Source organism: Bradyrhizobium sp. CCBAU 45384, assembly GCF_028128665.1.
Classification (GTDB): Bacteria; Pseudomonadota; Alphaproteobacteria; order Rhizobiales; family Xanthobacteraceae; genus Bradyrhizobium; species Bradyrhizobium manausense.
In genome coordinates, this window is record NZ_LBIZ01000088.1 from 1 (window position 1) to 57671 (window position 57671).

At 60.8% G+C, this 57671-nt stretch carries 52 protein-coding genes and 2 pseudogenes (1 of these 54 running past the window's edge); 27 read left to right on the forward strand and 27 right to left on the reverse strand.

Features of this window, described 5'->3' with window-relative positions; genetic code table 11:
* Nucleotides 1-339: 339 nt before the first annotated feature.
* Nucleotides 340-1260, forward strand: coding sequence for an adenylate/guanylate cyclase domain-containing protein (locus tag XH80_RS06490; RefSeq protein WP_271597844.1), 921 nt, complete (start codon nt 340-342; stop codon nt 1258-1260).
* 338 nt (nt 1261-1598) lie between these two features.
* Here XH80_RS06490 and XH80_RS06495 read toward each other — a convergent pair whose 3' ends face one another.
* The 3 genes from XH80_RS06495 to XH80_RS06505 all read right to left on the reverse strand — a co-directional run bounded on the left by XH80_RS06495 (nt 1599) and on the right by XH80_RS06505 (nt 4112).
* Entirely contained in the window at nt 1599-1985 is a 387-nt protein-coding gene (locus XH80_RS06495; RefSeq protein WP_271597845.1) for a DUF6894 family protein, read from the reverse strand.
* 279 nt (nt 1986-2264) lie between these two features.
* Entirely contained in the window at nt 2265-2828 is a 564-nt protein-coding gene (locus XH80_RS06500; protein WP_271597846.1) for a type 1 glutamine amidotransferase domain-containing protein, read from the reverse strand.
* A gap of 54 nt (nt 2829-2882) precedes the next feature.
* The gene (locus XH80_RS06505) at nt 2883-4112 is read right to left on the reverse strand and encodes a glutathione-independent formaldehyde dehydrogenase (protein WP_271597847.1); all 1230 of its coding nucleotides are present in this window, start codon (nt 4110-4112) and stop codon (nt 2883-2885) included.
* A 482-nt stretch (nt 4113-4594) separates the two neighbouring features.
* Here XH80_RS06505 and XH80_RS06510 point away from each other — a divergent pair, with 482 nt between their 5' ends.
* From XH80_RS06510 to XH80_RS06520, 3 genes are read left to right on the forward strand one after another with little or no spacing between them, the layout of a single operon-like run.
* Entirely contained in the window at nt 4595-5086 is a 492-nt protein-coding gene (locus XH80_RS06510) for a (2Fe-2S)-binding protein (protein WP_271597903.1), read from the forward strand.
* Entirely contained in the window at nt 5083-6099 is a 1017-nt protein-coding gene (locus XH80_RS06515) for an FAD binding domain-containing protein (protein ID WP_271597848.1), read from the forward strand. The genes XH80_RS06510 and XH80_RS06515 overlap by 4 nt, the downstream gene beginning before the upstream one ends.
* An 8-nt stretch (nt 6100-6107) precedes the next feature.
* Nucleotides 6108-8309, forward strand: a complete 2202-nt coding sequence (locus XH80_RS06520; protein WP_271597849.1) for a xanthine dehydrogenase family protein molybdopterin-binding subunit — start codon at nt 6108-6110, stop codon at nt 8307-8309.
* Between the two features lie 770 nt (nt 8310-9079).
* On the opposite strand, the gene XH80_RS06525 is transcribed toward XH80_RS06520, so the two are convergent.
* On the reverse strand, nt 9080-10906 hold the full coding sequence (locus XH80_RS06525; RefSeq protein ID WP_271597850.1) for an adenylate/guanylate cyclase domain-containing protein: 1827 nt from the start codon (nt 10904-10906) through the stop codon (nt 9080-9082).
* Nucleotides 10903-11856: an ABC transporter substrate-binding protein gene (locus XH80_RS06530; RefSeq protein ID WP_271597851.1), complete on the reverse strand. Its 954-nt coding sequence runs from the start codon at nt 11854-11856 to the stop codon at nt 10903-10905. The genes XH80_RS06525 and XH80_RS06530 overlap by 4 nt, the downstream gene beginning before the upstream one ends.
* Before the next feature lie 604 nt (nt 11857-12460).
* Between XH80_RS06530 and XH80_RS06535 the strand changes: the two genes are divergently transcribed.
* Nucleotides 12461-14026, forward strand: coding sequence for a winged helix-turn-helix domain-containing tetratricopeptide repeat protein (locus XH80_RS06535; protein WP_271597852.1), 1566 nt, complete (start codon nt 12461-12463; stop codon nt 14024-14026).
* A 434-nt stretch (nt 14027-14460) separates the two neighbouring features.
* Nucleotides 14461-15774 (forward strand): adenylate/guanylate cyclase domain-containing protein, encoded by a 1314-nt coding sequence (locus XH80_RS06540; protein WP_271597853.1) that lies wholly within the window; start codon nt 14461-14463, stop codon nt 15772-15774.
* A gap of 154 nt (nt 15775-15928) precedes the next feature.
* Here the strand turns inward: XH80_RS06540 and XH80_RS06545 are convergent, their stop codons facing one another.
* The 10 genes from XH80_RS06545 to XH80_RS06590 form a co-directional block, all read right to left on the reverse strand.
* Entirely contained in the window at nt 15929-17590 is a 1662-nt protein-coding gene (locus XH80_RS06545) for a GMC family oxidoreductase (RefSeq protein WP_271597854.1), read from the reverse strand.
* Nucleotides 17587-19104, reverse strand: a complete 1518-nt coding sequence (locus XH80_RS06550; protein WP_271597855.1) for a GMC oxidoreductase — start codon at nt 19102-19104, stop codon at nt 17587-17589. Before XH80_RS06550 ends, XH80_RS06545 begins: the two co-directional genes overlap by 4 nt.
* 27 nt (nt 19105-19131) lie before the next feature.
* Nucleotides 19132-20244 carry an ABC transporter ATP-binding protein gene (locus tag XH80_RS06555; RefSeq protein WP_271597856.1) on the reverse strand — a complete coding sequence of 371 codons (1113 nt, stop codon included), beginning with the start codon at nt 20242-20244 and terminating at the stop codon, nt 19132-19134.
* A 4-nt stretch (nt 20245-20248) separates the two neighbouring features.
* Nucleotides 20249-21196 (reverse strand): carbohydrate ABC transporter permease, encoded by a 948-nt coding sequence (locus tag XH80_RS06560; RefSeq protein ID WP_271597857.1) that lies wholly within the window; start codon nt 21194-21196, stop codon nt 20249-20251.
* Nucleotides 21193-22140 carry a carbohydrate ABC transporter permease gene (locus XH80_RS06565; RefSeq protein ID WP_271597904.1) on the reverse strand — a complete coding sequence of 316 codons (948 nt, stop codon included), beginning with the start codon at nt 22138-22140 and terminating at the stop codon, nt 21193-21195. Before XH80_RS06565 ends, XH80_RS06560 begins: the two co-directional genes overlap by 4 nt.
* 147 nt (nt 22141-22287) lie before the next feature.
* Nucleotides 22288-23553, reverse strand: a complete 1266-nt coding sequence (locus tag XH80_RS06570; protein ID WP_271597858.1) for an ABC transporter substrate-binding protein — start codon at nt 23551-23553, stop codon at nt 22288-22290.
* 152 nt (nt 23554-23705) lie between these two features.
* Nucleotides 23706-24479: an enoyl-CoA hydratase/isomerase family protein gene (locus tag XH80_RS06575; protein WP_271597859.1), complete on the reverse strand. Its 774-nt coding sequence runs from the start codon at nt 24477-24479 to the stop codon at nt 23706-23708.
* Nucleotides 24476-26065 carry an acyl CoA:acetate/3-ketoacid CoA transferase gene (locus XH80_RS06580; RefSeq protein ID WP_271597860.1) on the reverse strand — a complete coding sequence of 530 codons (1590 nt, stop codon included), beginning with the start codon at nt 26063-26065 and terminating at the stop codon, nt 24476-24478. Before XH80_RS06580 ends, XH80_RS06575 begins: the two co-directional genes overlap by 4 nt.
* A gap of 7 nt (nt 26066-26072) precedes the next feature.
* Nucleotides 26073-27068 carry a Gfo/Idh/MocA family protein gene (locus tag XH80_RS06585; RefSeq protein WP_271597905.1) on the reverse strand — a complete coding sequence of 332 codons (996 nt, stop codon included), beginning with the start codon at nt 27066-27068 and terminating at the stop codon, nt 26073-26075.
* 5 nt (nt 27069-27073) lie between these two features.
* A complete protein-coding gene (locus tag XH80_RS06590; RefSeq protein ID WP_271597861.1) occupies nt 27074-28120 on the reverse strand; it encodes a LacI family DNA-binding transcriptional regulator in 1047 nt (348 codons plus the stop codon).
* Nucleotides 28121-28282: 162 nt separating this feature from the next.
* Between XH80_RS06590 and XH80_RS06595 the strand changes: the two genes are divergently transcribed.
* The 7 genes from XH80_RS06595 (at nt 28283) to XH80_RS06625 (ending at nt 34819) form a co-directional block, all read left to right on the forward strand.
* Nucleotides 28283-29056, forward strand: coding sequence for a 3-ketoacyl-ACP reductase (locus tag XH80_RS06595; RefSeq protein WP_271597862.1), 774 nt, complete (start codon nt 28283-28285; stop codon nt 29054-29056).
* A 161-nt stretch (nt 29057-29217) separates the two neighbouring features.
* The gene (locus XH80_RS06600; RefSeq protein ID WP_271597863.1) at nt 29218-30393 is read left to right on the forward strand and encodes a dihydrodipicolinate synthase family protein; all 1176 of its coding nucleotides are present in this window, start codon (nt 29218-29220) and stop codon (nt 30391-30393) included.
* A gap of 308 nt (nt 30394-30701) precedes the next feature.
* Entirely contained in the window at nt 30702-31394 is a 693-nt protein-coding gene (locus XH80_RS06605; RefSeq protein WP_442869126.1) for a DUF2865 domain-containing protein, read from the forward strand.
* A 555-nt stretch (nt 31395-31949) separates the two neighbouring features.
* Complete coding sequence (locus tag XH80_RS06610; protein ID WP_271597864.1) at nt 31950-32477, forward strand: hypothetical protein; 528 nt, start codon at nt 31950-31952, stop codon at nt 32475-32477.
* Nucleotides 32478-32571: 94 nt separating this feature from the next.
* Nucleotides 32572-33285, forward strand: a complete 714-nt coding sequence (locus XH80_RS06615; protein WP_271597865.1) for a hypothetical protein — start codon at nt 32572-32574, stop codon at nt 33283-33285.
* Between the two features lie 47 nt (nt 33286-33332).
* A complete protein-coding gene (locus XH80_RS06620; protein ID WP_271597866.1) occupies nt 33333-34295 on the forward strand; it encodes a phosphotransferase enzyme family protein in 963 nt (320 codons plus the stop codon).
* The gene (locus XH80_RS06625) at nt 34295-34819 is read left to right on the forward strand and encodes a GNAT family N-acetyltransferase (protein WP_271597867.1); all 525 of its coding nucleotides are present in this window, start codon (nt 34295-34297) and stop codon (nt 34817-34819) included. The genes XH80_RS06620 and XH80_RS06625 overlap by 1 nt, the downstream gene beginning before the upstream one ends.
* A 375-nt stretch (nt 34820-35194) precedes the next feature.
* On the opposite strand, the gene XH80_RS06630 is transcribed toward XH80_RS06625, so the two are convergent.
* From XH80_RS06630 to XH80_RS06645, 4 genes are read right to left on the reverse strand one after another with little or no spacing between them, the layout of a single operon-like run.
* Nucleotides 35195-36424 carry a Gfo/Idh/MocA family protein gene (locus XH80_RS06630; protein WP_271597868.1) on the reverse strand — a complete coding sequence of 410 codons (1230 nt, stop codon included), beginning with the start codon at nt 36422-36424 and terminating at the stop codon, nt 35195-35197.
* Between the two features lies 1 nt (nt 36425).
* A complete protein-coding gene (locus tag XH80_RS06635) occupies nt 36426-38078 on the reverse strand; it encodes an ABC transporter ATP-binding protein (protein ID WP_271597869.1) in 1653 nt (550 codons plus the stop codon).
* Between the two features lie 38 nt (nt 38079-38116).
* A complete protein-coding gene (gene ggt / locus XH80_RS06640; RefSeq protein WP_271597870.1) occupies nt 38117-39712 on the reverse strand; it encodes a gamma-glutamyltransferase in 1596 nt (531 codons plus the stop codon).
* A gap of 37 nt (nt 39713-39749) precedes the next feature.
* The gene (locus XH80_RS06645; RefSeq protein ID WP_333968661.1) at nt 39750-40892 is read right to left on the reverse strand and encodes an ROK family transcriptional regulator; all 1143 of its coding nucleotides are present in this window, start codon (nt 40890-40892) and stop codon (nt 39750-39752) included.
* Nucleotides 40893-41185: 293 nt separating this feature from the next.
* Here XH80_RS06645 and XH80_RS06650 point away from each other — a divergent pair, with 293 nt between their 5' ends.
* The 3 genes from XH80_RS06650 to XH80_RS06660 are packed head-to-tail and all read left to right on the forward strand — an operon-like array spanning nt 41186 to nt 44554.
* The gene (locus XH80_RS06650) at nt 41186-42697 is read left to right on the forward strand and encodes an ABC transporter substrate-binding protein (RefSeq protein ID WP_271597872.1); all 1512 of its coding nucleotides are present in this window, start codon (nt 41186-41188) and stop codon (nt 42695-42697) included.
* A gap of 46 nt (nt 42698-42743) precedes the next feature.
* The gene (locus XH80_RS06655) at nt 42744-43685 is read left to right on the forward strand and encodes an ABC transporter permease (RefSeq protein ID WP_271597873.1); all 942 of its coding nucleotides are present in this window, start codon (nt 42744-42746) and stop codon (nt 43683-43685) included.
* Nucleotides 43682-44554 (forward strand): ABC transporter permease, encoded by an 873-nt coding sequence (locus XH80_RS06660; RefSeq protein ID WP_442869125.1) that lies wholly within the window; start codon nt 43682-43684, stop codon nt 44552-44554. The genes XH80_RS06655 and XH80_RS06660 overlap by 4 nt, the downstream gene beginning before the upstream one ends.
* Nucleotides 44555-44606: 52 nt before the next feature.
* On the opposite strand, the gene XH80_RS06665 is transcribed toward XH80_RS06660, so the two are convergent.
* Nucleotides 44607-45632: an aldo/keto reductase gene (locus tag XH80_RS06665; RefSeq protein ID WP_271597874.1), complete on the reverse strand. Its 1026-nt coding sequence runs from the start codon at nt 45630-45632 to the stop codon at nt 44607-44609.
* A 447-nt stretch (nt 45633-46079) separates the two neighbouring features.
* Between XH80_RS06665 and XH80_RS06670 the strand changes: the two genes are divergently transcribed.
* The 8 genes and pseudogenes from XH80_RS06670 (at nt 46080) to XH80_RS06705 (ending at nt 52427) form a co-directional block, all read left to right on the forward strand.
* Nucleotides 46080-47081, forward strand: coding sequence for an autoinducer 2 ABC transporter substrate-binding protein (locus XH80_RS06670; protein ID WP_271597875.1), 1002 nt, complete (start codon nt 46080-46082; stop codon nt 47079-47081).
* A 106-nt stretch (nt 47082-47187) separates the two neighbouring features.
* On the forward strand, nt 47188-48672 hold the full coding sequence (locus XH80_RS06675) for a sugar ABC transporter ATP-binding protein (protein ID WP_271597876.1): 1485 nt from the start codon (nt 47188-47190) through the stop codon (nt 48670-48672).
* A complete protein-coding gene (locus XH80_RS06680) occupies nt 48665-49669 on the forward strand; it encodes an ABC transporter permease (protein ID WP_271597908.1) in 1005 nt (334 codons plus the stop codon). The genes XH80_RS06675 and XH80_RS06680 overlap by 8 nt, the downstream gene beginning before the upstream one ends.
* Nucleotides 49666-50673, forward strand: coding sequence for an ABC transporter permease (locus XH80_RS06685; RefSeq protein ID WP_271597877.1), 1008 nt, complete (start codon nt 49666-49668; stop codon nt 50671-50673). Before XH80_RS06680 ends, XH80_RS06685 begins: the two co-directional genes overlap by 4 nt.
* A 251-nt stretch (nt 50674-50924) precedes the next feature.
* A pseudogene (locus XH80_RS06690) lies at nt 50925-51218 on the forward strand (SOS response-associated peptidase family protein); the annotation flags it as partial.
* Nucleotides 51219-51328: 110 nt separating this feature from the next.
* The gene (locus XH80_RS06695; protein WP_271597878.1) at nt 51329-51553 is read left to right on the forward strand and encodes a hypothetical protein; all 225 of its coding nucleotides are present in this window, start codon (nt 51329-51331) and stop codon (nt 51551-51553) included.
* Between the two features lie 166 nt (nt 51554-51719).
* On the forward strand, nt 51720-51887 hold the full coding sequence (locus XH80_RS06700) for a hypothetical protein (RefSeq protein ID WP_271597879.1): 168 nt from the start codon (nt 51720-51722) through the stop codon (nt 51885-51887).
* 270 nt (nt 51888-52157) lie between these two features.
* The gene (locus XH80_RS06705) at nt 52158-52427 is read left to right on the forward strand and encodes a hypothetical protein (protein WP_271597880.1); all 270 of its coding nucleotides are present in this window, start codon (nt 52158-52160) and stop codon (nt 52425-52427) included.
* 9 nt (nt 52428-52436) lie between these two features.
* Here XH80_RS06705 and XH80_RS06710 read toward each other — a convergent pair whose 3' ends face one another.
* From XH80_RS06710 to ku, 7 genes are all read right to left on the reverse strand, one after another.
* Nucleotides 52437-53267 carry a class I SAM-dependent methyltransferase gene (locus XH80_RS06710; RefSeq protein WP_271597881.1) on the reverse strand — a complete coding sequence of 277 codons (831 nt, stop codon included), beginning with the start codon at nt 53265-53267 and terminating at the stop codon, nt 52437-52439.
* Nucleotides 53268-53954: 687 nt separating this feature from the next.
* Nucleotides 53955-54122 (reverse strand): hypothetical protein, encoded by a 168-nt coding sequence (locus XH80_RS06715; RefSeq protein ID WP_271597882.1) that lies wholly within the window; start codon nt 54120-54122, stop codon nt 53955-53957.
* A 149-nt stretch (nt 54123-54271) separates the two neighbouring features.
* A complete protein-coding gene (locus tag XH80_RS06720; protein ID WP_271597883.1) occupies nt 54272-54742 on the reverse strand; it encodes a hypothetical protein in 471 nt (156 codons plus the stop codon).
* Between the two features lie 99 nt (nt 54743-54841).
* Nucleotides 54842-55012: a hypothetical protein gene (locus XH80_RS06725; protein WP_271597884.1), complete on the reverse strand. Its 171-nt coding sequence runs from the start codon at nt 55010-55012 to the stop codon at nt 54842-54844.
* Nucleotides 55013-55086: 74 nt separating this feature from the next.
* On the reverse strand, nt 55087-55209 hold the full coding sequence (locus tag XH80_RS06730; RefSeq protein WP_271597885.1) for a hypothetical protein: 123 nt from the start codon (nt 55207-55209) through the stop codon (nt 55087-55089).
* A 202-nt stretch (nt 55210-55411) separates the two neighbouring features.
* Nucleotides 55412-55768 carry a response regulator gene (locus XH80_RS06735; RefSeq protein ID WP_271597886.1) on the reverse strand — a complete coding sequence of 119 codons (357 nt, stop codon included), beginning with the start codon at nt 55766-55768 and terminating at the stop codon, nt 55412-55414.
* 72 nt (nt 55769-55840) lie between these two features.
* Nucleotides 55841-56767, reverse strand: a complete 927-nt coding sequence (gene ku, locus XH80_RS06740) for a non-homologous end joining protein Ku (protein WP_271597887.1) — start codon at nt 56765-56767, stop codon at nt 55841-55843.
* Between the two features lie 166 nt (nt 56768-56933).
* Here ku and XH80_RS06745 point away from each other — a divergent pair, with 166 nt between their 5' ends.
* The 3 genes and pseudogenes from XH80_RS06745 to XH80_RS06755 all read left to right on the forward strand — a co-directional run.
* The gene (locus tag XH80_RS06745; RefSeq protein ID WP_271597888.1) at nt 56934-57152 is read left to right on the forward strand and encodes a hypothetical protein; all 219 of its coding nucleotides are present in this window, start codon (nt 56934-56936) and stop codon (nt 57150-57152) included.
* A gap of 3 nt (nt 57153-57155) precedes the next feature.
* Nucleotides 57156-57403 (forward strand): annotated as a pseudogene (locus XH80_RS06750) (hypothetical protein).
* A gap of 180 nt (nt 57404-57583) precedes the next feature.
* Nucleotides 57584-57671, forward strand: partial view of a hypothetical protein gene (locus tag XH80_RS06755; protein ID WP_271597889.1) — the beginning only. 113 nt of this gene lie beyond the right edge of the window; 88 of the gene's 201 nt are visible here — the first part of the coding sequence; it begins with the start codon at nt 57584-57586; the stop codon falls past the right edge of the window.

Below are 57671 nucleotides of genomic sequence, written 5' to 3' on the forward strand. Positions count from 1 at the left end.
TTCAATGAACCGATTCATTGATCGTCTCCAAAAACCCCCAGACGATCTCTATCTGACTCGTCGTTTTCACGCAGCCAGGGTCAAAAGCTGCCCGCGGCGGCCAGCATGCCCTTGGTCGGGTCATCTCTCGGAAGCGGACATCGCCGCCCTTTTGGCTGAGGTCAGCCACGGGCCGTGACCGGTCTCTATGCCTACACGCGGAATCGGATCCAGACTACTGCTATACCTATAAGTCGCAGGGGCACCCCGATCCCACCGCCAATTTCGATTCAAGTAGACCTGGGGTTGATATAAGATGAGGCTAACGGCATCTGTCGGGGGCTCACTTCGGTGGCGCCTATGGCGAAGGCGAGATACTTCGAGATCGGGGTGGTCTGCCTCGAAGTCATTGTAGTACTGCTTGCGATACTAGTGGCAGTGTACGTCTCCGTCTGGGCCGGCCTTCTCCTGCTCCCCCTGCTCCTCCTGGGACTGATCTCGCTGATTTGCAACTACGATGCCTGGGTCGTTCGACGGCTCTCGACGCAAGACAGCCCGCTGATATTGACGCTGTGCAAGATTGGATTCGTGGGCAGATCCCGGCGAATGCTGAGGCTACTGCCGTCGGACCCGCGATGCAGGTTCTGCATGGTGCCGTTCGGTGGCGTCGGCAAAGTGTTCGGCATCAGACCGTCGGCGGCGAACCCAAACTACTGCCGGAGCTGCTTCGAGGCCATGCCGATAACAACTCACGAGCTGGAAGTTGGAGTGCTTTTCGCGGACCTGCGCGGGTTCACCTCGTGGTCCGAGACCCACGGCTCGCGCGACGCGACCGCCCTGGTGAGCCGCTTCTATGCGAGCGCTCATCGCGTGCTGACATCCGATGACGCCTTCGTTGACTTCATCGGGGACCAGGTGATGGCCATCTACTGCGTGGATATGCCCTCGCTCGGCGCAAGAACCGCGGACATCATGCTTGCAGCGACAAGACGGCTGATCGACGCTGCGCGGCAGGGCGCGGAGTCGTTGCCAGTTGGTGCCGGAATGCACATGGGCAAGGCGCAAGTCGGTTCGCTGGCCACGGGAAAGTCGAAGAATTTTACTGCTATCGGGGACGTGGTGAACACGGCTGCACGCCTACAGAGTGCGGCCGGCGCCAACCAGATCTTAGTTTCGGAGAAGGTTTACGACGCGCTTTCCGGGGAGAAGCCGCAGGCGGACCGCACCACCCTAAACCTGAAGGGAAAAGCCGAGCTACTGACCGCCTTCATCTTGCACTAGCTTGGGAAGCGCCGCGCGCCTGCAATGCAGCTATGGCTCCTTTGGGTCTTGGCTGCGTGAAAACGCTAAGACGCTTGAGCGCGATAGAAGAAGTTGTTTGTCCAAGACCGATGTCGCGCGCAAGGTCGAAAGTGCCTTCAACTTTGACGACGAACTGTAGAATCCAATTCTAGTCGTGTTTCGCACTTTTGCGTTTTCACGCAGCCAGGGTCATTCGCGTCGATTTGGCAGCTCATCTAGGATGGCCGGTTTAGCCCCGACTGCTGACGTGCGGAAACAGCGGGGCCGACCTTCGCCTTCGGCGCCATAAGCGGTCCTTTCGAGGATGCCACTGAGGCTTATCGCCGTAACTTCCTCGATGATATGTTGATGAAGAAGACCGGGTTGCGCGCCGCGTCGGTCACCTCAAGCGACCGGTCTTCGCCGGGACGAAATTTTCCGTCAATATCATTCAATGGCGCTCCAGCGTAGCTGGTAGCCTCTCGCCGAGCTGATTCATCATCTGGAAGTTCTTCACCTTCGCAGTCAACGGTCGGCGCTACGTTGTCGATGGGAAAAAATATCGCGGCATATTGGGGAAGAGCCTGCCTCCGGTTCCCAATCGTCTCAAATTCGTTCACCGCATTGACGGCAGTGATAAAGGTGGACGGTGCGCCCTGTGACTGGGTCCAGCATATTCGCAGTGAGCCGGGTAAGGGCCGCGCACGTTGGACATCGCGGTCCATACTCGACCGCGTGCTTAGGCAATTCTGCTTCTTTCTCGTCAGACAAGTTGCTCCCCCTCAATGGGAGAAGGCCACCGGCTAACGCGGCCTTATTTCGCAAAGACACTCATAAACAGGCCCGCCACGAAGATCACGACGCCGACGGCCGCGATGCTAAAGCAGACACGCGCCTGGAATTACGAGGTAAAACGCGAGCCCGGCGCGTGATACCACCAACTGAATAAAATGTGCCGTGGGTGCGGCGACCTGCTCGAAGTATTGCGAGATTGGGCCTTCGCTTCAATCAGCCGCGGCAGGCTGCCGCGCCCGACCGAAAAGATCGATCATTGCGCGATTGAAAGCCGGGATGTCGTCAGGCTTTCGGCTGGTCACTAGGCCTTGATCGGTTACCGCTTCCTCATCCACCCACTGCGCCCCGGCGTTTCGAAGGTCGATCTCGAGAGATGGCCAGGATGTCATGCGCCGGCCGCGCGCTGCACCTGCATTGATGATGGTCCATGGACCGTGACAGATCGACGCCACAGGTTTGCCTGCATCGAAGAAGCTTTTCACAAAAGCGACCGCCTTGGGCTGCATCCGCAAGGAATCAGGATTGATGACGCCGCCGGGCAGTAGCAATGCGTCGAAATCCGCCGAACTTGCTTGGTCGAGGTGCACGTCGACGGACAGCTCATCGCCCCAATCGGTGAAGTTCCAGCCGCGAACGCGATCAGTCTTCGGAGAAACGAGGCTAGTCTTGGCGCCAGCGTCGTCAAGCGCCTTCCGCGGCCTGACCAGTTCGACGTACTCGAACCCATCGGTGGCAAGAATGGCAATCTTGTAGTCTTGAACTGATCCGGCCATGGTTGGCCTCCCTCGTTTAAGCGCAGGTCAAGCGGAAGCTCGCGCATGTTCGCGTTAACGGGTCCCGCTCGACGACGCGAGCTTGGTCGTATTGTGTGGATCGATCACGTATTTCTTGGCCGATCCGTCATGGAAGCTCTGATAAGCTTCCACCGCTCTTTCGAGCGGTATGACCTCGGTGTTCAGAAGTCCTGTGAGATAGGGCAGCCGGTCCCAAAGAATGGCCATCATCAGCTCGCGATTGTAATGCATGACCGGGCACTGACCTGCGGTGAAGGATGGCGATTTGACCCAAGCCGCGGGAAAACCCAAGGCCATGAATCCCTTCTTATTGAGTTCGTTCGGTGCACCTGGATCGAGATTGGTATAGACGCCTGGAATGCCCATGGCGCCCGCGGGCTTGATCACCTCCATCAAGGTGTTGAGGACAGCCTCCTCCTCGTTCTTCCCGCTGCCGTCCGGTCCATAACCGTGGCATTCCAGTCCGACACAATCTACAGCGGCGTCGACCCAACGCGAGCCGTTGCCGAGGATCTTCTCGATTTGATCCGGAATGGGCGTGGAGCTCGAGGGATCAACGACCTCGTACCCGGCGTTCTTGACGAGATCGCGCCGCGCCTTGTTGTGGTCGCCTACGATAATGCAGGAGGCTCCGAGCAGGTGCGCGCTGGCTGCTGCGCAACGTCCGACCGGGCCGGCGCCGGCAATGTAGACGGTTGAACCGGTGCCGACGCGCGCCTCGACACAACCGTGATATCCGGTTGGCAGGATGTCCGATAGCAGAGTGAGATCCCTGATCTTCTCGATCGCCTGCTCCTTGTCGGGAAATTTCAAGAGCTGGAAGTCCGCCCAGGGCACCATCATGTATTCGGCTTGACCGCCCTGCCATCCGCCCAGATTGAAGCCGTACGCTCCGCAAAATCCGAGCTCTTCATTGGCGTTGAGACAGACATCAGTATGACGTTCCTTGCAGTTCCGGCACGTGCCACAGGCAACGTTGAAAGGCACAGAGACGATATCACCAACTTTGATGCGCTCAACATGCGAGCCCACCTCGACGACTTCGCCCGTATTCTCATGACCTAGTTGCATTCCTGAGGGTGCAGCGAAGCGGCCATGATAGATGTGCAAGTCGCTGCCGCAGATATTCGTTGTGATCAGCTTTAAAATAACAGCGTGTTCAATCTTCTTCCCTTTGGGGTCCGCAAGCTTCGGATATCCTCTGTCCTGGACCTCTAGTTTGTAAGGCCCCAGAAAAGTTACTGCGCGGTTGGTTGCGGCCATGGCTCGCTCCTCAGATGATCGCTTAAAACAGTGGCGCGACTCTTGGTCACGAAGATGGGTGCCCCACACGAACGGCGCCTTGGCAAACGTCAATCTTGCGGGCTGTCGTTTGAGTTCCGATCTCCATGGTAAGAGAGGGCGACTGGGCCGCTTGCCCATGGCGACGCGGGCATTTGGCTATCCGGCGTGGCGCACGCAGTTCGTCTTCGACTGCGCTCAGGCTGGGCGACACGCCGTGAGAGCGGGAAAGCCGATGGTTCGGGCTCGGTCATTCGTTGGAACAAAGGAAGAGCGATCGCGAGAAACGGCTCCATGGCCGGGTCACGGTTGATGAAAACCCCGGGCTGCTGTTCCGGAGGTTTCCTTTGAACTGTTGCGAGTCCGGCGCGCGCCGATGGAACCAAGCCTACGGTGGCCCGTTGGGCGCTATCGTCCGGCGCGCGGAGCGTGCTTCTTCGGCCGCACGCACAAGGGAAACCGACATGACGGATTCCACGAATCAGATTCCCGATCGCATTCGGCTCAGTTTCATCGTCAACGGCACCAAGCGCACCCTTGATCTCGTGCCTTGGACCACGCTGCTTGATGCCTTGCGCGACCACCTCGGGCTGACCGGGACCAAGAAGGGTTGCGATCATGGACAATGCGGCGCGTGCACCGTGCTAGTCGAAGGCCGGCGCATCAACTCCTGTCTGACACTCGCCGTCATGAAAGATGGCGCCGAGATCACCACGGTAGAAGGACTGGCTCAGGACGGCGCCCTGCATCCACTGCAACAGGCTTTCATCGACCACGACGCTTTCCAGTGCGGCTATTGCACGCCGGGACAACTTTGTTCAGCCGCCGGTCTCCTGTCCGAAGGCCGGGCCAAGGATGCCTACGAAATCCGAGAGTTGATGAGCGGCAATCTCTGCCGGTGTGGCGCCTACCCCAACATCGTCGCCGCCATCCAGCAGACTATGAGCTGGCAATGATCAACTTCCAGTATTCGTGCGCGAGCGACGTCACTGAAGCCATCGGCCTGCTCGCCGCCCATTCCGGCGCAAAACTCATCGCAGGCGGCACCAACCTGATCGATCTTATGAAGGAGAGCGTCGAAAAGCCCACCCGGCTTATCGACATCTCCCGTCTGCCGCTCCGCCAGATCGAGGAAACAGGTGACGGAGGCCTGCGCATCGGCGCGCTGGTCCCGAACTCCGATCTTGCCTATCACCCGCTGATCGAGGAGCGCTATCCGCTGCTCGCCAGCGCGATCCTGGCAGGCGCTTCGGCACAATTGCGCAACATGGCCTCTGTCGGCGGCAATCTGATGCAGCGAACCCGCTGCGCCTATTTCTACGACACCGCGACACCCTGCAACAAGCGAACTCCGGGGAGCGGCTGCTCGGCGGTCGACGGCCTCAATCGCAATCACGCGATCCTCGGCACCAGCGCCTTCTGCATTGCGACCAATCCGTCCGACATGAGCGTGGCGCTCGCCGCATTGGATGCGATCGTCCACATTGCGGGCCCATCCGGCGAGCGCACGATGGGCATGCGCGAGTTCCATCGACTCCCCGGCGATACGCCCCACGTCGACACTAACCTTGAGCGCAGCGAGATCATCACCGCGATCGAGCTGCCGCCGCGCGGCTTTGCCGGCAATTACAGCTATCTCAAGATCCGCGACCGGGCCTCCTACGCTTTCGCGATCGTCTCCGTGGCCGCCGCACTTGAATTCGATGGCCACGCCATCCGCAAGGCACGGCTGGCTCTGGGCGGCGTGGCCCACAAGCCCTGGTGCAGCGTCGAGGCCGAAGCCGCGTTGCAGGGACAACCGGCAACGACGGATCATTTTGCCCGCGCCGCCGATCTCCTGCTGCAAGGAGCCAGGACTTACGCCCATAACGGCTTCAAGGTCGAACTGGCGCGCCGCGCCGTCATGCGCACGCTCACGCAGGCTGCAAACGCCAGCCCGCAATCGCAGGCGCACAAGAAGATCGCGTGAGGTTATCGATGAACGGCTACGTCGGAACGGCAACATCCCGGGTTGACGGCCGGGCGAAGGTCACAGGCGCCGCCAAATATGCCGGCGAATTCGCAGCCGACGGGCTATTACACGGCTTTGTCGTGACGGCCACTATCCCACGCGGGCGCATTACGCGCCTCGATGCCAGCGGGGCGCTGAAGGTGAAGGGCGTCGTCGACGTGCTCACGCATGCGCACCGGCACCCGCTGGCCGACAAGGACGAGGCCTGGAAAGACGAGGTGGCGCCGGAAAAAGGCTCGCCGTTCCGGCCGCTCTATGACGACAGCATCAAGTTCAACGACCAGCCGATCGCGCTGGTCGTAGCCGAGGACTGGGAAACCGCCAAATTCGCCGCAACGCTGCTGGATGTCGCCTATCAGGAAGAGCCGTTTGCGACCGATCTCGAAGCCGAACGTGGCAGCGCGACCGAGGTACAGAAGTCCCACGAGCCTCGGGGCGATGCCGCGGCAGCGCTTGCCGGCGCGGCGATTCGCCACGAGGCGGATTATCTGGTCCCGACTGAGCATCACAACCCGATGGAGCTCTATGCGACGACGGCCGTATGGGAGATTGACAGACTTACCGTCTACGACAAAACCCAAGGCGTTCAGAACGTCCAGAAATTCCTCTGCAGCGTCTTCGGCAAGAAGCCGGACGAGATCCGAGTGATCTCCCCCTATGTCGGCGGGGCCTTCGGCTCCGGCCTCCGTCCGCAATACCAGGTGGTGCTGGCCACTCTCGCCGCACTTGAGCTGAAGCGGTCCGTTCGCATCGTGCTAACCCGGCACCAAATGTATGGGCTCGGCTACCGGCCGGAGACGATTGAGCATGTCGGATTGGGGGCAAAGCCCGACGGCACGCTCGATGCGGTCGTGCACGAGGCCATTGCAGTTACCTCGCGCTACGAGGAGTTTTCGCGCAATGACACCGGCTGGGCGGAGCAGCTCTACAAGAGTGCGAACAGCCGCTATTCCCACCAGCTCGTCCGTCTCGACGTCGCCACGCCCTGTGACATGCGCGCACCCGGCGCGGCCTCCGGCGTATGGGCGTTAGAATGCGCCATGGACGAGCTCGCTAACGCCCTCAAGCTGGACCCGGTCGAACTGCGCCTGAAGTGCTACTCCGATCGCGACCAGAGCGAGGACCTGCCCTACACCAGCAAGCAGTTGCGCGCATGCTACCGCCAGGCTGCCGCGGCCTTTGGCTGGAGCAATCGCAATCCTGCGCCACGGTCAATGCGCGATGGCAAGGAACTAGTCGGCTGGGGCATGGCAACGGGGATCTGGGAAGCCCTGCAGATGCCGGTCGCCGCCCGCATCGTGCTGACTGCAAACGGTCATGCGGAAGTGTCCTCCGCGGCCTCCGACATCGGCACCGGCACGTACACCATCGTGGCGCAAGTGGCGGCAGATGCGCTAGGGCTTCCGATGGACAACATCACGGTGAAGCTCGCCGACTCGAGCCTGCCGCAAGCTCCCGTTGAGGGCGGATCCTGGATGGCCGCATCGAGCGCCCATGCGGTTCTGGCAGCGGCCGAGGACATTCGCCAGGAGCTCGCACGTCTTGCCGTCGCGATGGCCGGCTCCCCGCTCGCAGGCACGGACCCTGCCGATGTGATCCTCAGCGAGGGCATGATCGCTCTGGGAAGTGACAAGAGCCGGTCGGTCTCCATCGCCGACGCGATGCGATCCGGCTCACTGGAGCGGATCGAGATGGAAAAGCTCAACCATTTCGCCGAGGACAAGTCACACGCGCGAAACACCCATTCCGCGTTTTTCGCAGAGGTGAAGATCGACGAGGAGCTCGGCGTCATCCGCGTCACGCGGGTGGTGAACGCCGTCGCCGCCGGTCGTATCCTTAACACGAAGACCGGCCGCAGCCAGGTGATGGGCAGCGTGGTCTGGGGTATAGGAATGGCCCTGCACGAAGAAGCGGTGATGGATCACCGCTTCGGGCGGATCATGAACGCCAACATCGCCGAGTATCATATCCCGGTGAATGCCGACATCCACGACATCGACGTGATCTTCGTGGACGAGCAGGACGAGCACATTAACAAGCTCGGCGTCAAGGGCTTGGGCGAGATCGGGATCGTCGGCGTCCCCGCGGCAATTGCAAACGCGGTTTATCATGCAACCGGCAGACGCGTGCGGCGCTTTCCGATCACGTTGGACAAGCTCCTCAGCTGAGGTTGTATCGTCGATTTCGGACCTTCGCCTGCGGCATCACTCCTCCCGAATCTTCCGGGCCCATTGGCGTAAAATCGGCGAACATGTCGGCGCCCTGGATCGCAGGCGCATGGGTCCCGATGCCAGCTTTCAGATTATATCCAGTGCACCCGTTGAGCCTAGCGGCTCGCGCGCTATGAGACTTGCGCGCCAGATTTCCGCTAACTTAAGCGGCAACGCTCTGCTGCGAGCCTCAGCTGCTTCAGTCGGTGCCGTGGTATGCAGGAATAAATAGGCTTCGGTTTCGACGCTCCCTGCTGACGTCACCATAGGACGCGCGGGCGCCATCGTTACTACTGGATATTGGCTATCGACGGCTCGCCAATATCGTTGACAACGCTGCGACTTGCGAAAGGGGCACAATCGGCGGTGCAGACCGCCACGGTCGGCTTCCGGTCTACACCCGACAGCCGACGCTAGACGAGCATCCCGCCGGCCACCGATGGGCCAATCGCAGAAGTGAGCAACACGACTCGATCAGTCGAGCAGGGTTGCAGGCAGTCTCAAGTTATCACTCAGCGTCTTGATGCTCACCGCCATTTTCGAAACACAATGGGGCGTTGGACGGGAAGCTCGACTGGATTGCTACCCATGACGATGCGATCAAATAGATCGAAGCCCGGACTAAAGGTCCAGGGCCCGCGAGCGACGTCTCGTTAGCGCTCCAGGCCTTGATCGACAGCAACACCCGCGAGGCGTCGTCTCGCAGGTCCTGTTTTTCCCATTGCAAGTTAAAGCGGTAGCAAGGCACTCTCCGCGGCCCCTCTTCCGGATGCTCCAATGCTGCCGGGGCCCTGCAAGCCAGCCGTCACGGCGAAGATCCTGGTAGAGCCGTTGAATCCCTTGATGGCCCGCTCACCCAGGAAATCCATCGATATGCTGCCAGCGACGCGCTCTGCCACGATGAAATCCACAAGGATTTGTTCGTCGCGGGCCAGATCGCAAAGCCGTGAGGCAAGGTTGACGGTGCTCCCGACCGCGGTGTAGTCGAGCCGGCCTTCGTAGCCGATCGTTCCAACAGTGGCCGGTCCCATCGCGATACCCACGCCGAACCCCATGGCGTACCCCTTCGCGGACCAACCTCTTGCAAGAAGCTGGACCGCAGCCTGCAAGTCCACGGCAAGCTGCACCGCCTTGCGAGCAGGATCCGTGCAGGCAAGCGGCGCGTTCAGCAGGATCATGACACCGTCGCCAGCAAACTGGATGAGCGTTGCCTCATGCGCGGTGATCACGACGCCCACGGCTTCATAATATTCCCGCAACGCGGCGATAATGGCCTCGGGGTCGGCGCGCGACGAAAACGCCGTGAAGCCGCGCAAATCGGCGAAAACCACGACCACCTCACGCTGCTTCCCTTCGAGCAGTCCTTGGGGCGTTTCGATGAGTTCGGCGACCTGGGGTGCGAGGAAGCGCTTCAGGAGGTTGATGCGCTCGGATTTCTGCTTCGAGGCCGCGAGTTCACCGGCCATTTCGTTGAAGCGCGCGGCGAGTTTCTCCAGTTCATCACCGCTGGAAAGAGTGATGCGATGATCAAACTGTCCTCTCCCGATTCGCCTTGCTCCGTCCTCCAACTCGCGAATGGGGCTCGCCATGCGCATCGCGAGCACATAGGACAACGCGACGGCAATAAGTGTGCCGATGCTTATTAGAACGAGTGAGCGCCACAGCCCCGCGCGGAGGGCTGCATAGGCCTCTCCGGTGGGCTGCAGAGCGATGACAGTCCAGCCCAGCTTGGAAACCGAGGTTGCCGCGGCAATGCTGGCTTTGCCAGCGACAACAGTTCTCACCGTGGCAGCGCCACTCCCACTGAGTGTCTGCTTCAGCCGCTGATAATCCTCCGAACCTGCTGTGCCGCGCAGAACCAGGCTGATCTCGGGATGAGCAATCAGCCGGCCTGCATCATCAACGACAATAGCATAGCCTGTCTTCCCGATCCGAATGGCGGCAATGACTTCCCAGATCAGCTTCAGATTGATGTCTGCCACAGCGACCCCGGTTGTGGCGAGTTCTCGCGCCACTGCAATCCGCATATATGGCTCGGAGTCCTGCTCGTACCGAACGGGACCGTACCAGACCCTGTTTGCATGCGCTCCGAGGACGGCGGCATCGTTCGACATATCGCTACCACGACCGACCACGTTCAGCCGTGTCCTGGACACGAAGACGCGTTCGATCCCGTTCTGGTCGACCAGGACCAGGGAGAGGATCGCAGGCACTTGTTGCAGCAGACGAAGGGCATCCATCTTGTGTGTGCCTTCACTGCCATCACTCCATGGGAACTGCACCGCCCAGCCGAGTTGATCGCTGATCTCATCCGCGAAGGCATCGATCCGTTCAGCGGCGGAGCGCGACTGAAGCTGAAGAACGTCGCTGGTATGCCGGCTCTGATCGCGGTAGCCGAACCATGCTTCGCCTGCTGCGCCCATGGTCAGCGGCAGCACGACGGCTGTGAACAACGTCACAAGATATTTGAAGCCGAGCGATCGGCGGAACCCCAGCCACCACATGTAGGCTCGGCGCGGCGGGGAACGGAGTGCCTTGTGCTCCGAAAGGCTCATTCCAGCACTCTGCTTGCACGGAAGAGGATGGACGACAGATCCAGGTCCTCGCCGAACAGCCTTGCCGTTTTCAGATTAACGACGAGTTCGAATTTTTCGGGCTGCACGACGGGTAAATCGGCTGGCCGCTCGCCGCGCAGAATTCGATCGGCGTATTTGGCGAGCAGGAAATAGGTCGCTCGCTGATTGGCACCATAGCTGAGCAGTCCTCCGGCCTCACAGTATTCGCTCCAGCCGAACATCGAAGGCAGCCGCTGCTTCGCGGCGAATCGCGCAATGGTCGCCCGGTTGACCATGGTGACGGGCTCTGGAAAGACCAGCAGCGCATCTGCTGGGGTCTCGGCCACCGACTTCAGCGCCGCTTCGAATTCCCCTTGACCCGAAAATGGAATGTAGAGCGCGTCGATACCCAAAGCCGAGGCAGCCTGCTGGGTCGCCTTCCATTCGGACGGCTCGCCTGGATGATCGCGGTTTGAGAGCACCGCGAGCCGACGCAGTTTCGGAAAGATATCCTTAAGCAGTTCGACGCGCTTGCCGGCAAGCGCCAGCGACAGGAAGGTGGTGCCGGTAAAATTGGTGCCGGGCTGAGCCAGGCTCTTGACGATGCCGAGTGCCACCGGATCGCCGCTCTGCGCAAACAGCACGGGAATATCCCTGACGGCGATCATCGCGCGCGTAGCAGGTCCGCTCGAGACGATGAGGTCCACGTCGCCAGCCTTCAGTTCGAATGCGATCGCCCGCAGACCCTGCGGGTCGCCGGGAGAATAGCGGGATTGCACGATCACGTTCTTGCCTTCGACATACCCTTGCGCCCGCAGTCCTTCGATAAATCCATCCAGGAACGGATCCGGACTGGAGGCCGTTGAGAGCCACAGAATGCGGCGCTTGCGCGCAGCCTCTTGCGCCCGAGCAGCTAAGGGCCACGCAAGTGCTCCAGCAAGCAGTGCCATGAAATCTCTTCGCCTCATGGACTGGAGTATGGCCCAGCCGAGACTTGGTGCCTTTCAACCCAGATTGAGAGAACCTTCAGAGAACCTTGTTTTTCTGATCTGGCAGCACTGTGTGCCGCTCTCGCTCCCAGGCTGCGATCGGTGGCCGCTGCTTCGAAGGCGACCTCTGGCTCAGGATAGGGCCCAAATTCCGGGTAATCCGGGTGTCCGCGGCTGGTGAGCCGGACAAAAAGCCGGGCTAAAGCCCATATTCTACTTGGCTGCGCCTGATACGTCGCGGCGAATTGATGGGCATGCGCGAAAGCGACGCGGGTGCTCGTCAGCGCCCGGAGGCCTTCACGGGCGTCCGATCCCGCGGAAAAGGGCCGCTCATGCCGGTTGAACGCCCAAAGGCCAATCTGTAGACTGCGGGAGCGGCCTGCGCAGCTGCACGCTGTTTCAGCTTTGGCGGACGGCTGGTTGCTCTCGCCACTATTCATTTTTTCGGCCGTCAGTTTCCCGATCCGTCCTACCAAGAGGCGCAATCAAGGTGACGGTGAGATACCGCTTCTCGCAGTTTGAGATTGACCCCGGCCGGCAGGAGGTTCGGCGCGCGGGTGAGTCCGTGCACATCGAACCTCAAGTGTTCGACTTGATCGTTCACCTGGTGCGCAACCGAGATCGGATTGTGAGCAAGGATGAGCTCATAGATGAAATCTGGAATGGTCGCGTTATTTCGGAGGCAGCACTCAGTAGCCGCATTAACGGCGCGCGCCGGGCGTTGGGCGATACTGGAAACGACCAGCTCTTCATAAAGACGCTGCATAAGCGCGGCTTTCGTTTCGTTGGGGATGTGCAGGAAATAACAAATCAGGAGATTCCGCTTGCTCCTGTTGCCGTTTCGACGTCCAGCGTTCCAGCGCAGGTCTCAGCTTCTGCTGAAGTCGGCGCACTGGGCGATGTCGTTTCGGAGTCCATCCGAGCGGACGCCGCTCTGCGAGCCTCGATCGCCGTGATGCCATTCGAAAACATCTCGGGCGATCCTGAGAACGATTACTTCAGTTACGGACTGGTGGAAGACATCATCCGACTGCTGGCGCGCAACCGCTGGCTTTCAGTCATTTCACGTCACTCGACGGTGGCATTCAAAAACAGGCAGATCGATCCTCGCGAGGCGGGGCAGCAATTGTCGGTCAAATACCTGGTGTTGGGCAGCGTTCGGAGGTCGCGCGACGCCGTCAGGATTGCCACGGAACTGGTTCGAACCTGCGATGGCGAGCAGTTGTGGTCCGAAACCTACGACCTCCAGCTGGCATCCATTTTCGAGATTCAGGAAGAAATGGCTACGCAGATTTCGGCAACGATCGAGCCCGAATTGTCGAGGGTTGAGCAGAAGTTGGCTACCCGCAAGGCGCCGAGCAGCCTGGATGCATGGGATTGCTATCAGCGCGGGTTGTGGAATCTATGGCGGTTCACCACTCCGGGCTTTGACGAGGCCGAGACGTACTTTCAACGTGCAATAGAAGCGGATCAGAACTTCGCACGCGCTCACGGTGCGTTGGCCTATGTAAACGTTCAGCGGGCGTTCCTGGACAATCCCAGCGATCGGTTGCCACGATTGAAGAAGGCCCTTCATCAAGCGCGCGCTTCCGTGGTGCTCGACGATCTGGATTGCTTCTGCCATTGCGTACTCGGGCGAGCCCTATGCCTTACGCATCAGAACGATGAAGCGCTCGCGGCGATCGATCTGGCCTTGGAGCTCAACCCGAGCTTCGCGCAAGCGCATTTTGCTCAAGGCTTCAACTTGCTCTGGCATGGCCGTGAGATCGAAGCAGAAGTCCTGCTCGATCGAGCAACGATCCTCAGCCCTCGGGACAGTGATCTCTGGAGTTTCCACCACGTTCGCTCCTTGACGCATTTCTCCCTGGGAGAGTACGACATCGCGGCAGAGTTCGCCCGCCGAGCAGTCCGGCAGAGGAATGTGAATTATCAGGCATTCGCTACGCTGGCGGCGTCCTTGGGTCTCTTGGGAGAGACGGCACAGGCAAGGGAGGCTGCTGCCGGGTTGCTTCAGAGCAAGCCGGGCTACAGCACCGATACCGCAAAGCAGCAACTCTTCTTTTGCAAGGACCCGTGTTTTTTGGATCGTTATGTTGCGGGCCTGCAGGAGGCCGGTGTGACCGCCGGCTAGATAAAACCGAGATGCAACGCGCCTCAGACATCTAGGCCGCAGGGAAGCATCAACCACTCGAAGGGCGCTCAGCGGGTAGTCAGAGATGTCGCTTATGGCGCTGCTCCGATGCTGAACTGGCTGGTCGAGGAGAAGGCCATCGCGCCACATATCCCTGTGTTCGACAAGTCGAAGCGAGATGACTGTACCTTCTGACGCAGCGACTTTCGATATGATCTGACCAAGGACGTCCACCACTGCTCTGGCGGAAAAATCGTCGTTTTGACCAACGGCCGGGCACTTCTGGTGGACCCTTGACTCCGGACAAATCGCTGCACTCCCCTGGCGGAAGCGATGGGCCAGAAGACGACATTGTGGGGCTTGCTGTTTTTCCATCGTCAGGTCAGGTTTCAGAATTCGGCCGGGTAAGGCCCGGTGAACCTGTAGGAACGCCCATGCAGCCGGTCACGCAATACGCCAAGAGCGGCGATGTTCACATCGCCTACCAGTCGTTCGGCAGTGGTCCGATCAATCTAGTTATGGTTCCGGGGTTTGTATCGAATGTAGAGAACTATTGGGAAGAGCCCGATCTCGCTCGCTTTCTAAATCGTTTGGGCACCTATGCCCGAGTAGTAACCTTCGACAAGCGCGGGACCGGCATGTCAGATCGGGGCGTGGAGCTTCCCGGCCTGGACCAACGTATGGACGATCTCCGAGCGGTCATGGATGCCGCCGGCATGGAACAGGCGGCACTCCTTGGGATTTCTGAAGGCGCTCCGCTGTCCGTCTTATTTGCGGCAACCTACCCCGACCGATGCCGCGCGCTGGTGCTCTATGGCAGCTTTTCACGGTTTTCCTACTGGTTTCCAACCAACGAAGCGCTCGAGGCGTTTTTCGGTTACGTTGAGCAGGCATGGGGCACAGGCGGCAGCGTACAGAAGTTCGCGCCTTCTCGCGCGAATGACGCGGCTTTCCAACGCTGGTGGGGGCGCAACGAGCGGCTCGGTGCCAGCCCAGCCGCCGTAAAAGCTCTCATGAGCATGAACAGCCAGATCGAAATCAGCGGTATCCTACCGGCGGTTCGGGTGCCAACCCTCGTGATCCATCGGACTGGGGATAAAACTGTCAGTGTTGAGGGCGGGCGCGACGTGGCGGCCCACATTCCCGGCGCCCGGCTTTTTGAGCTTTCGGGTAGCGACCACATTTTCTACGTCGGAGAAAACGCAGGCGAAATTTCTGATGCTATCGAGGAATTTTTGACCGGTTCAAGGACGTCAGTCCCGGTCGACCGTGTCCTTGCGACGGTTCTCTTCACCGATATCGTGGGCTCAACAGAGAAGGCCGCTGAACTTGGGGATCAACGCTGGCGTGATCTTCTCCACAATCATCACGCAACGATCCGGCGCAATCTCCAGCGGTTTCGAGGCCAGGAAGTGAAAACAACTGGAGACGGTTTTCTCGCTACTTTTGACGGTCCGGCCCGCGGCGTTCGCTGCGCCTCGGCCATTGCGGAGGAAATCAGGCCGCTCGGCATAGAGGTTCGTGCTGGGCTGCACACAGGCGAGTGCGAAATGATCGGCAATGACGTCAGCGGTATCGCTGTCCACATAGGAGCGCGGATTGCGGCACTTGCCGGCGCAAGCGAGGTTCTGGTGTCGAGCACCGTCAAGGATCTGGTGGCCGGTTCAGGGTTGCGCTTCAAGGACCGTGGCACCCGATCCCTCAAGGGTATCCCGGGAGAGTGGCGCATATTCGCAGCCGAACGTTAAGAGCTGCCTCCGAGCACTACACCATCTCCACTTGATGTCTGAGGTGGGTCAGAAGCTCCTGTTTGCCCAGCAGTCGGGCGCTTTCGTTTCAAGCTTGCCCATCTCCTCCTTCAGCTTCGTCAGCTTCTCGGTCTCGCGTCGAAGTGCAACGATCTCAGCTCTTACTCTCTAGGATATTCAACACGTTACGTTCCGTGTTCACCGACTGTGGCGCGCAGAGCGTCGTCTTTCCGAGAATCAGATCGGCCGCCTTCTCCGCTATCATGATGGTGGGCGCGTTCGTGTTGGATGACGTGACGCGCGGCATCACGGAAGCGTCGCAAATCCGCAGACCATCGATCCCACGAAGTCTCAGCGACGGATCGACCACCGCCAGCTGGTCGGTGCCCATCCGGCACGTGCCTACAGGGTGATGATCGGTCTTGCAGGTCCGATACGCATAGTCGGCGAGAGCAGCTTCGCTTGTGGCGGCAACACCGGGCATCCGCTCGACCATGACGAATGGCTCGAGCGCGGGTTGCCGGAGAATTTCACGGGCCATCTTCAGCCCCTCGATCGCTGCCGAGCGATCACGCGCATCAGACCAGTAGTTCGGGTCAATCAAGGGCACCGCGGTAGGATCGCCGCTTGCGAGCCGCACGGTGCCACGCGAGCGGGGCCGCAGGAATGCCGAATTGAGCGTGACGCCGGCGTTGCGGAGCTTCTCCACGCCCGCCTCGATTCCCGAGCCGAGCCCGAGGTGGAATTGCACGTCGGGCCATTCCAGCGCTCTCGCCGCCGGGTCGGCGTACCAGAAGCCTCCGGTCTCAAACAGGGTGGACGCGACCGGTCCGCGCTTGAACAGGAGATATTCCAGTCCCGCCCAGATCGTGCGGTGCAGCTTCGCATAGCCGTCGTAGGTAAAGTCACCCTTGCACTCCGCAATAGCATAGAGGTCGAGGTGGTCCTGAAGATCCTCCCCTACACCAGGCAAATCGTGGATTGGCTTGACGCCGACTGCATTCAGATGGTCGGCCGGACCGATCCCCGATAGCAGCAGAAGACGAGGCGATCCGATCGCGCCGGACGCAAGGATGACCTCCCGCTCGGCGCGAACGATCTCCCCCTGCCCTCCACGAACCGACTCGATTCCTACTGCACGTCCATTCTCGACCACGATCCGCGTGCTGTAGGCGCCTGTGAGAACGGTGAGATTCGGTCGGCCACGGATCGGCTTCAGGTAGGCGGCGGCGGTCGAGCACCGCCGCGCATCTCGCACCGTCACCTGATAGTGCCCGACACCCTCCTGCCGGGTACCGTTGAAATCGGGATTGTAGGGCATTCCATATTCCTGCCCGGCTCGCAGAAAAGCTTCGCTGATCGGCAGCGGGTTGACGGGCACCGAGACGCCGAGCGGACCACCGCGCGCATGGTAGGCGTCGACGAAACGCTGGTTGTCTTCGGCACGCTTGAAATACGGCAGGACGTCCGCGTAGCTCCAGCCCGTCGCGCCATCCGCCGCCCAGCCATCATAGTCGCGGGCATTTCCGCGGGTGTAGACCTGCGCGTTGATGCTGGAGCCGCCGCCGAGCACCTTCGCCTGAGTATAGCGCAGCACCCGCCCGCCGAGGTGGCGCTGGGGCACCGTCGAGTATCCCCAGGAGGCGATGCCTTTGGTCATCTTGGCAAACCCCGCCGGCATGCTGAACAGCGGATTATTGTCGCTGCCGCCTGCCTCGAGCAGGAGCACCCTGATCGACGGATCGACGCTCAGGCGGTTGGCAAGAACGCAGCCGGCGGAGCCGGCGCCGACGATGATATAATCGTAAACCGTCATCTCATGTCCTTATGAGTTCGAAGATCGGTCCTCGCAACGTGATCTGCGACGCGCAACGCTTGGGCGGCGATCGTCAATGACGGGTTCACCGCCGCCGAAGTCGGCAGGAACGACGCATCGACAACGAACAGATTGGGGTGATCAAAGGCGCGGCAGAACGGATCGAGCGGTGATGTCGCGGGATCGAGACCGATGCGCACCGTCCCACATTGATGCGAGGGCGTTCGCCGGTCGAACGCCTTTGAGAGTACCATCGGGTAACCCGCGGCACGCAGCCGTTCCTTCAACGTCGCCACCAGCGCCAGATGGGTCGTCCAGTTCGAACGCTGCCAGTCGAGCCGGATGTTCGCACCATCGACCGTCACACGGCTCTCGGCGCTCGGCAGGTCTTCACTCATCGCATACCAGTCGACCGCATGCCGGCTCATCAACCCAAGCGCCCGTTCCGGTGCGAACGGCATATTGGCCTTCAGAATCGGCGCGGTGACACGTCCAAGCAACTGGACGTTGCCGAGCGGCGGGCCGCCGCGCCCATCATCGAGATAGTAATCGTTGATGCCGATCGTCTTCTGGTAGACCGAGTCGTTCACGACGCGCGGGTCGATCGCCAGCACGGCCGAGGAATTGTGGTTCATGAAATAACGGCCGACCGCATCGGAGCGGTTCGCGATGCCGGCCTGTGACGAGCGCAGAAGCAGCGCGGCCGAATTGACGGCGCCCGCCGCCAGCACGATGATCCCAGCACAGATCATCCTCCGCTCACCGGCTTGGATGACCTCGACGCCGGCGATTCGTTTGCCGTCCGGCTCGTCGACGAGCCGCTCGACCTGCGCCTCCTCGCGCAGCTCGACATTGTCGTGGGCGAGAGCACAAGCCAGCCCACAGGACTCCGCATCCATCTTGCCGTGTCCCGCGTCGGGGAATGCATCCCAGGGAGTCTTGGCGCGTTTGAGCCATGTCTCGATGTCGATGCCGAGCGGCAACGAAAACGGGTTGAGCCCGATCTTCTTCAGGCGCTGTCGCACCACGGCGATCGCCGGCTCATCCGGCACCGGGCCGAACGGATAAGGCGCGGAGTGAAAAGGTTCGGAGGAATCATCCCCGAGCGCGCCGCGCACGTTATAGAGCTGCTCCGCGCGGCTATACCACGGCTCCAGCTCGCCATAGCTGAACGGCCAGCCCGGCGTCGTTCCATCCCGGTGCGCGATAGGAGCGAAGTCTTCCGCGCGATAGCGGATCAGCACCGCCCCGTAGAGCTTAGTATTGCCGCCGACGTAATAGTAATTGCCGGGATTGAAGGCCTGCCCTGCCCCATCGAGCCAGGACTCCTGCGGCCGGAACACCCCGCGCTGAAAGATCGCCCTCGCGTCTCGCGCAGCCTCGCAGTCGCGCAGACGCTGGCCGCGCTCGAGGATCACGATCTTTGCGCCCGTCGGCGCCAGACCTGCGGCAAAGGTCGCACCGCCCATTCCCGATCCGATGACGAGGACATCGGCTGTCTCCGTGGTCTTCATGCAGGTCTCGCAGCACTCGTTCGCCAGTCAGATACGGCGCGTCGTGGTTGGGTCGAACAGCACCGCCTTGTCGAGATTGAACGCGAAAGTGTGCGGCTGTCCGAGCCGGACGTCAGCATCGGCACGCATGCGGGCGGTCACCTCCTTGCCAGCGACCCGGACCACGACGTAGGTGTCCGATCCGGCAGGCTCGATGACTTCCACGTTGGCATCGAACCTGACAACCGATTTGGCGTTACGGTCCATGCTTTCGTCATCGTTCACGGCCTCGGGGCGAATGCCGAAGATCACCCTGGCACCGTCCTTGAGCCCGGCAGCCTCGGCACTCGCGGGCACGGGCAGCATGATCGATGACCCATCCTTGCGCGCGAGCGCGATCCGCCGCTGGCCGTCCGCTTGCATGACCGCGCCTTCGAGCAGGTTCATCGCCGGCGATCCCATGAAGTCCGCGACGAACATGTTGGCGGGACGATTATAGATTTCGCTGGGGCTTCCCACTTGCTGCAGTTCGCCATTCTTGAGCACTGCGATCTTGGTCGCCAGCGTCATGGCCTCGATCTGATCGTGCGTGACATAAACGATCGTCGTGCCGGTCGTCTGATGCAGACGCTTGATCTCGACCCGCATGTCGACGCGCAGCTTGGCATCGAGGTTCGACAACGGCTCGTCGAACAGGAAGACACTGGGCCGCCTGACGAGCGCCCGTCCCATCGCGACCCGCTGTCGCTGTCCGCCGGAGAGCTGGCTCGGTCGGCGCGATAGGAGATGTTCGATCTGCAACGTCCTCGCGACAGAAGCGACCGCCTGGTCGCGCTCCGCTCGAGGAACACCGCGCATCTCCATGCCGAACCCGATGTTCTCGGCCACCGACATGTTCGGGTACAGCGCATAGGACTGGAACACCATCGCGATGTCCCGTTTTGACGGGTGCAGGTCGTTGACAACAGCACCGCCGATGCGGATCTCACCCGAAGAGATCCCCTCCAGGCCCGCAATGGTGTTGAGCAGGGTCGACTTGCCGCAGCCGGACGGGCCGACCAGAACCAGAAAGCCTCCCTTCTCGAGCGTTATATCGATCCCCTTCAGAACCTCTATCGTCCCGAAGCGCTTGCGAAGCGAGTTGATCTCAAGCGTGGCCATTTCTTCATCCCTTTACGGCGCCAGCCATCAGGCCGCGGACAAAATATCGACCGGCAATGACATAGACGAGCAGCGTCGGTGCCGCGGCGATGATCGCGGCCGCCATGTTGACGTTGTATTCGACCACCCCCGTCGAGGTGTTGACGAGATTGTTCAGCGCGACCGTCATCGGCGCGGTGTCGCCGGCCGCAAAGGTCGAGCCGAACAGGAAGTCGTTCCAGATATTGGTGAACTGATAGATCACGGTGACGATGATGATCGGCGTGGAGTTCGGCAGCAGGATCCGGCGGAAGATCTGGAAGAAGCTTGCCCCGTCGATCATGGCGGCCTTGACCAGCTCGGACGGAAACGCCGCGTAATAGTTGCGGAAGAACAGGGTGGTGAATCCCAGCCCATAGATGACGTGCACGATCACCAGATTGACGGTCGCGTTGCCGAGACCGAACGACCAGCCGGTCAAGTCAGCGAGATTGACTCCGATGCGGCCGAGCATGCCAAGGATCACGGCCATCGGGATGATGACCGACTGGAACGGGATGAAGCAGGCGAACAGCATCATCCCGAACACAAGCTTGTGGCCGGGAAAGCTCCACTTGGTGAGGACGTAGCCGTTCAATGCACCGAGCAGAGTCGAGATCAGGACGGCCGGAACGACCATTTTGACCGAGTTGAAGAAATAGCCGCTGATCCCGCGCGTGTCCGACACTCCGATGCGTGCCTCGCCCCATGCCATCGACCAGGGCGCGAACGTCAGGTGCCGCGGGAGAGCGAACATGTTGCCGCCGGTGACCTCGTCAAGCGGCTTGAGTGACGTCATCACCATGACCAGAAGCGGCACGAGATAGACGAGCGCAAACAGAAACAGCAGACCATAGATGACGATGCGGGTCGTCCGCGAATGGCCGGGACCGCGGCGCGACGACGTTGACGTGACCAGATCGGCGGCGCTCATCGGTTCTGCTCCCTGGTTTCCGAATAGATATAGGGAACCATGATCGCCGCGATCGTCATCAGCATGATCACCGCGCTGGCCGATCCGATCGCCATCTGGTTGCGGGTGAACGTGTAGGAGTACATGAAGGTTGACGGTAGCTCCGCGGCCCCGCCGGGATTCTTGCCGGTCACCGACAGCACGAGGTCGTACGACTTGATCGCCATGTGGGCCAGCACGATGAGGGCCGAGAAGAAGACGGGACGTATGATCGGAATGACGATGCGGCGATAAGTCTGGTAGGTCGATGCACCGTCGATCTGCGCAGCCTTGAGGATTTCGCCGTCAACGCCGCGAAGCCCGGCGAGAAACATCGCCATGACGAAGCCCGAGCTCTGCCAGATCCCAGCGATCGCGACGCAATAGATCATCATCCTGGGATCGACGACCCAGTCGAAATGGAAGCTGGTCCATCCCCAGTCGTGCAAGGCGTTCTCGAGCCCGATGCGCGGATCCAGGAACAGCTTCCAGGCCGTGCCGGTGACGATGAACGACAGCGCCAGCGGATAGAGATAGATCGGCCGCAAAATGCCTTCGCCGCGAATCTTCTGATCGAGCAGGATCGCCAACAGCAGGCCGAGGAACAGGCAGAAGAAGATGTAGAGGCCGCCGAACAGACCCATGTTGACGAGCGCGGTGTACCAGTTCGATGGCGGGTCGGTCTCGAAGGTCCAGTTCCACAGCCTCAAATAGTTGGTGAAGCCGATGAGGTTGGTAGTCGGAAACGCCTTCGAGCTCGTGAACGACAGAAACAGGGTCCAGAGATTGAAGCCATAGACGAAAAGCAGCACGAGCAGGAATGACGGCGCCAGTACAAGCCGTGGCAACCAGTCCTGGAACCGTCCGCGCAGAGACGGGCCGAGCTTCCGCCGGGTCATCGCGGTTGTCGCTTCGCGCTCGGTCATCGCGGTCATGATGATCCTCCGAAAGCCACGCCCCTCGCCGCGATGAGCCCTGGGCGGCGACGCAGGCGCAACGATGACTTGCTTTGATTTCGACGGCCTCTCTCCCGTTCGCGGAGCAGCGCAGACGGGAGAGGAGTCGCCGAACCATTATTTGGCGGCGTTGATTGCCTTCACGAGCTCAGTCACGGCGATGTCCGACGTCTTGATCCCGCCATGCATGAACTTCGTCACGACATCGTAGTAAGCCGTGGCGATGGCCGGCGGCTGGGCGTAGTTCTGAGCGAGCGAGCCGAAGAACGTTCCCTTTGCATTGGCCGCCTTGACGTCCGCGATACCCTTCTTGCCACACATGTCGAAAGCGGCGTCGGAAACGTCCGTTCTCGCCGGGACGGAGCCCTTGATGACATTGAACGCCGACTGGACGTCAGGATTCATCGTCACCTGCGCGAGCGCAAGTTGCGCGGCCTGGCGATCCGCCGGGACCTTGAAGAATGCGAACATGTCGGAGTTGTAGAAGACGGAGCCGTCGGTGCCCGGGAAGCGGTAGCAGAGGTAGTCCTTTCCCGCCTCTTTGTGCGCTGCCGCGAACTCACCCTTAGCCCAGTCGCCCATCACCTGCACGAGCGCGTCGCCCTTGATCACCATGGCGGTAGCGAGATTCCAATCGCGTCCGGTGTAGTTCGGGTCGACGTAGTCTCGCAGCTTGGCCAGGTTGTCGAACGCCTTCTTCATCGTATCGGACTTGAGCGCGCCTTCGTCGAGGTCTACGAAAGCCTTCTTGTAGAAATCGGTGCCGCCGGTCGAGGCGACGATCGAATCGAACATCGTCGCCTCCTGCCAGGGTTGGCCGCCGAGCGCGAGCGGAATGACGCCTGCCTTCTTTGCCTTGTCGAGCAGCGCAACGAACTCATCAAAGCTCTTCGGCTCCGTACCGCCGATCTTCTCCATCACGGCCTTATTCAGCCAGATCCAGTTGACGGAATGAATGTTGATCGGAACGGCACCCCATTTGCCGTTGGTCTTGGCAAACTTCTGCAGTGCAGCCGGCACAACCTTGTCCCAGCCGTCCTTGCCCGCAAGCGACGAAATATCGGCGAGCGAGCCCTGTTCGGCATACTCGAGTGCGTAGTAGCCGAGGATCTGCGACGCGGTCGGCGGATTGCCCGCGGCGACGTTGGCCTTCAGCGTTGTCATTGCGGCGCCACCGCCGCCGCCGGCGACCGGCACGTCCTTCCAGGCATATCCCTGCTTGGCCACGGCCTGCTTGATGACGTCGAGTGCGGCGGCCTCGCCGCCTGACGTCCACCAATGCAGCATCTGCACTTCCTTGACGTCCGCCGCGTGCGCCAGCGTCCCATAGCTGATGGTGACGGCAGTCAAAGCCGTCGAGATCAGAAATGCGCGGAACTTCATACGCGTGTCCCTTCCCTTTTTTGGTCGTTTCCTGCCGGAAGCGGTCCGGCACCGTTTCGAGAGGCCTGTTCGGCTCTTGAATCTCTTTATCGTTGTCGTCTGCGGTTGCCGCCGAAACCCACCAGAAGCGGCCCGCCTTCAAAGCTCCTTTCCTAGTGTCCAACAAAACGAGCGGCACGCTTGCCCCTGAAGGCGGCAATGCCCTCGGCGAGATCATCGGTGGTGGCGGTGAGCGCGCCGGCAAGCCCTTCGATAGGGGCGTCCCTGTCCTCCCCTTCGGCCGCATTGATCATGGCCTTGACGATCTGCACGGCGAGCGGGCCGCGCGCGGCAACATCAGACGCCAGACTCTCGGCACGTTTCAGCGCCTGGCCACCGTCGGTCACTTCGTCGACCAGGCCGAGCTCGCAGCCTTCTTCGGCCGTGAACAGACAACCCGTGAGCGCCATGCGCCGCACGACGGAGGCACCGAAGCGGCGAACCAGGCGCTGCGTTCCCGACCAGCCCGGCGCCATGCCCAGTCCCGTCTCCGGAAGCCCCAGCTTGATGCCGCGCTCGGCGATGCGCACGTCCGCCACCGCGGCGAGTTCCAGTCCGCCGCCGAAGGCGTGGCCGGTGAGCGCTGCAATGAGCGGCACGCGCAGGCGGGCCAGCGCCTCGAACGCGCGATGACCCGCGCGCGTCCAATCGCGCCACATGTCGAGCGCCGGCAGGCCGCCCCAGGCCGCGATATCACCGCCGGCGCAAAACGCCTTGCCTTCGCCGAACAGGATCGCCACGCGGGTCTCGCGCGAGGCCTCGATGGCCCGCGCCGCCTCGCCGAGCGCCTCGACCATGTCGCGATCAAGCGCATTGAGCTTGTCGGGGCGCTTGAGGCCGAGGCGGGCGATCGATCCCTGGAAGGTCAATTCGACAAATGGGCTCAAGCTGCCCTCCGCAATTCAAGGCCAATCGGTTCGGGATGGAACAGCGCGGCCGACATCCACTTCAGATTGCCGCTAACTCGTAGATCAAACTCTGATTGTGCAAGCACATCGCGCTGCAAGTCAACACCGGGCGCGATCTCGACGACGGTGACGCCCTCTGGTTCGAGCCTCAGGACGCAGCGTTCGGTGACGTAGACAATCTCCTGCCCCTGCGCGACCGCCCGCCTGCCCGAGAAGGACACTTGCTCGACCTCGTTGACGAGCTTCCTGACCTTGCCTTCCCTGGCAATCCGCAATGAGCCGTCCGCGATCTCGAGCCCTGCGCCCGCGGTGAAATAACCCGAGAACACGATGCGCTTGGCTCGCGCCGTGATGTCGACAAAGCCGCCAGCCCCGGCCGTCACATGGGGACGGAGGCCGAGCTTCGAAACGTTGACCGAACCCGAGCGATCGATCTGCAGAAACGAGAGCAGCGACATGTCGAAACCGCCGCCCTGGAAATAAGTGAATTGATGTGGCGACTGGACGATGGCCTCGGCATTGGACGCACAGCCGAACTGGAAATCGAGCAGCGGAATGCCGCCGATGGCGCCCTGCTCGATCACCCAGGTGACCGCGCCGTGCCGGCCTTCCTCGATCAGAATACGCGGGACGTTGGCCGAAATGCCGAACCCGATGTTGACCGCATCGCCGTCGCGTAGCTCCATCGCGACGCGGCGCGCGATGGCTTTGCCGACGTCGAATTTCGGCGTCTCGAACGAGGCGATCGGCCGAAATATCTCGCCGGAAATCGCGGGCTCATAGGGCGTGTTCGTGGTCTGCAGTTGGTCCGGGGCCACGACGATGACGTCGACGAGTACCCCGGGCACGACGACGTCGTGAGGACGCAAGGTGCCGGCAGCCGCGAGGCGCTTGACCTGGGCGATCACGAGGCCGCCATTGTTGCGCACGCTCAGCGCCTGATCGAGCGGCCCGAGAATGCCGCCCTCGTGCTCATAGGAGAGGTTGCCGCGCTCGTCCGCAGTGGTGGCGCGAATGATGGCTACCTGCGGAACGATGCTCGGGAAGAACAACCAATCCTCGCCGGCGAAGTTCACACGACTGACGATCGGCTCGGCGACGGCCTTGGCGTTCATCGCGCAGCCCTCGCGCGTCGGGTCGACGAAGGTGTCCATGCCGACCTTCGTCAGCACGCCCGGGCGCTTCGCTGCGGCTTCACGATGCATGTCGAAAAGGATTCCCGACGGCACGTTGTAGGCGGGAATGGTATTCCCGGAGATCATCTCCCAAATCGCAGGGGGAGCCGCTGAGGAAGGGCCGGACGGATAAGAGCCGGCCAGGACCCTCCTGAGGCATCCAGGCTTTGCGACGTGATCGATGCCTTTGACGCCCCACATGTCACCGGCAGCGATCGGATGCAGCGTCGTCAGGTTGCGCGGGCGGCCTTCGGCATCAAATCTTGCGCCGATCGCGGCGAGCACCGCGTCCGGGCAGCCCAGCCCTGACGACGAAGAGACCGTCACCACGGCGCCATCGGGGATTAGACGGGCCGCCTCCGAAGCGCTCAAGACCTTCGTTCGTGCCATATCCGCCTCAGATCGTCAGATCGATGGAAGTCTCGCGTCCCGTTCGTGCAGCCTCGCGCGTCGACAACGCGACGCTCAAGGACTTGATTCCATCCTCGCCCGTAGCCGACGGCGCGCCACGAGCAGCAACAGCGTCGCCGAACAGGCGTACCGCCCGCAGATAGAGATTCTCGTGCGCGATCGTGAGCTGCCTCTCGCCGTCTTTGGTGCGCAGCAGGACTTCGCCTTTGGGCTGCTGGGTCATGCAGTCTGTCCCGATCAGCGATCCCTCTTCGCCGTGGACCTCGAAGCCGGTTACCGCGTATCTGGTCGTGAAGGCGTCGTGGAACTGAGCAATCAGCCCGCTTTCGAAGCGCACCACCCCCATGACGCCGTCTTCGAGTCCTGCCCGGCCCAAACCACCCCGCGACGTCATCGCCGTCACGGCGACAGGATTGTCGTCGAGCACGAAACGCATGGTATCGGCATCATGAACGGTAATGTCGAGCACGACGCCGCCGCCCGCTCCCGGCCTCTCAATCCGCCAGCCCTGCAGGTGCGGCGGAAGATAGACCGCATGAAACACGCGGGCGAACAGAGGCTTGCCAATGTGGCCCGCCTTGATCGCGGCATGAATTGCGCGATGGGTGGCCGCGTTGCGCAGATGATGGTTTGTCCCCATCTGCACGCCCGCCGCCTTGCAGGCCGCGACCATTCGCCTTGCGTCCGCCAAGCTCAACGCGAGCGGCTTCTCGCACAGCACGTGCTTGCCGGCCGCGGCCGCGGCCAGCGTTTGCGAACAATGGTGCTCATTTGTTGTCGAGATGTAGACCGCATCGATACCGCTTCCGAGCAACGCGTCGAGGCTGGTTGTTGCTGTCGCGATCCCGTTCTCGCTGGCAAATCGCTGCCCGCGCTCCGGATCGCTGCTCATCACAGCCACCACCTCGCCGCCCGCTCCGCGGATGGCCTCGATCATCCACTCGCGCGCGATTGTACTTGCACCGATCAATCCCCAACGCAGGTCACTCAAGATGCAATCCTCCGTTTGAAATCCGCCCCACAACTCTCCCGAACGACCAACCGCGCTTCGCCCACATAACTCTCGAGACGACGCTCGCCCTCGTTGATCTGCCTCAGCAGCATCTGCGCGGCGCGCTCTCCGAGACTGCCAGCATCGACCGACACAGTGGTCAGAGCGGGAGAGACATGACGGGCCTCGGTGGTATCATCGAAACCGACGACGGCAACATCGCGTCCGACGGTCAGCCCCTGTCGTGCGATCGCCAACATCGCGCCGATGGCCACGACGTCGTTGAAGCAAACCACCGCTGTTGGTCGCCTCTCCAACGACAGCAAACGCTTCATGGCGTCGAAGCCGCCATCCTTCGTTGGCATGCTCTCAATGGTCCGCGCGGGCTCGACGGCAAGTCGCGCCTTCTCCATCGCGCCGGCAAACCCGGCAACGCGGTCCTGGAAAACGACCATCCGGCCGACGCCGCCGACGAAAGCAATATCGCGATGGCCGAGCTCGATCAGATGCTCGGTCGCTCGCGCTGCACCGGCCAGATTGTCGGAAACCACCAGCGACGCCCGGGTTCCGATGATCCGCCGGATCGCAAGCACGATGGGTAGACGCACCTCGAGCCGCGAGATTTCCGCCACGTCAGTGTCGAGCGCCGGACAGAGGATCAGACCGGCGGCGCCATGCTCCCGCATTGAGCGCACCACCTCAGCCTGCCGGACGACGCTTTCAGCGGTATTGGCGATGAACGGAACAAAGCCGGAGTTTTGCAGGGCGCGCTCGATGCCAATGGCAAGCTCTGCGAAAAACGGGTTCGACAGGTCATTAATGACCATTCCAACGATGTCGGCCCTCGCGCGCCGCAAGCTCGCGGCACCGCGGTTGTAGACATAGCCGAGAGCGTCCATCGCCCCTGCCACGCGCTGACGCGTCTCCTCTTTGACGAGAGGACTTCTCTTGAGCACAAGCGACACCGTCGACTTCGACACGCCCGCCGACTTGGCAATGTCGAGGATCGTCACCGCACGAGTCTTGCGCCCCACACGCGCCATGCCCTTCGCGAGCCTCCCGGAATTTGGAACGTTCCAATACTCCTATTCTCGACATGGCGCAAGGGCTATAAAATCAGTGAATCCGGAATTCAAACCTCGAATCTCCGAATTTTATATTATAGAACGTTCCAAATTGGCTCGAGCGCGTGGAAGGAAACCGGTATGGACAATCAGCCACGACCTAGCGCTTTGGTGACGGGAGCAGGGCGCGGTATTGGGCGCGCCATCGCGCTCGCGCTATCAAGAGCCGGCTTCACTATCATTGCGAATGACCTACCCGGCTCGGAAGGTCTCGTCGAGACGGTGGCAGCCATCCGCGAAACAGGCAGGGAAGCAAAGCCTGTCGCGCTGGATATTTCTCGGATCGAGCAGCACCCTCAATTCGTGCATGAAGCCTGGAATGCCTTCAGCGGTATCGACTGCCTCGTCAACAATGCTGGTGTGTCCGTGAGGGTCCGCGATGATCTCTTGAAGATGACGCCGGAGAGCTATGACCGCGTCATGAATATCAACCTGCGTGGCCCGCTCTTTCTAACTCAGGAGATCGCACGGCGAATGATCGAAGCGAATTCATCGTCATTCCGCAGCATCATCACCGTCTCGTCGATCAATGCGGAGTTCGCGTCGATCGACCGCGGAGAGTACTGCATCTCCAAAACGGGGCTTTCCATGATGGCCCAGCTCTTCGCGATCCGACTCGCCGAGCATGGCATCGGATCGTACGAGATTCGGCCCGGAATTATACGCACCCAGATGACTGCGGTCGCGAGAGAAAAATATGATCGCCTCATCGCCGAAGGACTGACCCCGATCAAGCGCTGGGGTGAGCCCGACGACATCGGAAGGGCAGCGGCCATGTTGGCGAGCGGCCAGCTTGGTTATTCGACCGGCGAAGTCGTTCGCGTCGATGGCGGCCTTGCACTCAGGAGCCTGTGATGGCCGAGCCCCGGCGCCCTCTCCCGGCCGGTGAATATTGGTTCGAGGATCTCGCCGCCCCCGCATTCCGAGTCATGAAGCAGGATGGAACAGTCGTGCAGGAAGGCGGAACGACCCTGCTCGCCCGCTGCAGAACATCTGGACGAAGGAGGTAGCGCAAAATGACTGTCATTCGACTGCCAGGTGATAATGGCCGCTTCGAAGAATTCGCGATGCCCGCGCCCGCAACATGGCGAACGGCCAAACCGAGCCAGCCTCTGGGGCGCGTCGCCCTCTCTGCGGGACATGTCGTTTCCGACCCGTGGGCCGACATCTCTCCGATGCGCGATATCGCCATCGATTTCGAAGCCACCCAGCGCTTCCGAGATTACCTCTGGGATCTCGGATTGGGCGTTGCCGAGGCGATGGACACGGCACAGCGCGGCATGGGCCTTGATTGGCCGTCCGCACAGATATTGATCCGCAACACGGTCGAAAGCGCTAAGAGGCGACCTGGGGCCATCGTCTTCTCTGGCGTCGGCACGGATCACATCGATCCTGTAGGAGCGGATCTCAATGCGGTGCTGAGGGCCTATTCGGATCAACTTTCATTCGTTCAGGGCGTTGGCGGCCGCGTGATCATCATGGCCAGCCGGGCCTTGGTACGCGCAGCACGCGGGCCCGCCGACTATGTGGAAGTCTACAGGCGAATGCTCGCCGAAGCGGACCAGCCCGTGATCCTACACTGGCTCGGCGACATGTTCGATCCGGCGCTCGCCGGCTATTGGGGGCATCACGACGTTGCCGCGGCAATGGAGGTCTGCCTTGGAATAATCGCGGACAACGTCAAGAAGGTTGAGGGCATCAAGATCTCGCTTCTCAACGCAGAGCACGAGATTGCCATGCGCAGACAACTGCCTCCTGGGGTCAAAATGTATACTGGCGATGACTTCAATTATCCCGAGCTCATTGCTGGAGACGATCAGGGGTACAGCCATGCCTTGCTGGGCATCTTCGACGCGATCGCGCCGATCGCGTCCGCTGCCCTGCTCGCGCTAAGAAACGAGGATGGAGCGGCCGGCACCAAGGCTTTCCGTGAGATCATTGATCCAACCGTTACGCTCTCGCGCGAGCTGTTTCGGGCGCCGACCCAATACTACAAGACAGGCATCGTGTTCCTAGCCTATCTGAACGGCCACCAGGATCACTTCACGATGCTCGGAGCTCAGCAAGGAGCCCGCTCCATCCTGCACCTTTGTCGTGTCTTCCGGCTTGCCGCTTCGGTCGGGTTGCTTGCGGATCCGGACCGTGCGGCCGATCGCATGCGGACGATCTTGACCTTCCACGGGATGAAATGACGTCGGACCTTGGCGATCGGCCCGTCCCTCGCATTCGGCGAGGCCCGCTCATCTTGTCTGCGATCAGATGCACATGTAGTGTACACACCACAATGCGGAAGCGACGTCGATGCGTCGGGCTCCTCGGCGACAACCTTGAACGTTGATCGCGGCGAGCAGCACGAGATCGAGACGGCAGTTTTTAAGAAACGCAACCGAAATTGTGGCGCTTGCCGTACCCGCTCGCCTAGTTCTTTCCCCTTCTTCGCCCCGTTTAGAGCGCGTTTCTCATCCATCTTTTGGTGCTCAAGCGTCGGGTGGAGCAAGGATTGCGTGTCGAATTGTCCTTTCAGAGCAAGCTGCGCTGCGCTCTTGTTGCCGCCATCGTTGCCCCGGTGGCACTGACGCCCGAAATGAGTTTGGCCGAAGGCTTGCTTGATTTCTTTTTCGGCGGCAGCCAGAAGCAACAGCACCAGTTCTTCGGCAATCTTTTCAACAATAATCCGCAATCATCGTCGCCTCGGCCGGCAGTCGCAAGCGCGGGACCTGCCTTCTGCGTGCGCAGTTGCGACGGCAAGTATTTTCCGCTGATGCGCGGTGAAGCCTCACCGGCGCAGATGTGCCAAGCCTTCTGTCCGGCAAGCCCGACCAGGGTTTTTGTCGGGGCCAGCATCGACAGCGCCTATGCCGCAACCGGTGAACGCTACGCCGATAGCGAAAACGCCTTTGCCTATCGGAAGGCACTGCGGGCCGATTGTACCTGCAACGGCCACGATCCCGGCGGCCTGGCGTCAGTCGATCTCGCGATGGACGGCTCCTTGCGCACAGGGGACGTGCTCGCCACCGCCGATGGACTCGTCGCCTATTCCGGCATACGGGTCGGCAACGACCAGACCCCGGACTTCACGCCGGTAGCATCTTTCCCGGGCCTGACACCGGAGGTGCGCGCCCGGTTGAACGATATGAAAGTCGCGCCGGCGCGATCCGACATGGTGGCAGATAAGGCGGAACGTCCGAGGTGACCCGCACGCCGCATCTGGCGGCACCCCTCGCAGAGGGAAACATTTGCTCGCACTCCCATTTTGCCCCTCCGCTGTTAGGTCAAGAGTGCTCCCGAACGGCCCGAGTTCCGAAAGTTGGCTCCAATGAGAGTCGTTCGGATGCCAGCGACCTGCCCCTTCCGTTGACGCCGCCTCCAGCTGTCAAGGGAGGCAAAACTTTTCTACCGAACGACAGCAAACTGTTGGGCTATTTCTAGGCCGCGCTACTCGGTTTCTGATTTGGAAGCCGCCCCTTGAGTGAGGGGCGGCGGAGTTATCAATGCTTAAAGCTGAACTGAAGATTGGCGATCTCGCGGACAACATTCCGACCGTGGCTGGTCAATCAGTGTCAATTTCGGAAAGTTACATCCACCCATTTGTACATAGCAACGTTGAGAGCGTTTTGGTTCGGAGCGCTGGCCAATGGTTCTTTGTCGTCCGAGAGCGTTTCCAAACCGATGGCAATGGCCAAGCCTGCTCTGCGATAACCGTGATTTCGGATGTCCCTGTTGATCGATTTCAGCAACTTTATCAAGAGTGCTTGAACTGGCCCTCGACTTCGTTTTGCTTGAAGTTGCCTACCGTGGCGGTCGATTGCGAGTGCGGGCCGGCCAGTTGGGAAGTTTGCCGATCTACTTCTCTGTGAAGGAGCGTTGGCGCTCTGTTACACTCTCCTGGGATTTCGCTGATTTTTTGCATGAGTCGCGCCTGCTTGATGCGGAAGTGCTTGCCCATCATCTGACTATGAAGGCGTGCTATTCTGCGCGGCAGCCCTGCCTTGGTGTAAATCTCCTGACTGCTGGCGCCAAACTCTATGTTGACGGAAGTGAAACGCGGTTTGAATACGGGTCGAATGGATTGCCGCCGTCTCCGCAGTCGTTGCCAGAGGACGTTGACGCAACCGACGAGTTCAGTCGCATCCTGAGCAAAGCGGTCTTCTCGCGGGCATCGAGTATCGGCAGAAATGCGGTAGAATTGAGCGGAGGAATGGATTCTGCCTGTGTCGCGATGGCCATTAGCTCAGGGCTTTGGCTCGATAACATGTGGAGGTATCCTACTCGGTGATGAGAGGAGTCCCGCGCAAAGTGGCAGAAGGAACCGGCTTTTAGCTATTCTAAACTGCTGCGATTACACGATCGACATGCAGGACCATGTACCAATGATCAACTTAGATCTCGGCCCGAACTGTCGCTTGCCACTCCTCTCAGAGCATTACCTTGAAGCGTTCGAGTCACTCTGGAATACGTTTCGTGCCGCCGGTTGCGATACAGTGTGGTCTGGAATAGGTGGCGATGAACTGTGTGTATGCTACTCTGGAGAAGAAACAGAAACGGGATTTCCCCTTCTAAAATCCTTTGATACTGCGGTCGAGCGAGCCGAGGGACTATTGACAAGGCGTGGCCTTGAGGCTGCTCGTTCTTCTTTCCTATTTGTGGCGCCGGCGGGTGTGGTTCCGGCAACAACTCTGTTGGCCAATCTCTGCCAAGCACGCCCGCTCGCGATCAGAGGGCTCTGGCCGGTGAATCCTTTGAGCGATCCCAAGTTGGTCAGGTTTTCGGCAGAGCTCCCCTACGAATATCGATCTGACAAGCAAATCCTTCGCTCTTATCTGCACCGTCGTACGCACCTGGCGCTATTTCCGCGAAACTATGAGAAGGAGTCCTTCGAATTCATCTTGCCGGCGGCGATCGCGAACCAAGTCGCCCAACTCTCATCACAACTAGAGTCGTGTGCGTTGGCTGACTTTGGATTGGTCTCTCAGGAGGCAGTCGTGGCTCTTCTGCACGAAGTGGCTGATACGCGGGAGTTTTCTGCGACAAGCGCCTTGGTGAGAGTCTTATGGGCAGAACGGTTCGCACGGCAACTCTGCTAGTCGGACGCGCTGGCCTATCTGGAAAACTCCATGCACGCGGAGTATCGATGATGAATCTCGACGAAGATCCAAAAGCTACAACGTACCTGAGCGACTTCTGCAAAGAGCACTACGGAATTATTGGCGAGCTGACGACAGTCGTCAACGGCCTGAACTGGACACTGGCCGTCGAAGCCCGCGACGGGATGAAATACTTTGGACGTGTCTACCGAGTGAGCGGTCGTTCCAAGGCAGATGTCCTGGCGGAGCATTCGATCCTCGGCGCCATTGTCGAAACGTCATTCCTTCGAGTGATCCGGCCGCTTCGAAGCCGAGACGGAAATACCGCGTTGGAGTTGGACTTCGGCATGGGAGGGCGCCGCCTTTTCGCACTCTATCCGTGCGCGCCTGGAAGACCCATGGAATATACAGCTCACGATTTTCGAGTTGCCGGACGCGCACTAGCGGAACTGCATCGACAGGCCCATTTGACATCGCGCTCGCCAGGTAGGCAGCTATACGACCCTAACGAACTAACAGCTGCGCTTGCTCAGATTGCGGGCCATTCTGCCGACGGGCGGGAAGTCTCTTTCGAGTTGTCCGCATGCTTGGACGAACTGCTTCGCGCTGGCGCGGACCACGTCATCCTGGGGCGAGGACTCTGCCACGGGGACTTTCGGGTCAGCAATGTTCACATCGACCAGGAGTGCGCCCATATCTTCGATTGGGACGATTGCGGCGTTGGGCCATATTGGGGTGACTTGGCCAAGATGGGTACTTGGCTAGATATTCTGAACCCTCCAGGAGTTCTAGATATTTGGAAGAACTTCACGGGTTCGTACGGTTTATGCTCGGAGGATCGAACTGCTCGATTGGCGACGCGCTGGCTAATTGCCACTGGCACAGTCATCAATGCGGCGAGTGTCTTGAAACCTGAATTCGATCTTTCAGCCGAAACCCTACAAGTGTTGTTTGCGAGAACGATCGAAGCGACGAAGCGCGCCCGCGACGATACACTGAGAATTGGGTAATGATCCAAATTCGCCGGGCCTCCGATTCCGACGCTGTTTGGCTAGTCCAGCTTGTAACGGACCCTAGCTTCAATCGCGGGATGGGCGATGATGCTCAGAAAGGCGCACTCTTGGCCCTCGCGGTGCCAAAGAAGTTTGAGTTCCACAATGCGGGCCGTGGATGCATTCTGATTGCTCAGGATCAAACCGGGCCGCTTGGTTATGGAGCCTATCTTGATTCAATATCGACCGGGTACTCCTACGTTGAATACGGGGTCACCCCAAGCAAATTCCGCCGGGGTATTGGTGGGTCCATACTTGACGCCCTGATTGCCTCGGCAAGGCAGAGCGGATCCTTAGGGCTTCAGACCCTTTGTCATCTGGAGAACGTGGCGTCGATCAAGTTGTTATCATCCAGGGGCTTCGAACGTCCTGCGCTTGCCAATGATCCGGCGCCGTTCAAGAGATACACGCTGTCCTTTGCATTCGACTTCGACAATGAACCGTCGCCTATCGAAATCATCCCGCCGAGCTCCGGATCCTAACCGACAATCAATCTGAGTTGATGAATTGTGCGGAATTGGGCGGTACTCGATCTCGGCCCGGGAAGCGCATCGAGGCTGAAGCCTCGATTGAGTTCGCTAGGATTGGGCAGCACCCATGCGGGCACGCCTCCGAAAGCCATTGCGCGTGGGACGACGAACGGCTGCCGTGGTGCTGCATCAACAGGCGAGCAGCCGACGGTCGTCCTTGGGCTCGGGCTGCCATCAGCTGACCGACGAAATTGGCTCGCTTCACATCGTCCAGACCGGGCTTCGCCATCCGCCACAGACGCGGCATCTGATCGATCAGGGTCGGCCAGACGATTTTGAACGCGAAATCAGCAGGAGTCAGATCAAGATTCTGATGGTACCCTGCGCTCACCGAGCCACGAGCGGCACGTAGTGCTCGAGCTCGGAGTCCGGGAAATGCACCGTCCGTCCGAGCTCCGCCGAACGATAGAGTCCCATGAGCATTTCCATAACTCCCACTCCGTCGTCGAAAGTCTCGGCAGGGCTCGTACCAAGTCTGAATGCTTCGACCATATGACGGTTTTCGTCTGTGTAACCATAGATACCGGCTTCGTCCTCGACCACGGGCATCAAGCCTTGTTCGGCATTCTGCTTCTCGACGAGATCCTCGCCTTCGGACCCAGTCAGCGTGCGCGAAAGAAAGACCTTGAGCCCGGTTGAAAGCGATGAGAACTCCATCGAATATTCGGGGCCGAGCAGCTCGAGCTGGATACGCAGCCCGGCGCCAACGTAAGCCCACGAGGTCGTCGCCTCGATCATTAATTGGTGTCCGTCCGCATCTTCCATCGTAAGGATGCCGCGCGCGAAATCCTCGACGGGACGCTTTGCAAAATCGATTCCCATTCGTTTCTTGAGGTCGGCGGCATAATGGGGCCGTGTCCATTTTAGGTTGGCCGTAGTGGCGCTGGCGCTGACCAGCCGCAGGGATTGGCGGTTCGCACCGGGCGCAGTCAGCATGAAACGTGCGACCTCGACCGAATGACACATCATGTCGGAAAGAACTCCGCCACCCTGCTTGTCGCCCTGCCAGAACCACGGCTCGTGCGGTCCCGAATGCTCCTCCGCCGCGCGAGCAAGATAAGGGCGGCCGCTCCCAGGGACGGCCCGTCGCCAAATGATGTCCTTGCCACGAATCACCGCAGTCGAAAATATCTGGTTCTCCAGATAGCCATGGAGCAGGCCTGCATCTTCGGCAAGCCTGCGCATTTCCCGCGCCTCCGCAAGCGTGCGGGCCAACGGCTTTTCACATGCGACGGCGCGCAATGGGGCTCCAGCCTTGGTCAGCCGGTGAATCTCACGCATGATGTCGAGACGCGTGTCGTTCGGTGTCAGCAGCCAGAGCGCATCGACCTCTCCGGAAGTGGCCATCGCTTCGATGCTGTCGAACACACGCGCCTGTCCAAGGCCAAGACTGCGCGCCTTGTCGGCAATACGCGCACGCCGCTCCGCGGAGCGGCTGTACACGCCGCCGACGCTGACATTGCGCACGCCGAGCATGGACTGCAGATGGAATGCGGCGATAAAGCCGCTGCCAATGAGCCCGACACGCAGTATCGGAAGTTCGGTGAGCTTCTGCATATCAGACCTCCTTCGATGATGGTATGGGCTTAGGTCGGTCCGGGGCTTTGCGTTGCCGCCCCGGCACCGCGGCCAGCAATGCCTGCGTATAAGGATGCTCCGGCCGATTGAGCAAATCTGCGGTCGGCCTGATCTCCACGATTTCGCCAAGGCGCATCACGGCAATCCGGTCGCAGACCTGGGCCGCAACGTTGAGATCGTGGGTGATGAACAGCACCGCCAGCCGCAGCTTCTCTTTAAGTGTCTCGAGCAGGGCCAGCACCTGTGCCTGAACCGATACGTCGAGCGCAGATACTGGTTCGTCTGCGACCAGGACCTCAGGATCGAGCGCCAGCGCACGCGCAATGCCGATCCGCTGGCGCTGACCACCGGAAAATTCGTGCGGAAAACGTCGCACGGCGGCCGGATCGAGGCCGACGAGAGCCAAAAGCTCCTCGGCGCGAGTGAAAGCCTGCGCCGGCGGAACCCCATGCGCAATTGGACCGTCGGCGATGATTCGTCCGACGCGACGGCGCGGGTTGAGCGAGGCAAAGGGATCTTGGAAAACCATTTGGATGTGCTTTCGCGCGGCCCGCAGACGCGCTCCGTGCGCTTTGGAAAAATCAAGTTCGCCGATGCGGACCACGCCTGCATCGGCGTCGGTGAGACGCATCACCAATCGCCCAATCGTGCTCTTGCCGGAGCCCGACTCTCCGACTAGGCCGAGCGTCTCGCCGCGCCGGATTTCGAAGCTGACATCCTTGACGGCTGCGACGTCGGTCTGCGCTCTGAACCATCCGCTGCCTCGATAAGTCTTTGCAAGTCCGATCGTGGCACAGGCAATCGGCTCGTCCTTGACTGGCGTCCGCTGTGGCGGAACTCCACCCGGCACGGCGGCCAAAAGCCGGCGCGTATAGGGATCGCGTGGGCGCGTGAGAACATCTTCGACCGGCCCCTGTTCGACAACCCGGCCCTTTTCCATGACCGCGACGCGGTCCGCGATGTCGGCGACGACGCCGAAATCATGAGTAATGAAAAGCACCGCCATGCCGCGCCGCTGCTGGATGTCGCGGATGAGCCGAAGAATTTGCGCTTGCGTGGTGACGTCAAGCGCCGTGGTCGGCTCGTCTGCTACCAGAACCGATGGCTCGAGCGCCAGTGCCATTGCGATCATGGCGCGCTGACGTTGGCCGCCCGACAGCTGATGCGAATAGCTGTGAATGATCCGCTCGGGGTCACGCAAGCCCACTTCCTCAAGCAGCGCGCGGACTCGTTCCTGCCGTTCGGGCGGCGTCAGCTGCTCGTGCGCCTCGAACGACTCCATGATTTGACCGCCGATCCTGATCACAGGATTGAGCGCCGTCATCGGCTCCTGGAAGATCATTGCGATACGCCGCCCGCGCAATGTCCGCCATTCGGCCGGCGCCAGCCTCAGCAAATCGCGCCCTTCGAACCGAATGGCTCCAGCAACTGGACGAATAGCGTGCGGCAGCAGGCCCATCGCGGCAGAGGCGCAGACCGATTTGCCGGAACCGGATTCTCCGACAACGCAAAGGATCTCCCGCGCGTGCAAAGCAAGCGAGACGTCTTCGACAGCGAAGGTGCGATCGGCGCCGGCAGGGAGTGCCAGCGTCAGCTGCTCAATGGACAGGATCGGTTCGACGATGTCGTTCATTTTGTCCGATCCAACATCGCGTTTCTCCCTCGACCCAGTCACGCCGCCAGCGCGATGCCGTCCTTGCGATGATCCGATGCTCCGAACATGACGCCCCGTGACAGATCGATATGCACGGCCTGGAAACCTCCCAGCGGTTCGTCGGCCCGGATCACACGATGGCCGCGACCGGTCAAATCATCAGCGACCTGGGAGGAAATTGTCGGTTCGAGCGTCAACACGCCGTCGAATGCAAAGCTGCGCGGCGCATCCGAGGACTGCTGAATGTCCCAACCGCGGTCGAGCATGCCGCTCAGGATCTGCATATGTCCTGTCGCCTGATACTGACCACCCATCACGCCAAAGGCCATGACTGGCTTGCCGTGCCTGGCCAGCAGGCCCGGAATGATAGTGTGGAATGGACGCTTTCCCGGCGCGATGACGTTGGGGTGCCCGTCAATGAGTGAGAATCCCGAACCCCGATTCTGAAGCAACACGCCCGAGCGGGGCGCGTAGATGCCACTTCCGAAAGCGAAGAACAGCGAATTGATCAGAGACACCATGTTGCCGTTGCGATCGGCGACCGCGACATAGGCAGTGTCACGATGAACGGGCATGTCGAAATCCATCGGCGCGCTCGCACGCTCCCGCCTGATGCGAGAGCGCAATGTCGCGACTGATCCCTCCGAGAGCAATGCGTCGATATCGAAGGGGCGGAATGAGGGATCCGCAACGAGCGCATCGCGCTGCCGGTAAGCCGCTTTGGTCGCCTCGGCCAGGAGATGGATGCGATCTGCCTCACCGAGCGCGAGATCGGCCATATCGAAGCCGGAAAGGATTCGCGCGATCAGCAGCGCTGCCACGCCCTGTCCGTTCGGCGGACATTGCCAGATTTGATGATCACGGTAGTCGGCACTGATCGGCGTTACGTAGTCCGATCTCGCGGTCGCCAGATCCTCGGCCTCCATCAGGCCGCCCAGCGCCTTCAAGATCGAGACGATTTCATCGGCAACGGATCCTTCGTAGAACGCAGTCCGTCCCTCACGTGCGATCCGGCGCAACGTGGCGCCGAGTGCCGGATGACTGAGCTTGCCGCCGACGACGGGCGCAGCGCCACCGGGCAGATACACCGCCATCCCGGTCTCATGGCGCTCGATACGATTGGCATAGCGCGCCCAGTCCAGGGCGGCGCGCGGCGTCACCACGAACCCGTTCTCGGCCGCCTTGATCGCAGGCGCCAAAACTTCGTCCAGGCCCTTTGAACCATAATCAGCGGAGAGCCGGCACCAGGCATCGACCGCCCCCGGAATTGTAACGGCATGGGGCGAGTCATCCGGGATCGACGTCAATCCGCACCGCCGAAACCAGCCCGGCTCTGCCTTCGCCGGCGCGCGACCCGAGCCATTTATGGCGACGGGATTGCCTGAAGCGGGAGCATAAATCGCAAAGCAGTCGCCACCGACGCCGGTCATGTGCGGATCGATGACACCCTGAAGCGCGATGGCAGCAATCGCGGCGTCGACGGCGTTGCCGCCGCTGCGAAGGATTTCGACCGCAGCCAGCGTGACGGCGGGGTGAGAGGTTGCGACCATGCCCCGGTCGCCGACCGCCAGGGAGCGTCCTGGCAGCATGAAATCGCGCTGTCCCCAGCTCATGCCCTTCTCCGATCGTTGGTGTGAGCCCGGTGGATTTTCATGCCGCAACATCCGCCGCCACGGCGGGAAGGGCCAGCGGGCCCGCCTCCCTGCCGATGCCGAACAGGGAGCGATGCACAAGATCGATCGCGCTACCGACCGCACCGATCAGCGTGGCGCGATTGCCGAGCGCGCTGCGCTCGATCCGAACAGGCTGGCGCATGCATCGCCCGAGATACTCGTCGACCCGCAGCTTCAGTTCGGGGCGCGCGCCGATGCTGCCGCCCATGATGATGATCTCTGAATCGAGGACGCTGTGCACGGCCAGAATCGCACTCGCAAGGATCCGGCTGACTTCGTCGATTGCTATTCTTGCCGCCTCATCGCTATCCAGCCGATCAAAGACATCACGCACCGTGCTGCCAGAAATTCCACCAAGTCCGAGATAGCGCTCGACAATCCCCACGCTGCCGACGGCGGTTTCCAGCGTCCCCAAGCGAAGACCGCGCGTATCGTAGGGATCGCCGCCAAGTGGCAAATAGGCGATCTCGCCGGCTGCGCCACGCGCGCCGCGCACGAGATAGCCGTCCGAAAAGATGCCCATGCCGATACCGGTGCCGAGGGCGATGAAGGCGAAGCTGCGTGCTTTGCGGCTGTTGCCGCGCCAGTGCTCCCCAATCGCGGCAAGATTGACATCGTTCTCGATCGCGATATCGATCCCGAGTCGCTCGCGCAATGCGGCCCGCACATCCAGACTATCCAATCCGGGAATGTTGGGCGCGATGACGATGCTGCCCGAGGCCGGATCGATGATACCAGGGCTTCCCATCACGCCGCCGCGCAGACGTTGGACTGGTACAGATGCTTGCAGAAGCAAAGCCTCCTGCATGCGTCCGATCTGAGCGACCACGGCAGCACCACCGTCGCCGGTTGTCGGCTCGATGCTCTCGGCGACGATCTCCCCCTGCAAATCGGCAAGCGCAACGTGCAGTTTCGTGCCGCCCAGATCGACGCCCAGCACGAAAGCTGCGTCCGGCCGCAACGCGTAGGTGACCGCACTCCTGCCCACGCTGCCCTGGATTTGTCCGTCCTCGCGGACCCAGCCGTCGCGTTCGAGGTCGCGCATGACTTCGGAAATTGTTTGCTTGGACAGGCCCGTGCTGCGAGCGAGCTCGGCGCGCGAGACTGCTCGATCACGCAACAGGCGCTCGACGACGAGGCGCACGGATTGCTGTCGCGGGATAGGCAACGAGGGGGCATCTGGCATAGAGGCTCAATCCATTTCGTCAGCAGTCCGAACTAATGCCGACTTAAGTCAGCCGTCAAGAGGCACTGTCTGACGCATTTTTCCCGGATAAAGGTACCATCGTACGCCTATCTTCTAGTCCATAAGTCGATTTGTTCTGATCGTTTACAAATTCGGTTCGACGTGCTTGTCTTGTGCTTCGGCGGCGGAGCCTCGGCAGACAAGCCCTGGGGATGAAAGGAATTCGCATGAAGCGGATCGGCACAGCGTTGGCGGCAATTCTGATGATCGGATCCGGCCTTGTGTCGGCCAGTGCGGCAACACTGCGGGTCGCCATTCAGGACGATCCTGATGCGCTCGACCCCGCACTCAGCGGCACTTATTCCGGCCGGTTCGTGTTTGCGGCTCTCTGCGACAAGCTTGTCGATATCTCCCCCGATCTCAAGATCGTGCCACAGTTGGCGGAGGCCTGGGATTGGGCAGCAGACGGCAAGTCGGTAACCTTTTCCCTGCGCAAGAACGTCACGTTCCACGACGGCACCGCTTTTGATGCGGCGGCGGTCAAATTCAATATCGAGCGCATGAAGACGATGCCGGATTCGAAGCGCAAGGCCGAGCTCGCGCCGATCGTGAGCGTCGAAGCCCTCGCCGCGGACAAGGTCAAGTTCAACTTGTCTGAACCTTTCGTGCCGCTGCTTGCCAATCTCAGCGATCGTGCCGGCATGATGGTATCGCCAAAGGCCGCCGCGGAGAAAGCCGGCGAATTCTCAGCTGCGCCGGTCTGTGCGGGTCCGTTTCAATTTGTCGAGCGCAAGTCGCGCGACCTCATTCGGCTCAAGAAGTACCCTGGCTACTGGAACGCAGGGGCCGTCGGCTACGACGAGGTCGTCTATTACTACGTGCCCGACTCGACTGTGAGATTGTCGCGGGTGCGAGCGGGCGATCTCGAGCTCGCGGAACGCGTAGCGCCAACCGATCTCAAGACCGTGCGTGATGACCCCAACCTCACGCTCCATTCCGGCCAGGGACTTGCGGTCTCGCATTTGATGTTCAATGTCGGCGCAGGCGCGAAAGCCGATACGCCACTCGGCAAGAACGCGACGCTGCGGCAGGCGTTTGAACTCGCGATCGATCGCAATGTCATCAATCGCGTTGCCTTCAACGGCGAGTTCCTGGCGGATAACCAGATGATTCCGCCGTCGTCTCCGTTCTACGATTCGGCTCACAAGGCGCCGACCCGCGACGTTGCCAAAGCCAAGGCGCTGATTGCAGCAGCGGGAATGACTCGTGTTCCGGTCGAAATTTCGTACGAAAACTCGGCCGGCGACGCCCGGGTCGCACAGATCATCCAGTCAATGGCGGCCGAGGCCGGCTTCGACGTGAAGCTGCTGCCGATGGAAACGACCACTGCCATCGAGCGGTATCTGAACGGCAATTTCGAAGCCTATATCGGCAACTGGAGCGGCCGTGCCGATCCGGACCCCACACTGGTTGCATTCTTCAGTTGCGCAGGTTCCCAGAACGTCAACAAGTATTGCAATAAGGATCTCGATGCGATCCTGACTCAGGCGCGCGGCGAGGCCGACGAAGCCAAGCGCAAGGCCCTCTACGCGAAAGCAACCGATACTTACCTGACCGCGCTCTCGTCGATTCCGCTCTATCACCCCAACTGGTTCTTTGCCGCTCGCAAATCCGTCGGCGGCATCGTTATGGTGCCGGACGGGCTGCTACGCCTCGTGGGTGTCAAACCAGCGAATTGAGGCGCAACGTGTCGCAGTCTCCTCAGGTGAGGACCCGTCTGTTGCAATGAAGACCCTGCTTCTGCGCCGTCTTGCCGTCCTGCTCCCGACCCTGTTGCTGGTGTCGATGATGGTGTTCGGTCTGCAGAAGCTGCTGCCCGGGGATCCGGCGCTGGCGCTCGCCGGCGAGGAGCGCAATCCCGAGGTCATCGAGTATCTTCGGCAGAAATATCGCTTCAATGAGCCCATTCCGGTGCAATACGGCCTCTGGCTCAAGGCGGTGGTGCATGGTGATTTCGGCACCTCGGTCCGCACCAGGCTGCCGATCGGCACCATGCTGGCAGAAAAACTTCCGGTGACGATTGAGCTCGCGAGCCTATCGATGCTAGTCGCGCTGCTTGTCGGGTTGCCGATCGGAATCCTCGCGGCCCTGGGGCGTGGGACGCCACTCGACTATGGTGCAAGTCTTTTCGGACTCGCCGGACTTTCCATTCCGCATTTCTGGCTGGGGATCATGTTGATTCTTCTGTTTTCAGTGAACCTCGGCTGGCTGCCGGCCGGTGGCTTCGTTCCACCAACTGAAAGTATCGGCCGCAACCTGATCTCCATGCTGATGCCTGCTTTGGTGCTAGGGACCGGCACAGCTGCGATCATGATGCGCCATGTCCGCGGCGCGATGATTGAGGCGATGAAGCAGGACTATGTCCGCACCGCCCGCGCGAAGGGCGTTGGCGAACGTACCATCGTGCTGCGCCACGCTCTACCGAACGCACTTATCCCGGTGGTGACGCTGGGCACGTTGCAATTTGGCGAGCTACTGGCGGGCGCGGTGCTGACCGAGCAGGTCTTTTCAATCCCTGGCTTCGGCAAAATGGTCGTCGATGGCGTGTTCAGCCGCGATTATGCCGTTGTTCAGGCGGTCGTGCTCTGTACGGCGGCTATATTTCTGCTGATGAGCCTCGTTGCCGACGTGGCCTATGGGCTGCTCAATCCGAGGCTGAGGTCATGAGCACGATCGAGGCCGCTCCGGCGCCCGCTCAGATGCGTGCAGGCGGGCGCTCCGAAATTCGTCGCCTGTTGTGCGAGCCGTCCGCGGTGATCGGTGGCACCATCATCTTGTTCTTTGTCGTGCTGGCCGTGTTCGCGACGTGGATCTCGCCGTATGATCCGAACATGCCGGACTGGATGGCGATTCGTACCGCACCCAATGCAGCCCATTGGTTTGGCACAGATGATCTCGGCCGCGATGTGCTGTCTCGGGTCATCTTCGGAACTCAGGCGTCGCTCGCGGCCGGCCTGGTGTCCGTGACCGTTGCGGTGCTGATCGGCCTGCCGTTCGGTCTTATTGCCGGTTATTTCGGTGGGGCCACCGACATGGTGATCTCTCGTATTGCGGATGCTCTCCTCGCCTGCCCGTTTCTCGTCCTCGCGATCGCGCTTGCCGCGTTCCTGGGACCCAGCCTCCAGAATGCAATGATCGCGATCGGCATTTCCGCGATTCCAGTCTTCGTCCGAGTTGCACGTGCCGAGACGCTGGTTGTCTGTACCGAGGACTACATTGCGGCAGCGCGCGCTCAAGGGCTTGGTCATTTGGCGATCCTGACCGACCAAGTGCTGCCGAACGTGCTTGCACCGACCATCGTCCAAGCGACTCTCACTATGGCGATTGCAGTCCTCGCGGAGGCGAGCCTCGCCTTTCTTGGTCTTGGTCAATTGCCTCCGGCTCCCTCCTGGGGCGCTATGCTCGATGTGGCTCGGCAATTTCTCGGCGAGGCGCCGTGGATGGCACTCTTCCCCGGTCTCGCAATCATCGCTCTCGTCATCGGCTTCAACCTGATCGGCGATGGCCTCAATAGTGCGCTGAATCCCAGGCACTAGATCCGAATTTATATAGGCAAGTTCCGGAGCCGCCTCTCTCAGGTCGCCCGCTCTATCCCGGAACGGGCGCTTCTGCGTCCAGCAAGCGCGCCGCCTTGAGATCGCCCCAGAGTGCGGTTGGCACTGAGGCGGTCAGCGCAGCTACATTGCGCTCGACCTCCTGTGCATCATGCGCCCCGAGCACGACGCTAGCGACAGCCGGATGACCAAGGGCGAAATGTAGAGCGGCCGTCGCCAACGGTACTCCATGAGCTGTGCAGATACGCTGGATTTCGACGACCTTCGAAAGGATATGCGGCGGCGCATCCTGATAATTGTACTTGGCGCCCTTGATGGCGCCCGTCGCCAGAATACCGGAATTGAACACTCCGCCAAGCAGCACCGCGATGCCCTGCTTTAGCGCCAGCGGCATGAACTCCTCGAGTGCGGGCTGCTCCAGCAGCGAATAGCGTCCGGCGAGCAGCATCACATCGAAGGACCCAGCTTTCGCAAAGCGCACGCACATTTCAGCTTCATTGACACCGATCCCGATGCCCGCGACCACGCCTTCGGAACGAAGCTTGTCGAGCGCCAGATAGGCCCCGGACATCGCTTCGCGAAAGCGGTCTTCAATCGCGTTCTCACCGTGGGTCCACACATCGACATCATGGATCAGCAACAGGTCGATACGGTCGGTGCCAAGCCGCAACAGCGATTGCTCGACCGAGCGCATGGTGCCGTCGTAGGAATAGTCGACGACGGCGCGGTGCGGCTGTCCGCCGACAAACCCCGACCTTGTCTCCGGCTGGTGAAACGGATCCATCCACCGACCGGTCTTGGTGCAAAGCACCACATCGTTGCGTTGCACACGCCGGAGCGCCGTTCCACAGCGATGTTCCGACAGGCCATTGCCATAGTGGGGCGAAGTATCGAGCAAATTGATGCCGAGCTCGAAGGCGCGGCTTGCTGCAGCAATCGCGGTCTGGTCGTCGAGCTCAAGAAAGAGGTCGCCCAATGGCGCGGTTCCGAATCCGAGGATGGAAACTTCAAGTCCGGTCCGGCCAAGGGTGCGACGCGGTAAAGCCGATCGCGAAACCATGATGGATTGCTGCCCTTCTCTGCGGTCTCAATGACGCGCTGGTCTCGTAAGTGGTAATGCGCAGCCTATGTATTTGCCGCGACGTGTCAACGCGAAGGACGAGCCCGCTGCGCAAAGAAGCTCAGCTGCCACGATCGCTATGCAAACAATGTCGTAAACGACTGTGCAGCTGCGACTTACAACAAAGATAAGGAATTATGCCTCTACGCCACGCCTGATCCGCACTTAGACGCGTCTGGAAGGCAAGATCAGGTACCGCACTGCGATGGTGGCTGCGAACATGTCACTTGCTTGACACGCTCTGGAGCGCTGGTTTCTAATCTCCCTCAAGGTCCTGCGGCTGGACTGGCAGAACTTTCTGTCAGGCAAGCAATAACAGACAGGCTCGACTGCTTCCCCCCGGCGAGGGCCAGGGTGCGGAATCAGATAATTTCCTGGGAGGGAACAATGGACAGACGCCAAACTCTCAAGCTGATCGGTGGTACGGCCGCATTGGCCGGTGCCGGTTTTCCGGGCTTTGCCTTTGCGCAAGCCCAACAGGAAATGGTCACGGTCGTAAAGATTGCGGGAATTCCTTGGTTCAATGCACTTGAAAAGGGAATCCAGAAGGGCGCGAAGGACTTCAGCATCAATGCCACGATGGTTGGCCCAGCGAATGTCGATCCGGCACAGCAAGTAAAGCTCCTTGAGGATCTGATTGCCAAGAAGGTCAACGTGATCGGCTTGGTGCCGCTTGACGTGAAAGTCTGCGAACCGGTGCTGAAACGCGCTCAGGCCGCCGGAATCAAGGTCATCACGCATGAGGGCCCGGAGCAGGAAGGCCGCGACTGGAATGTGGAATTGATCGACTCGGTTCGCTTTGGCGAGGTGCAGATGGAACGTCTCGCCAAGGACATGGGCGGCGAAGGCGATTATGTCGTCTATGTCGGAACTCTTACGACGCCGCTTCACAATAAATGGGCCGATGCAGCGATTGCCTACCAACAAAAGAATTTTCCGAAGATGAAGCTCGTCGCTGACCGCTTTCCCGGCGCCGACGAGATCGACACGAGCCAACGCACGACGCTCGACGTGATCAAGGCTTATCCGAACCTGCGTGGCATTCTCGGCTTTGGCTCGAATGGACCGATCGGCGCCGGAAATGCCGTGCGTCAGCAACGACTCGCCAAGAAGATCGCTATAGTCGGCACCGTGCTGCCGAGCCAGGCGAAGTCGCTCATTGCGGATGATACGATCCGCGAAGGTTTCCTTTGGAATCCCACGGATGCGGGTTACGCCATGGTCGCGGTGGCCAAACTCGTGCTCGATGGCAAGCCCATCACGGATGGCGTCGAGGTACCCGGCCTTGGCAAGGCAGCCGTCGACGTCGCCGGAAAACAGATCAAGGTCGACAAGATCATGCGGATCAACAAAGAAACCATCGACGGGCTGATCGCCGGCGGACTCTAGGACACCGACTTAGCCTCCTCATCGCGCGCTGCATTCCCGGCCCTTCCGGCCGGGAATGCGGTCCTTGTCGGGTGATCGTACGATCGAAGTCCTTTGCAGGCGAATCTTGTCGACCTTTCTGGAAATGTCCGGCATATCGAAACGTTTCGGCGGCGTTCACGCGCTCCGCAACGTCGATCTGACTCTGGAGGCTGGCGAGGTGCATTGCCTGGTCGGTGAAAACGGCTCGGGCAAGTCCACTCTGATCAAGATTATTTCGGGCGTCGAGGCAGCGGAGCCTGGCGGCCGAATTGCAATTTGTGGGAAGGAATATCCCCATCTTAACCCGGTCTACTCTACGCATTGCGGCATTCAGGTCATCTACCAGGATCTTTCGCTGTTTCCCAACCTCACCGTCGCCGAGAATATTGCGATGGCGCATCATCTTGGCGGCCTTCATTCGGTCGACTGGGTCTCAATTCGCGCTACCGCGAAGGCGACAATGGCAAAGATCGGCGTTGAGTTCGATCCGGACGCAAAAGTCGCAGAGCTCAGCATTGCCGGACGCCAGCTGGTAGCGATATGCCGAGCCCTGGCTGCGGACGCCAAACTCCTGATCATGGACGAGCCGACGGCGTCGTTGACCCGCCACGAGGTGAACACCCTGATCAAGCTCGTGAGCGAGTTGAAGCGTGCTGGCATTTGCGTCGTTTTCGTCAGCCACCGTCTTGATGAGGTACTTGAAATCGCCGAACGCGTGACCGTACTGCGGGACGGCGCCAAAGTCGGTACTTTTGCAGCAGACACAATTAACGGGCGGAAACTCAGCCAGCTGATGACCGGTAAGTCATTCGAGTATCAGGTACAGGCGCCTGAGCTTGCCGCCGGCCCGATCGTCCTGGAAGTTAAGGGCCTGGGACGCGAAGGTGAGTACGAGGATGTCAGCTTGCAGTTGCGCGCAGGGGAAGTGGTGGGTCTGACCGGTCTCCTCGGCTCAGGCCGCACCGAACTCGCACTGTCGCTGTTTGGCATGAAACCGCCCGATCGCGGCACCATCGCGCTCGATGGCCGTCCGGTCGCGCTCCGTACAAATGCAGAGGCGATCGATCGAGGCATCGCCTATGTATCCGAGGATAGGCTCGCCCTTGGTCTCATCCTGAATCAGTCCGTCACGGCGAACATCACGCTAACGGTACTGGAACGTCTGGCTGGCGCATTCGGCCTGATTGCAGCACGCGCGCGACGGACCCATGTCGCTCGCTGGGTCGCTGAACTCGGGATCAAGGTCTCCAACCCGGCGAACGCGGTGAAGACGCTCTCCGGAGGCAATCAGCAGCGGGTCGTGCTCGCCAAATGGATGGCAACAAACCCGCGAGTGCTTATCCTCGATAGCCCCACGGTGGGCGTCGACATCAGCGCGAAGGACGGAATTTACGAAATCATCCGGCGGTTAGCCCGCGACGGCGTAGCGGTGCTGATGATATCGGACGAAATTCCCGAGGTCCTTTATCATAGTCATCGCGTTCTGGTGATGCGGGAAGGTCGTTTGACAACGGACGTGGCTGCCGCAGCCACTTCCGAGGATGCGCTTCGGCAGGCCGTCAATGCCTAAAGCGCACATTGCATCATTCGGCAGGTTTCGTCGCAGCCACGAATTCTGGCTGCTGTTGGTAATCCTCGGGCTCTGCGCCGGCTTGGGCTTTGCGAATGCGCAATTCCTGACCCTTCAAAATCTCTTTGATCTGCTGACCTCCTACGCATTCGTCGGCATCCTGGCGCTGGGGCTGCTGGTCGTGCTGATCGCCGGCGGAATTGACATCTCATTCACCGCGACCGCCTCGGTCGCGCAATATGTTACCCTCTCGCTCGCCAATGCGTACGGAGGGAACTGGATCAGCGTCTTCGCTATCGCGATTGGGATTGGAGGTGCGCTCGGCGCCCTCAACGCGGTCTTCATCCAGAAACTTCGCATTCCATCGATCATTGTTTCGATCGCAACGCTGAACATATTTTACGGGCTTCTGATTTTCTTCACCGGCGGCAAATATATCTATTCGTTGCCCGACTGGTTCGCGGCCGGAATATTCTGGTTCGAATTCGAATGGGGCAAGGATAGCTCCTACGGTGTCAACCTGCAGATCCTCGCGCTGGCGCTGGCGTTTCTCGTCACCTGGCTCCTGCTGAACCGAACCAATATCGGCCGGCAGATCTATGCCATGGGAGGCAATGCCGATGCCGCGCAGCGGCTCGGCTTCCACATTTTCGGCCTCAACATGCTGGTCTATTGCTACATGGGTGTCATGGCAGGAATCGCCTCTCTGATCCAGGCACAACTCGCCCAGTCCGTTGCCCCGACAGTGCTGGTAGGCAAGGAACTCGATGTCGTCGCCGCCGTGGTACTCGGCGGCGCCAGCTTGATGGGCGGCGTCGGCACCGTGCTTGGCACGTTCTTGGGCCTGACGCTGCTCGCAGTGCTGCAAAATGGAATCATCTTGCTGGGCGTTTCGTCGTACTGGTCACCGTTTTTCGTCGGTTTGGTTATTCTTATCTCGGTCTCAGCGACCGCCTGGTCGCAGCGAGAGCGGCGAACCCGGAGTGCGCGCGCATGAGCAACGCGACTACCTTCTCACTTCGCCGGCGTATGGTCGGCCTCGCTGGTAGCGGTACGGTCGGCACCCTCCTCTTGCTATTACTCGCGCTCTGGGTGGTGTTCGCGATCACGATTGGCGACCGGTTCTTCTCGGCCAACACGCTGCAATCCATGGCTTTTCAGATGCCGGAACTCGGCATCCTTTCACTTGCAATGATGCTGGCCTTGCTGTCGGGAGGACTCAACCTTTCCATCATCGCAACGGCCAATCTGTCCGGACTGACGATTGCCTTCCTGCTGACGCGCTACATCCCTGGGAGTCAGGGTATTGCCTGGGCCGGCATTCAGGTGCTGGCGATCGCCGCAGGATTTGCAGTGGCCGCATTGGTTGGCCTCCTCAATGGTTTTGTCATCGCGTATCTCGGCGTTTCGCCGATCCTGGCCACGCTCGGCACGATGACGCTCTGCAAGGGCATCGCGATCGGCCTGTCGCGTGGTAACGTCGTCTCCGGATTTCCGGAGCCCGTCGTCTTTATCGGAAATGGAACGGTTTTCGGGGTACCATTTGCTCTGATCATACTTGCGCTCTGCGCCTTCCCCGTCGCGCTCATGCTAAACGCGACTCCGTTCGGGGCAAAGGTCTACATGATCGGCTCGAACGAGAAGGCGACTCGCTACTCCGGCGTCAACACCCGCGCCGTCCTCCTCAGACTCTATGTCTTATCCAGCCTACTCGCGGGCGTGGCAGCGGTGGTCATGTTGGCACGCTTCAACTCGGCCAACGCAGCATACGGCGAGAGCTATCTTCTGGTCACTATACTCGCGGCCGTCCTCGGTGGGATCGATCCGTTTGGTGGCTCCGGCAAAGTCGGGGGGCTAATGCTCGCGCTGATCATCCTTCAGGTGATCTCCTCGGCATTCAACCTTCTGAACCTCAGCCAATTCCTCACGCTGGCGATCTGGGGGGGTATTTTGATTGTCGTCGCGGCGGTTCCTCATTTCGCCGGTAAAGTGCTGCGATAGCGAACGATGATGGGCCCTGTCGTCTCGACCAACATCGCGGTTCTCGACATTGGCAAGACAAGTCTCAAGCTGCTAGTGGCCAGTGAGGAGGGGTGGCCGCTCGAGGCACATGCGATCCCTAATGTGCCGATGACTTAGGGTTCGTACCTCGCCTAAGGCGGACAACGCTGCGGGTTAGGCGACCAACGTTCTCCAGGAAGTCGGCGCCATCAGCGGGTGTGAGGAGCACGGTTGGATGCAGCACCGCGCCGACCCGCCCACTCGCCTGCTTCGCCGGCATCTGGACTAACTGGACGTCCGTCCGGAAGGTCAAGGAAGGCGAGACGACCAACGATCTCTATGCATTCTTGACGACGGAGGCCAACGCCGAGGTCTTCGCCATCCACCCGAAGGCGATGCCGGTGATCTTGACGACGCCCCACGAGGTCGAGACTTGGATGACCGCGCCGGCGGAGAAGGCTCTAAAGCTACAGCGCCCGCTGCCGACCGGCGCGCTGAAAATCGTGGCCCGCGGCGTCAAGGAAGACCCGGGGCCGGCGACATGACCAGTAGCACCTACGATTGCGACGAATATTCTGATAACACGAATTAATCACTTGCTCCGTCGGGCAAAACAGTGGTTCATAAGGCGCTGGTCCTAGCAGGAGCCAGCCCGATGGCAAAAGACGTCGAGACTTCCTCCGAACTTTCCAAGATCGCGAAGCTGAACGGCGACTTCCGAAGGAATTACGGCACTTTCATCGGAGCAATTCTCTACCTCCGCACTGTCGGTGCCGCGCGCCGGAGCCCTTGGTTTTGGGCCGGCTTGGCTTCCTTCGCTTGGTCAGCGGCGCTGAGCTGGCTGGCGCGGCATGGATGGATCTGGCCAACTTCCTTTTGATCGCTACGAACACGCGTCCTTTCCGGCGTAAAGCGTCCCAAGGTGACGGTGGAGGAATCGGATGAGAGCCAGACGTAGCGCCCTGCCCGCATTGGGGGAGGCAACAGCACATAGTCCTCGATTATCTTGTTCGCCGCATCCAGTCGCATCACCGCGAGCAACCCCGATGAGATCTGCCTACGCTAGGCTTTCCATTGTGGCGCGTGATCCTCTCCGCGGCGTGCAGGCGTCGCGCGAAGAGAAACGAAACCAGGCGTTTGCCTCCGACATCAAGACCTATGCCGTCCAGAGCGAGCTCCACCTGAAGATCAAGGTCTTTTCGCACCACCCGTGAGTTCGGCGGCATTCCTTTAAGGACGATCAGCCAGTTACCCATGGACCCCTCCTGCAACTTCAGAGGTGCCCCGACGTGAAATACATCCTAGCTTCTTTCGAAATGGCAATTTCATGGGGCAAACGGTCGGCGCTAAGCACTCGGCGTTGTGCACAGGCCACGGAACACGTGGGCAAGCGAACAGCCCTGACGATTGCGAATCCCTGACCCGCGCTAATCGCCGGAACGAGCAGGCGGGCGGAAGGATTCGTCCAGGCAGGAGCAATCTCGATGCTGATGACGAAGGAAAGACGGCCCGCAATCCGGACGCTGCGGGGCTGGGCGATATCCGTGCTTCAGGAGGCCGGTGCGATCCACGAATGCGAGGAGCACGGCTGGGCCAAGGACCGGGCCGATCCGCACGCCCGCGAGCGCGCCTGCGAAATGGCCGAGCGGGATCCGCCCCCGGGCGTCTCCGACGAAGACGCCATCGCGGAAGTCCGCGATGTCCTGGATTCGATCGGCGACACGTGCCCGGAATGTCCGGACGGAGAATGCTGAAACAGCGGCTCAGCCCGGTGCCCTAGCCGTTCCGACGTAGGCTTCCTGCGGGAAGGAGAACCCGCCGCCTTGCAGCATTTCAGCAGCGGACATGTCGGTTACTCCCGATGCGATCTTGTCGATCACCGCCCGGCGTTCAGAGTCCGGACGATCGCCCAGCAGCGCCGCCATCGGCGTTGCGAGAAGCTGGAAACGCACGTAGTCGAGCACCGACGGAAAGGCGATCTGCTGGACCACGGTGTCGACCTGCACGTTCTCGAACTCGGCATTGCGTATGAGTTCCTGCAAGTCGCCCGCGGTGGCAAACGAATGCTCCCCGCGCTTGATCCGCGAGGCCTCACCTCCTAAGACGCGATCGAGCGCCTCCACGAACACGTGGGCGCCGGGAGTATTCTCGATCGGGCTGTAGACGCTGACGGCAAGGCGTCCGCCCGGCTGCAGCACTCGTCTCATCTCGCGCAGAGCCTTTGCTTGGTCCGGGAAGAACTGCAGACCCAATTGACAGAGCACGACGTGGAAAGCGCCGTCCGCAAATGGTAGATCCAAAGCGCTTCCATCGATGAATTCGATCGCCCCGTCACCGCCGGACGCCGCACGCGCGACAGCCAGCATTCCTTGGTTCAGGTCCAGGGCGGTGACGCGGCCGCGCCCCGTCCGGAGGCTCGCGAGGCGGGCCACGATCCCCGTCCCGCACGCCACGTCGAGGACCGGCTCTCCGGGCCGCACCCCGGCGCGTTCGACGAGATCGGCCGCCCACTTCGCAGTGATGGCGGGGACAAGGTAGCGCTCATAGAGCTCAGGTGCGCTGCCGTCGAGTTGCCAATGGGAAAGACCGGACATCGTCCCCTCCAGCTGCTGTTCGGTCCCATATAGCACACCCGCGATTTCCGTCTGTTATCGGGTGGCCGGCGTGGGCGGGAAAAGCACCGCCGGGAGACGCCGAAACCATTTTCCGGAGGCCGCGACACATTCCTGAAACCGAACGGGATCAGGCTGCGCTCATTGGACCAATGGGACCTGGTCATGTGGACATTCATCGAAATCCTTTATCGCGATTATTGTTTGGCCCGCCTGCAGGAAATGCGGAAGCTCGAACCGTCGCACTGAGCCATGAGCAACGCGAGGAGCTACCCGATCGTCTCGACCGTTTTGTCGGCGTTCGCGATCGGCGTCGCGATCTGGGTCATCATGGGGCAACCGCCCGCAGAGCATCCAAAGAAGCCTGTCTCTCGTCTTGTACTGAATCCCTGAGAGGCTTCCCACCGAACAGGAGAAAGCAATGCAGGACCAGACCAATCAATTTCAGGACCTAGATCGAGTCCTTTACAACGCCCAGCATCGTCGAACTGCCGATCTTCTGGGTTGGCTGAAGCAATTTCTCAGGGGCCGTCGACGGGCAAGAGTGGCCGGCGGCGCGAGCCTTCCGGACGTCGCCCCGATACGTACGTCGGCCCCCGGTCCCGCGCATGGTTGACTGTGGAGCGAGCAGCGGCGCCGACGACCACAGCCCAACGTCTGTATCTTTGGCTAAGCCGCCTGTTCGGATTTGAATTCGAGGGACGGACCCGGGATTCGGGCAATTTGCTGCCAAGCCAGCGCCAGTATGATCCAGCGTTGGCGTTCGGTTCCATCGGCTTCCGCAGCGAGCTTCATCGCCGCGACCGCCTCGCGCTCGGGGTCGTACTCGATGTCCATCGGCGAAAATCTACACGCCGATGGTAAACGATCGGGGAACGATCGGACCGTAGGAATCCGGGGGGCCATGAAGGCTTCTGTCTTTCCAAGTCTCCGGAAGCGCCAAACGCTGTATAGTCCATCCGATAAGAACGGTACGCCGCTTGTGACTACTGTTTGCCGCGAAGCGACAGGCTGATGCGCGTGACGATGTCGTCCCAGTCGTGCTCCTCGCTGGCGGGGTAATTGATCAGCACGCAATGAACCAGCCGGCTGGCGAAGTTGCAGCGGTCGTACCAGACCTTGTCCCCCTTGTAGCTGGAAACCGCGAAGAAGCGAGGCGTCACTCGCTTGTACTGGATGCGCGAGGGCGGATGCTTTTTCGAGAGGAACGCAGCTGGCGAATCGTTCGCGACGTTCGGGGCGGCTTGTATTGTGATCTCCGCGCTGCCGTCGGCGGTCCGGAAGCGCTGGCCATATCCATCCGGCCGACCCGCCTCTTCGGTGAATATCGAGGACGGGAACTCGACCGAGGTGCCGGTCTGAGGGATGCTGTAGGTGGTCCACCTCACCGGTTGCGCCGAAAGGGCAGATGCTGAGGCAGCGAATACAACCGCGATCGCCCATGCCGTCGCTCTCATCGAATCTCCTTCCGGCCTTCCCCAGCGCTTTGCTGCATGTCGTGCCCCTGCAAAAGCTGAATGGCTGGCTTCGTTCCATGAAGTCTGTCAGTCGGAGAGCTATAGTTCTCGACCTTCCTCGACCGGGTCGTTGGACTCGAGCCACGTCAGGGCGGTCTCGATCTTGGCGAGCAGCGTCTCGATCTCCTGGCGCTCGTTGGGGCCAGGATCGCTCGCGAGGCGATCGAGTAGCTGCTGCTTCTGCGCGAGCAGCTTTGCGACGGCCGACATCATCTCCTCCTACAGGGCGTCTTTTCGCAGGATGATATGGCACGCCGGCGCGAAGGCGCCGAAGAGGTCCTGGCTCAGAAGATCCCGACTAGGGCGAACACCGCGACTTCGCCCAGGAAGGCGATGGTCATGACGGCGACCGTGAGAACCACATCGCCTATCGGCATGGTGGACATTGCTGCTGCCTCGCGTTGCATCCCCTCTCCTGAATTCATGAAGGCGTGAAAAAGTTTCGGTTCCGCGGCAGGGGCCGAGGGTATAGCGTCCGCGCGGGGCAGGACGTTCGATCGGGGCGCTGGATGCGATTCCTTGAACTGTCCTTTTGGTGCGTGGCGGCGGCCGGTCTGATCGCGGTGATCGCCGTCGTGACGCTGCTCTGAAGCGCACGAAGCCACTCCCTCAGAGAGGACCCGATCCCATGTTGAGAAGCTGCGAGACGGCGGCGACGAGCTGGGCGGGGGCGAAGGGCTTGGTGAGCAGAACGCTCTTCGGTACTCCGAGCCTCGCCCATTCGTCGGCGGCCGTGCCGGTCGCTCCCGAACAAGACGCTAGGTCCCAGCCGCTCGTCTTGCCTTTCAAGTTCACGTCCGTGACCAGTGTCCGGAGTTCGTCGAGGCCGCTGTTCAGAAGGGTCGCTCCTTCTTCCGCCGACGACCGGATCTGCGGCCGGAAGCCGGCGTCGGTCAGCGCCTCCTCCTGCATTTCCTGGATCTGGTAGTCGTCCTCGGCCACGGGGATGGTGAGAGATTCGGCCAACGGGCGCACTTCCATAAGGTGGCGATTGTCGTCCGTGTGCGCCTCGGCAGGCGGCGAGCGACTGGGACGTGCCTACGCCGACTTCCGCCGCGTTCCTGCCGCAGGCTTCTTGGCGGCCACCTCCTTTGCGGGCTTCTTGCCAGCGATCGGCATCAGCATTTCCTTCTGGCCGGCCGACACCTTCTTCGCCTTCTTGGCGGGCTTAGCCGACTTCGCCGGCGCAGAAGCCCGGCCGACGCTCTGCCGCAGCGCGTCCATCAGATCGACGACGTTCTCGCCCTTCGGCCGCTCTTTAGGACGGATTACCTTGCCGGCCCGCTTCTGGTTGATCAGGTCGACCAGGGCCGTCTCGTAGTGATCTTCGAACTTCTCCGGATCGAACCGGCCCGCCTTCTGGTTCACGATGTGCTTGGCGAGGTCCAGCATGTCCTTGGTGACCTTCACGTCCTGGATCTCGTCGAAATACTCTTGTTCGCTGCGCACCTCGTAGGGATAGCGCAGCAGGGTGCCGACCAGGCCCTTGTCCATCGGCTCCAGCGCGATGATGTGCTCGCGGTTGGTCAGCACCACCCGCCCGATCGCGACCTTGTCCATTTCGCGGATGGTCTCGCGGATCACGGCGAAGGCGTCATGGCCGACCTTGCCGTCCGGACGCAGGTAGTAGGGGCGGATCAGGTAGCGCGGATCGATGTCAGAGCGGTCGACGAACTCGTCGATCTCGATGGTGCGCGTCGACTCCAGCGCGATCTCCTCGAGGTCCTCTTTCGTGACCTCGATGAACTGGTCCTTCTCGAGCTGGTAGCCCTTGACGATGTCCTCGTTGGGCACCTCATCGCCGGTGTCGGCATCGACCTTGAGGTACTTGATCCGGTGGCCGGTCTGCCGGTTCAGTTGGTTGAAGCTGATCTTCTCGGACTCCGAGGTGGCCGGATAGAGCGCCACCGGACAGGTGACGAGGGACAGACGCAGGAAGCCTTTCCAATTGGCTCGGGGGGCCATGTACGCAGAACTCCGGTTCGAGGCGGCCTGGATTCAAGACGAACGGGGATGGCCAGTTCCGACACGCCAGTCGCCATCCCCGAGATTCATACCGTGCCGACTGCTGCGGCATGGGAATTTGGGAGGAGCCTATTGACTTGCAGGAACGAAACGGGAACATAATCCGATGAAAGCCCACTCCGACCAGACCGACTCCCTCGAGGGCGACCTCGAGCTCGTCGCCGACCAGGCCATCGAAGCCTGCGGCGGAGACGCCCGGGAGGCGGTGAAGGCGCTGCTCGTCGCGAACGAGTTTCTCGAGAACGAGATTGCGGAGCTCAGGGCAGCGGTCTCGAAAGGATACTCGCGCGGGCGCCATGTCGCGCAGCGCGAGTGCAAGGAGTGACAGATGTCGGAAGTAACCTACTACGTCGCTCTACCGTTCGTTTTCTCCGACGACGGCGCGGCTGCCGGCGAGCCGGCGGAATGCCTGAGCGCCAAAGCCGCGGTCATGCGGGCCCAGGCGCTGTCTCGGAAGCCTGGCCACGCCGGCGCCATCGCGTCTCGCGGACGGGAGATCCCTCCAGTGGCGACTTCAGCGGCGCCAAGCTGATCCGGAAGTTCGGCGACGTGCCGGATGATCTCAGCGCGCTATGAGAGCGGAGAACCTCGACTGAGTCCGGAGCGAGATCGCTCTGACGCGAGGCCAGCTCCGCGCCCAGGAGCGCGAGATCCGGTTGCTCCAGCGCGCAGGCGTCGGTCGGATTTCCATGTCTTGACGGTCGATCGCCGGCATATTGAAATCCAGCCTTGGGTGATTGTTGCGGGGGTGGCGTCATGGAAGAGTTCTACCGAGGCTTCGCGCAGCAGGCGCGCGATCTGGCCGAGAAGGCCGATCCTTTCACCAGGCGCAGACTGCTCGAAT

What these genes read in the sequence shown, in the direction of transcription:
- XH80_RS06490 (WP_271597844.1), top strand. Translation starts at nt 340, where the DNA reads ATGGCGAAGGCGAGATACTTCGAGATCGGGGTGGTCTGCCTCGAAGTC.
- XH80_RS06495 (WP_271597845.1), bottom strand. Translation starts at nt 1,985, where the DNA reads ATGGACCGCGATGTCCAACGTGCGCGGCCCTTACCCGGCTCACTGCGA.
- XH80_RS06500 (WP_271597846.1), bottom strand. Translation starts at nt 2,828, where the DNA reads ATGGCCGGATCAGTTCAAGACTACAAGATTGCCATTCTTGCCACCGAT.
- XH80_RS06505 (WP_271597847.1), bottom strand. Translation starts at nt 4,112, where the DNA reads ATGGCCGCAACCAACCGCGCAGTAACTTTTCTGGGGCCTTACAAACTA.
- XH80_RS06510 (WP_271597903.1), top strand. Translation starts at nt 4,595, where the DNA reads ATGACGGATTCCACGAATCAGATTCCCGATCGCATTCGGCTCAGTTTC.
- XH80_RS06515 (WP_271597848.1), top strand. Translation starts at nt 5,083, where the DNA reads ATGATCAACTTCCAGTATTCGTGCGCGAGCGACGTCACTGAAGCCATC.
- XH80_RS06520 (WP_271597849.1), top strand. Translation starts at nt 6,108, where the DNA reads ATGAACGGCTACGTCGGAACGGCAACATCCCGGGTTGACGGCCGGGCG.
- XH80_RS06525 (WP_271597850.1), bottom strand. Translation starts at nt 10,906, where the DNA reads ATGAGCCTTTCGGAGCACAAGGCACTCCGTTCCCCGCCGCGCCGAGCC.
- XH80_RS06530 (WP_271597851.1), bottom strand. Translation starts at nt 11,856, where the DNA reads ATGGCACTGCTTGCTGGAGCACTTGCGTGGCCCTTAGCTGCTCGGGCG.
- XH80_RS06540 (WP_271597853.1), top strand. Translation starts at nt 14,461, where the DNA reads ATGCAGCCGGTCACGCAATACGCCAAGAGCGGCGATGTTCACATCGCC.
- XH80_RS06545 (WP_271597854.1), bottom strand. Translation starts at nt 17,590, where the DNA reads ATGACGGTTTACGATTATATCATCGTCGGCGCCGGCTCCGCCGGCTGC.
- XH80_RS06550 (WP_271597855.1), bottom strand. Translation starts at nt 19,104, where the DNA reads ATGAAGACCACGGAGACAGCCGATGTCCTCGTCATCGGATCGGGAATG.
- XH80_RS06555 (WP_271597856.1), bottom strand. Translation starts at nt 20,244, where the DNA reads ATGGCCACGCTTGAGATCAACTCGCTTCGCAAGCGCTTCGGGACGATA.
- XH80_RS06560 (WP_271597857.1), bottom strand. Translation starts at nt 21,196, where the DNA reads ATGAGCGCCGCCGATCTGGTCACGTCAACGTCGTCGCGCCGCGGTCCC.
- XH80_RS06565 (WP_271597904.1), bottom strand. Translation starts at nt 22,140, where the DNA reads ATGACCGAGCGCGAAGCGACAACCGCGATGACCCGGCGGAAGCTCGGC.
- XH80_RS06570 (WP_271597858.1), bottom strand. Translation starts at nt 23,553, where the DNA reads ATGAAGTTCCGCGCATTTCTGATCTCGACGGCTTTGACTGCCGTCACC.
- XH80_RS06580 (WP_271597860.1), bottom strand. Translation starts at nt 26,065, where the DNA reads ATGGCACGAACGAAGGTCTTGAGCGCTTCGGAGGCGGCCCGTCTAATC.
- XH80_RS06590 (WP_271597861.1), bottom strand. Translation starts at nt 28,120, where the DNA reads ATGGCGCGTGTGGGGCGCAAGACTCGTGCGGTGACGATCCTCGACATT.
- XH80_RS06595 (WP_271597862.1), top strand. Translation starts at nt 28,283, where the DNA reads ATGGACAATCAGCCACGACCTAGCGCTTTGGTGACGGGAGCAGGGCGC.
- XH80_RS06600 (WP_271597863.1), top strand. Translation starts at nt 29,218, where the DNA reads ATGACTGTCATTCGACTGCCAGGTGATAATGGCCGCTTCGAAGAATTC.
- XH80_RS06615 (WP_271597865.1), top strand. Translation starts at nt 32,572, where the DNA reads ATGATCAACTTAGATCTCGGCCCGAACTGTCGCTTGCCACTCCTCTCA.
- XH80_RS06620 (WP_271597866.1), top strand. Translation starts at nt 33,333, where the DNA reads ATGATGAATCTCGACGAAGATCCAAAAGCTACAACGTACCTGAGCGAC.
- XH80_RS06625 (WP_271597867.1), top strand. Translation starts at nt 34,295, where the DNA reads ATGATCCAAATTCGCCGGGCCTCCGATTCCGACGCTGTTTGGCTAGTC.
- XH80_RS06630 (WP_271597868.1), bottom strand. Translation starts at nt 36,424, where the DNA reads ATGCAGAAGCTCACCGAACTTCCGATACTGCGTGTCGGGCTCATTGGC.
- XH80_RS06635 (WP_271597869.1), bottom strand. Translation starts at nt 38,078, where the DNA reads ATGAACGACATCGTCGAACCGATCCTGTCCATTGAGCAGCTGACGCTG.
- ggt (WP_271597870.1), bottom strand. Translation starts at nt 39,712, where the DNA reads ATGAGCTGGGGACAGCGCGATTTCATGCTGCCAGGACGCTCCCTGGCG.
- XH80_RS06650 (WP_271597872.1), top strand. Translation starts at nt 41,186, where the DNA reads ATGAAGCGGATCGGCACAGCGTTGGCGGCAATTCTGATGATCGGATCC.
- XH80_RS06655 (WP_271597873.1), top strand. Translation starts at nt 42,744, where the DNA reads ATGAAGACCCTGCTTCTGCGCCGTCTTGCCGTCCTGCTCCCGACCCTG.
- XH80_RS06660 (WP_442869125.1), top strand. Translation starts at nt 43,682, where the DNA reads ATGAGCACGATCGAGGCCGCTCCGGCGCCCGCTCAGATGCGTGCAGGC.
- XH80_RS06665 (WP_271597874.1), bottom strand. Translation starts at nt 45,632, where the DNA reads ATGGTTTCGCGATCGGCTTTACCGCGTCGCACCCTTGGCCGGACCGGA.
- XH80_RS06670 (WP_271597875.1), top strand. Translation starts at nt 46,080, where the DNA reads ATGGACAGACGCCAAACTCTCAAGCTGATCGGTGGTACGGCCGCATTG.
- XH80_RS06680 (WP_271597908.1), top strand. Translation starts at nt 48,665, where the DNA reads ATGCCTAAAGCGCACATTGCATCATTCGGCAGGTTTCGTCGCAGCCAC.
- XH80_RS06685 (WP_271597877.1), top strand. Translation starts at nt 49,666, where the DNA reads ATGAGCAACGCGACTACCTTCTCACTTCGCCGGCGTATGGTCGGCCTC.
- XH80_RS06695 (WP_271597878.1), top strand. Translation starts at nt 51,329, where the DNA reads ATGGCAAAAGACGTCGAGACTTCCTCCGAACTTTCCAAGATCGCGAAG.
- XH80_RS06700 (WP_271597879.1), top strand. Translation starts at nt 51,720, where the DNA reads ATGAGATCTGCCTACGCTAGGCTTTCCATTGTGGCGCGTGATCCTCTC.
- XH80_RS06705 (WP_271597880.1), top strand. Translation starts at nt 52,158, where the DNA reads ATGCTGATGACGAAGGAAAGACGGCCCGCAATCCGGACGCTGCGGGGC.
- XH80_RS06710 (WP_271597881.1), bottom strand. Translation starts at nt 53,267, where the DNA reads ATGTCCGGTCTTTCCCATTGGCAACTCGACGGCAGCGCACCTGAGCTC.
- XH80_RS06715 (WP_271597882.1), bottom strand. Translation starts at nt 54,122, where the DNA reads ATGGACATCGAGTACGACCCCGAGCGCGAGGCGGTCGCGGCGATGAAG.
- XH80_RS06720 (WP_271597883.1), bottom strand. Translation starts at nt 54,742, where the DNA reads ATGAGAGCGACGGCATGGGCGATCGCGGTTGTATTCGCTGCCTCAGCA.
- XH80_RS06725 (WP_271597884.1), bottom strand. Translation starts at nt 55,012, where the DNA reads ATGTCGGCCGTCGCAAAGCTGCTCGCGCAGAAGCAGCAGCTACTCGAT.
- XH80_RS06730 (WP_271597885.1), bottom strand. Translation starts at nt 55,209, where the DNA reads ATGCAACGCGAGGCAGCAGCAATGTCCACCATGCCGATAGGCGATGTG.
- ku (WP_271597887.1), bottom strand. Translation starts at nt 56,767, where the DNA reads ATGGCCCCCCGAGCCAATTGGAAAGGCTTCCTGCGTCTGTCCCTCGTC.
- XH80_RS06745 (WP_271597888.1), top strand. Translation starts at nt 56,934, where the DNA reads ATGAAAGCCCACTCCGACCAGACCGACTCCCTCGAGGGCGACCTCGAG.